This window comes from Streptomyces cinnamoneus (genome assembly GCF_014650495.1).
GTDB classification, from domain to species: Bacteria; Actinomycetota; Actinomycetes; order Streptomycetales; family Streptomycetaceae; genus Streptomyces; species Streptomyces cinnamoneus.
The window spans coordinates 113731-169475 of record NZ_BMVB01000010.1 but is presented as its reverse complement, the minus strand read 5'-3'; the positions used below and the strand labels follow the sequence as shown (position 1 = coordinate 169475).

The 55745-nt window shown below is 73.8% G+C and carries 54 protein-coding genes (2 of these 54 only partly in view); 20 read left to right on the top strand and 34 right to left on the bottom strand.

The features are described from left to right. A protein-coding gene (locus tag IE182_RS17195) for an aldehyde dehydrogenase family protein (protein ID WP_190110703.1) crosses the window boundary here: on the bottom strand, nt 1–984 show its 5' portion. It extends 594 nt beyond the left edge of the window; 984 of the gene's 1578 nt are visible here — the first part of the coding sequence; it begins with the start codon at nt 982–984; its stop codon lies beyond the left edge, outside the window. 224 nt (nt 985–1208) lie between these two features. Between IE182_RS17195 and fdhD the strand changes: the two genes are divergently transcribed. Further along, nucleotides 1209–2042 carry a formate dehydrogenase accessory sulfurtransferase FdhD gene (fdhD, locus tag IE182_RS17190; RefSeq protein ID WP_190110702.1) on the top strand — a complete coding sequence of 278 codons (834 nt, stop codon included), beginning with the start codon at nt 1209–1211 and terminating at the stop codon, nt 2040–2042. Nucleotides 2043–2077: 35 nt separating this feature from the next. Here the strand turns inward: fdhD and IE182_RS17185 are convergent, their stop codons facing one another. Next, on the bottom strand, nt 2078–4756 hold the full coding sequence (locus IE182_RS17185) for a GTPase-associated protein 1-related protein (protein ID WP_190110701.1): 2679 nt from the start codon (nt 4754–4756) through the stop codon (nt 2078–2080). A gap of 848 nt (nt 4757–5604) precedes the next feature. Continuing rightward, nucleotides 5605–6063 (bottom strand): MarR family winged helix-turn-helix transcriptional regulator, encoded by a 459-nt coding sequence (locus tag IE182_RS17180; RefSeq protein WP_190110700.1) that lies wholly within the window; start codon nt 6061–6063, stop codon nt 5605–5607. A 149-nt stretch (nt 6064–6212) separates the two neighbouring features. Between IE182_RS17180 and IE182_RS17175 the strand changes: the two genes are divergently transcribed. From IE182_RS17175 to IE182_RS17165, 3 genes are all read left to right on the top strand, one after another. After that, entirely contained in the window at nt 6213–7145 is a 933-nt protein-coding gene (locus IE182_RS17175) for a quinone oxidoreductase family protein (RefSeq protein WP_190110699.1), read from the top strand. A gap of 281 nt (nt 7146–7426) precedes the next feature. Next, nucleotides 7427–9307 carry a sialidase family protein gene (locus IE182_RS17170; RefSeq protein WP_190110698.1) on the top strand — a complete coding sequence of 627 codons (1881 nt, stop codon included), beginning with the start codon at nt 7427–7429 and terminating at the stop codon, nt 9305–9307. Between the two features lie 217 nt (nt 9308–9524). After that, nucleotides 9525–10784, top strand: coding sequence for a serine hydrolase domain-containing protein (locus tag IE182_RS17165; RefSeq protein ID WP_190110697.1), 1260 nt, complete (start codon nt 9525–9527; stop codon nt 10782–10784). On the opposite strand, the gene IE182_RS17160 is transcribed toward IE182_RS17165, so the two are convergent. Continuing rightward, entirely contained in the window at nt 10738–11778 is a 1041-nt protein-coding gene (locus tag IE182_RS17160; protein WP_190110696.1) for a bile acid:sodium symporter family protein, read from the bottom strand. The genes IE182_RS17165 and IE182_RS17160 overlap by 47 nt on opposite strands. A 105-nt stretch (nt 11779–11883) precedes the next feature. Here IE182_RS17160 and IE182_RS17155 point away from each other — a divergent pair, with 105 nt between their 5' ends. From IE182_RS17155 to IE182_RS17145, 3 genes are all read left to right on the top strand, one after another. Further along, nucleotides 11884–12828, top strand: coding sequence for a LysR family transcriptional regulator (locus IE182_RS17155; protein WP_190110774.1), 945 nt, complete (start codon nt 11884–11886; stop codon nt 12826–12828). A gap of 179 nt (nt 12829–13007) precedes the next feature. Continuing rightward, nucleotides 13008–14834 carry an AMP-dependent synthetase/ligase gene (locus tag IE182_RS17150; RefSeq protein ID WP_190110695.1) on the top strand — a complete coding sequence of 609 codons (1827 nt, stop codon included), beginning with the start codon at nt 13008–13010 and terminating at the stop codon, nt 14832–14834. A gap of 129 nt (nt 14835–14963) precedes the next feature. Beyond that, complete coding sequence (locus IE182_RS17145; RefSeq protein ID WP_190110694.1) at nt 14964–15806, top strand: aldo/keto reductase; 843 nt, start codon at nt 14964–14966, stop codon at nt 15804–15806. Between the two features lie 63 nt (nt 15807–15869). Here IE182_RS17145 and IE182_RS17140 read toward each other — a convergent pair whose 3' ends face one another. Further along, nucleotides 15870–16175 carry a 4a-hydroxytetrahydrobiopterin dehydratase gene (locus tag IE182_RS17140; RefSeq protein WP_190110693.1) on the bottom strand — a complete coding sequence of 102 codons (306 nt, stop codon included), beginning with the start codon at nt 16173–16175 and terminating at the stop codon, nt 15870–15872. 222 nt (nt 16176–16397) lie between these two features. Here IE182_RS17140 and IE182_RS17135 point away from each other — a divergent pair, with 222 nt between their 5' ends. Both IE182_RS17135 and IE182_RS17130 read left to right on the top strand, forming a co-directional pair. Continuing rightward, nucleotides 16398–18173 carry a hydroxysqualene dehydroxylase gene (locus tag IE182_RS17135; RefSeq protein ID WP_190110692.1) on the top strand — a complete coding sequence of 592 codons (1776 nt, stop codon included), beginning with the start codon at nt 16398–16400 and terminating at the stop codon, nt 18171–18173. 38 nt (nt 18174–18211) lie between these two features. After that, nucleotides 18212–19024 carry a helix-turn-helix domain-containing protein gene (locus tag IE182_RS17130; RefSeq protein WP_190110691.1) on the top strand — a complete coding sequence of 271 codons (813 nt, stop codon included), beginning with the start codon at nt 18212–18214 and terminating at the stop codon, nt 19022–19024. Here IE182_RS17130 and IE182_RS17125 read toward each other — a convergent pair. The 18 genes from IE182_RS17125 to IE182_RS17040 form a co-directional block, all read right to left on the bottom strand. Further along, on the bottom strand, nt 19014–19385 hold the full coding sequence (locus IE182_RS17125) for a nuclear transport factor 2 family protein (RefSeq protein ID WP_190110690.1): 372 nt from the start codon (nt 19383–19385) through the stop codon (nt 19014–19016). The two genes, IE182_RS17130 and IE182_RS17125, sit on opposite strands and share 11 nt — an antisense overlap. 172 nt (nt 19386–19557) lie before the next feature. After that, the gene (locus IE182_RS17120; RefSeq protein ID WP_190110689.1) at nt 19558–20112 is read right to left on the bottom strand and encodes an adenine phosphoribosyltransferase; all 555 of its coding nucleotides are present in this window, start codon (nt 20110–20112) and stop codon (nt 19558–19560) included. 46 nt (nt 20113–20158) lie between these two features. Next, a complete protein-coding gene (locus IE182_RS17115) occupies nt 20159–21028 on the bottom strand; it encodes a leucine-rich repeat domain-containing protein (protein ID WP_190110688.1) in 870 nt (289 codons plus the stop codon). Nucleotides 21029–21083: 55 nt separating this feature from the next. Beyond that, nucleotides 21084–21641 (bottom strand): cupin domain-containing protein, encoded by a 558-nt coding sequence (locus tag IE182_RS17110; RefSeq protein WP_190110687.1) that lies wholly within the window; start codon nt 21639–21641, stop codon nt 21084–21086. Then, entirely contained in the window at nt 21638–21994 is a 357-nt protein-coding gene (locus IE182_RS17105; protein ID WP_190110686.1) for a DUF190 domain-containing protein, read from the bottom strand. Before IE182_RS17105 ends, IE182_RS17110 begins: the two co-directional genes overlap by 4 nt. Beyond that, on the bottom strand, nt 21991–22593 hold the full coding sequence (locus IE182_RS17100) for a histidine phosphatase family protein (protein ID WP_190110685.1): 603 nt from the start codon (nt 22591–22593) through the stop codon (nt 21991–21993). Before IE182_RS17100 ends, IE182_RS17105 begins: the two co-directional genes overlap by 4 nt. Nucleotides 22594–22710: 117 nt before the next feature. After that, nucleotides 22711–23538, bottom strand: coding sequence for a hypothetical protein (locus tag IE182_RS17095; RefSeq protein ID WP_190110684.1), 828 nt, complete (start codon nt 23536–23538; stop codon nt 22711–22713). 56 nt (nt 23539–23594) lie between these two features. Then, entirely contained in the window at nt 23595–24431 is an 837-nt protein-coding gene (locus tag IE182_RS17090; protein ID WP_229844883.1) for an S-methyl-5'-thioadenosine phosphorylase, read from the bottom strand. Next, nucleotides 24428–25867 carry a cation:proton antiporter gene (locus IE182_RS17085; RefSeq protein WP_190110683.1) on the bottom strand — a complete coding sequence of 480 codons (1440 nt, stop codon included), beginning with the start codon at nt 25865–25867 and terminating at the stop codon, nt 24428–24430. The genes IE182_RS17090 and IE182_RS17085 overlap by 4 nt, the downstream gene beginning before the upstream one ends. After that, nucleotides 25848–26852 (bottom strand): Gfo/Idh/MocA family protein, encoded by a 1005-nt coding sequence (locus IE182_RS17080; protein WP_229844878.1) that lies wholly within the window; start codon nt 26850–26852, stop codon nt 25848–25850. Before IE182_RS17080 ends, IE182_RS17085 begins: the two co-directional genes overlap by 20 nt. Nucleotides 26853–26878: 26 nt before the next feature. Continuing rightward, complete coding sequence (locus IE182_RS17075) at nt 26879–27676, bottom strand: HAD family hydrolase (protein ID WP_229844877.1); 798 nt, start codon at nt 27674–27676, stop codon at nt 26879–26881. Beyond that, nucleotides 27673–28878, bottom strand: coding sequence for an MFS transporter (locus IE182_RS17070; protein WP_190110682.1), 1206 nt, complete (start codon nt 28876–28878; stop codon nt 27673–27675). The genes IE182_RS17075 and IE182_RS17070 overlap by 4 nt, the downstream gene beginning before the upstream one ends. A gap of 2 nt (nt 28879–28880) precedes the next feature. Further along, a complete protein-coding gene (locus IE182_RS17065; RefSeq protein WP_190110681.1) occupies nt 28881–29306 on the bottom strand; it encodes a hypothetical protein in 426 nt (141 codons plus the stop codon). After that, the gene (locus tag IE182_RS17060; RefSeq protein ID WP_190110680.1) at nt 29303–30544 is read right to left on the bottom strand and encodes a hypothetical protein; all 1242 of its coding nucleotides are present in this window, start codon (nt 30542–30544) and stop codon (nt 29303–29305) included. Before IE182_RS17060 ends, IE182_RS17065 begins: the two co-directional genes overlap by 4 nt. Nucleotides 30545–30593: 49 nt before the next feature. Next, nucleotides 30594–31307 carry an SDR family oxidoreductase gene (locus IE182_RS17055; RefSeq protein ID WP_190110679.1) on the bottom strand — a complete coding sequence of 238 codons (714 nt, stop codon included), beginning with the start codon at nt 31305–31307 and terminating at the stop codon, nt 30594–30596. Further along, a complete protein-coding gene (locus IE182_RS17050; RefSeq protein WP_190110678.1) occupies nt 31294–32055 on the bottom strand; it encodes a phosphoribosylaminoimidazolesuccinocarboxamide synthase in 762 nt (253 codons plus the stop codon). Before IE182_RS17050 ends, IE182_RS17055 begins: the two co-directional genes overlap by 14 nt. Beyond that, nucleotides 32052–32744, bottom strand: coding sequence for an NUDIX domain-containing protein (locus IE182_RS17045; protein WP_190110677.1), 693 nt, complete (start codon nt 32742–32744; stop codon nt 32052–32054). Before IE182_RS17045 ends, IE182_RS17050 begins: the two co-directional genes overlap by 4 nt. Continuing rightward, entirely contained in the window at nt 32731–33480 is a 750-nt protein-coding gene (locus IE182_RS17040; RefSeq protein WP_229844876.1) for a hypothetical protein, read from the bottom strand. Before IE182_RS17040 ends, IE182_RS17045 begins: the two co-directional genes overlap by 14 nt. A 415-nt stretch (nt 33481–33895) precedes the next feature. On the opposite strand from IE182_RS17040, the gene IE182_RS17035 reads away from it, so the two are divergent. Further along, nucleotides 33896–34375: a CYTH domain-containing protein gene (locus tag IE182_RS17035; protein ID WP_190110675.1), complete on the top strand. Its 480-nt coding sequence runs from the start codon at nt 33896–33898 to the stop codon at nt 34373–34375. Nucleotides 34376–34492: 117 nt separating this feature from the next. Further along, the gene (locus IE182_RS17030) at nt 34493–35233 is read left to right on the top strand and encodes a response regulator transcription factor (protein WP_190110674.1); all 741 of its coding nucleotides are present in this window, start codon (nt 34493–34495) and stop codon (nt 35231–35233) included. Nucleotides 35234–35252: 19 nt separating this feature from the next. Here IE182_RS17030 and crcB read toward each other — a convergent pair whose 3' ends face one another. Together crcB and IE182_RS17020 are read right to left on the bottom strand one after the other, a co-directional pair. Next, on the bottom strand, nt 35253–35627 hold the full coding sequence (crcB, locus tag IE182_RS17025; protein WP_190110673.1) for a fluoride efflux transporter CrcB: 375 nt from the start codon (nt 35625–35627) through the stop codon (nt 35253–35255). Continuing rightward, entirely contained in the window at nt 35624–36034 is a 411-nt protein-coding gene (locus IE182_RS17020; protein ID WP_190110672.1) for a fluoride efflux transporter FluC, read from the bottom strand. Before IE182_RS17020 ends, crcB begins: the two co-directional genes overlap by 4 nt. A gap of 220 nt (nt 36035–36254) precedes the next feature. Between IE182_RS17020 and IE182_RS17015 the strand changes: the two genes are divergently transcribed. Together IE182_RS17015 and IE182_RS17010 are read left to right on the top strand one after the other, a co-directional pair. Then, entirely contained in the window at nt 36255–36836 is a 582-nt protein-coding gene (locus IE182_RS17015; protein WP_190110671.1) for a TetR/AcrR family transcriptional regulator, read from the top strand. A gap of 117 nt (nt 36837–36953) precedes the next feature. Continuing rightward, nucleotides 36954–37715: an SDR family NAD(P)-dependent oxidoreductase gene (locus tag IE182_RS17010; protein WP_190110670.1), complete on the top strand. Its 762-nt coding sequence runs from the start codon at nt 36954–36956 to the stop codon at nt 37713–37715. Between the two features lie 91 nt (nt 37716–37806). Here IE182_RS17010 and IE182_RS17005 read toward each other — a convergent pair whose 3' ends face one another. The 3 genes from IE182_RS17005 to IE182_RS16995 form a co-directional block, all read right to left on the bottom strand. Beyond that, nucleotides 37807–39204 (bottom strand): amino acid permease, encoded by a 1398-nt coding sequence (locus IE182_RS17005; protein WP_190110669.1) that lies wholly within the window; start codon nt 39202–39204, stop codon nt 37807–37809. 120 nt (nt 39205–39324) lie between these two features. Then, entirely contained in the window at nt 39325–41430 is a 2106-nt protein-coding gene (locus tag IE182_RS17000) for an alkaline phosphatase family protein (RefSeq protein ID WP_190110668.1), read from the bottom strand. Between the two features lie 83 nt (nt 41431–41513). Beyond that, nucleotides 41514–41717, bottom strand: a complete 204-nt coding sequence (locus tag IE182_RS16995) for a hypothetical protein (RefSeq protein WP_190110667.1) — start codon at nt 41715–41717, stop codon at nt 41514–41516. Between the two features lie 174 nt (nt 41718–41891). Between IE182_RS16995 and IE182_RS16990 the strand changes: the two genes are divergently transcribed. The 4 genes from IE182_RS16990 to IE182_RS16975 all read left to right on the top strand — a co-directional run bounded on the left by IE182_RS16990 (nt 41892) and on the right by IE182_RS16975 (nt 45179). Next, entirely contained in the window at nt 41892–42416 is a 525-nt protein-coding gene (locus tag IE182_RS16990; RefSeq protein WP_190110666.1) for a GNAT family N-acetyltransferase, read from the top strand. Between the two features lie 16 nt (nt 42417–42432). Then, entirely contained in the window at nt 42433–43197 is a 765-nt protein-coding gene (locus IE182_RS16985; RefSeq protein ID WP_190110770.1) for an MBL fold metallo-hydrolase, read from the top strand. A gap of 17 nt (nt 43198–43214) precedes the next feature. Further along, the gene (locus IE182_RS16980; RefSeq protein ID WP_373303575.1) at nt 43215–43838 is read left to right on the top strand and encodes a DedA family protein; all 624 of its coding nucleotides are present in this window, start codon (nt 43215–43217) and stop codon (nt 43836–43838) included. Between the two features lie 96 nt (nt 43839–43934). Next, nucleotides 43935–45179 carry a hypothetical protein gene (locus tag IE182_RS16975; protein WP_190110664.1) on the top strand — a complete coding sequence of 415 codons (1245 nt, stop codon included), beginning with the start codon at nt 43935–43937 and terminating at the stop codon, nt 45177–45179. A gap of 6 nt (nt 45180–45185) precedes the next feature. On the opposite strand, the gene IE182_RS16970 is transcribed toward IE182_RS16975, so the two are convergent. Both IE182_RS16970 and IE182_RS16965 read right to left on the bottom strand, forming a co-directional pair. Next, nucleotides 45186–46208, bottom strand: coding sequence for an MBL fold metallo-hydrolase (locus tag IE182_RS16970; protein WP_190110663.1), 1023 nt, complete (start codon nt 46206–46208; stop codon nt 45186–45188). 84 nt (nt 46209–46292) lie between these two features. Beyond that, the gene (locus IE182_RS16965; protein WP_190110662.1) at nt 46293–47501 is read right to left on the bottom strand and encodes an aminotransferase class I/II-fold pyridoxal phosphate-dependent enzyme; all 1209 of its coding nucleotides are present in this window, start codon (nt 47499–47501) and stop codon (nt 46293–46295) included. 183 nt (nt 47502–47684) lie between these two features. On the opposite strand from IE182_RS16965, the gene IE182_RS16960 reads away from it, so the two are divergent. Together IE182_RS16960 and IE182_RS16955 are read left to right on the top strand one after the other, a co-directional pair. Continuing rightward, complete coding sequence (locus tag IE182_RS16960) at nt 47685–48515, top strand: class I SAM-dependent methyltransferase (RefSeq protein WP_190110661.1); 831 nt, start codon at nt 47685–47687, stop codon at nt 48513–48515. Nucleotides 48516–48525: 10 nt separating this feature from the next. Then, on the top strand, nt 48526–48876 hold the full coding sequence (locus tag IE182_RS16955) for a VOC family protein (protein WP_190110660.1): 351 nt from the start codon (nt 48526–48528) through the stop codon (nt 48874–48876). Nucleotides 48877–48929: 53 nt separating this feature from the next. Here the strand turns inward: IE182_RS16955 and IE182_RS16950 are convergent, their stop codons facing one another. The 3 genes from IE182_RS16950 to IE182_RS16940 form a co-directional block, all read right to left on the bottom strand. After that, nucleotides 48930–50798 (bottom strand): DUF5107 domain-containing protein, encoded by a 1869-nt coding sequence (locus IE182_RS16950; RefSeq protein WP_190110659.1) that lies wholly within the window; start codon nt 50796–50798, stop codon nt 48930–48932. A 175-nt stretch (nt 50799–50973) separates the two neighbouring features. Continuing rightward, entirely contained in the window at nt 50974–52398 is a 1425-nt protein-coding gene (locus tag IE182_RS16945; protein WP_190110658.1) for a CoA transferase, read from the bottom strand. Continuing rightward, complete coding sequence (locus IE182_RS16940) at nt 52395–53852, bottom strand: hypothetical protein (protein WP_268249621.1); 1458 nt, start codon at nt 53850–53852, stop codon at nt 52395–52397. Before IE182_RS16940 ends, IE182_RS16945 begins: the two co-directional genes overlap by 4 nt. Before the next feature lie 151 nt (nt 53853–54003). On the opposite strand from IE182_RS16940, the gene IE182_RS16935 reads away from it, so the two are divergent. Beyond that, nucleotides 54004–54810 carry an HAD-IIA family hydrolase gene (locus IE182_RS16935; protein WP_229844875.1) on the top strand — a complete coding sequence of 269 codons (807 nt, stop codon included), beginning with the start codon at nt 54004–54006 and terminating at the stop codon, nt 54808–54810. 64 nt (nt 54811–54874) lie between these two features. On the opposite strand, the gene IE182_RS16930 is transcribed toward IE182_RS16935, so the two are convergent. Continuing rightward, nucleotides 54875–55745: the final stretch of a condensation domain-containing protein gene (locus IE182_RS16930; protein WP_190110656.1), read on the bottom strand. The gene runs 1742 nt beyond the window's last position; 871 of the gene's 2613 nt are visible here — the last part of the coding sequence; its start codon lies beyond the right edge, outside the window; it ends in the stop codon at nt 54875–54877.

Below are 55745 nucleotides of genomic sequence, written 5' to 3'. Positions count from 1 at the left end.
CACCTCGCGCACCGCGGGCAGGTAGTGCGCGAGGAAGTCGGCGAACGCCGACCGCTGGACGACGAACCGCGGGTACGCCGTGCAGCGCTGCTTCGCGTAGTCGAAGGTCTTGCGGATCTGCGGGGCGAAGGCGTCCCAGCCGGTGAAGTTCCACAAGCCCCAGGTGTTGAGGCCCTCCTGTTCCAGGATGTGGCGCTTGCCCAGGTCCGCGACCGCGGTGGCGACCCGCGCGCCGGTGTCGCGGCCGCCGACGAACGACACGCAGCCGATCTCCGGGGCCCGTACGAGCGCCTCCGACAGCTCGCCGCCGCTGCCGCTGACCAGCGTGAGCGGCAGTCCTTCGCGGGTGGCGAGGGCGCAGGCCAGGGTCAGGCAGGACAGGCCGCCGTCCGTGGGCGTCTTCGCGATCACCGCGTTGCCGGCCAGTGCCTGGACGAGCATGGCGTGGACGAGCACGCTCATGGGGTAGTTCCAGCTGGCGATGTTGCTGACGGGACCGGGGAGCGGGCCGCGGCCCTCGACCATCCGGTCGATCTCCGCCACGTACCACCGCACGCCGTCGATCGCGCGGTCCACGTCCGCCCGGGCCAGCCGCCACGGCTTGCCGATCTCCCAGACGAGGAGGAGGGAGAGGAGCTCGCTGTGCTCGGCGAGGGCGTCGAGCGCCGCCCCGACGCGCGCCTTGCGTTCGCCCAGCGGCAGCCGCCCCCAGGCGCGGTGCTGGTCCAGTGCGGCGCGTACGGCCCGGCGGGCCGTCGCCGGATCGAGGCGGGGCGGGCCGGGCACGGGAGTGCCGTCGACGGGGGTGACGGCGGGAAGCGGGCTGCCGTCGGCCTGCCAGGTGCCGCCCCAGAGGTTGAGGACGCGCTCCTCCCGGAACGCCTCCGGGGCGGCGGCCCGGCAGCGCTGCCAGGCCGTGGCCCACTCGGTGCCCGGTTTGAGGACGAGGGTGGGGGCAGCGGGGGGCGTGAAGGTGGGTGCCATGGATGATCTCCGCTCTCGGTGCACGGTCGGGGCGGGGAATTGGCGCTTCCTACCGAACGGTAGCCACCGGGGGTACGGAAGGTGAGGCGCGCGTCCGGGATGAGGCCCACGTCACGTGGCGGGCGCGTCCCCGCCGTGCCGGCGCCCGCCTCGGCGGCGCCCGGCGGGCACCCGCCACAATGAACCGTCCACCGCCAGCCCACCGACCACAGGACTGATCGAACATGGGACGGGTCACCGAACGCCGCCGCGTCGTCCGCATCCGGGACGGGGCCGTCTCCTTGCGCCCCGACACGCTCGTGGCCGAGGAGCCGCTGGAGATCCGGCTGAACGGCAAGCCGCTGGCCATCACCATGCGCACCCCGGGCGACGACTTCGCGCTGGCGGCCGGCTTCCTCGTCAGCGAGGGCGTGCTCGGCAGCCACGAGGAGCTGGCGAACATCGTCTACTGCGCCGGCGCCACCGACGACGGATCGAACACGTACAACGTCGTCGACGTGCGCCTCGCGCCCGGCGTCCCCGTCCCCGACATCACCCTCGAACGCAACGTCTACACCACCTCCTCGTGCGGTCTGTGCGGCAAGGCGAGCCTGGACGCGGTACGGACCACCGCCCGCTGGCCCGTTGCCGACGGCCCGTCACCCGTGCGCCTCACGCCGGAGCTCCTCGCCGCGCTTCCCGGAAAGTTGCGCGAGGCGCAACGCGTCTTCGACCGCACCGGCGGCCTGCACGCGGCGGCGCTGTTCTCCCCGGACGGCGAGCTGCTGGACGTCCGCGAGGACGTGGGCCGGCACAACGCGGTCGATAAGCTCGTGGGCCGCGCCCTGCAGCAGGGGCTGCTGCCGCTCGCCGGAGCCGTGCTGCTGGTGTCCGGGCGGGCGTCGTTCGAGCTGGCGCAGAAGGCCGTCATGGCGGGGATCCCCGTGCTGGCCGCCGTCTCGGCACCGTCGTCGCTGGCCGTCGACCTGGCGGCGGAGACGGGGATGACGCTGATCGGCTTCCTGCGGGGGGCGTCGATGAACGTCTACGCGGGAGAGGAACGCGTCGTCACCGCGTGAGGCCCCCGGGCGGCGCGTGAGGCCCCCGGGCGGCGCTACGACCGGCCGTGCTTGCAGCCTCCGGGCCGGCCGCGCCAGCGGCCGCTGAGCCTGCCGAGCACGCCGAACCTGTCCCACTCGTGGAACATCTCCGCCCACGGGCCGCCGACCTGCCGCAGGCAACGGCGGATCTCCTCGATGTCCTCGGTGGACATGCGGCGCACCTGCGGTCGCAACACCGACGCCAGCAGGTCGGTGCGGATCTCGTCCCACAGCTCGCTCACGTCGGGGGCGGTGTGCCAGGCGACGAAGCAGACGGCGGCGTACGTCGGCATGCGGCGCACCTGGCCGGCCACCGCGTCGCCGCGCGCCTCCCGGGCGTACGTGTGCAGGAGGAGCCGGTCGTCCGAGTGGATGAGGTCCGGCAGCTCTCCGGGGGCGGGAGGCGGGTCCAGGCACAGCAGCCGGTGGGCGAGAGCGACGCTGAGCCGCTGCTCGATGCCGGTTTCCAGCGGGGCGGCCTGGCGGCGCAGGCCGACGATGCGTGCCGTGTAGCCGGGCAGGGCCTCATCGCTCTCCAGGTCGCCGGCCTGTTCGAGGAGGAGCATCGCGGCCCGTTGCCGGGGCGTCAGCTCGCCTCCGCCGACCAGGGCGCTCTTCAGCAGGGACTTCGCGAGGCCGGGTGCCACGGGGTCGTCGTGGGCGCTCTCCAGGGCGGCGCGTACGAACGGCTGGGCGAGGCCCGCGGCGTGGTGCGAAGCCGCCGGGATGGCGGCCAGCAGGGCCACGGCCTCCGCGGACAGGAGCGGCTCCTCGCCCCAGACGAGCCGGTACGCCGTGCGCAGGACGGACGGGGCGTCCTGGTGCTCGGGGTCGGCGGCCTTGATGAGCGCGTACAGGCGGTCGGGACGGTCGGGGGGCTCGGGGCGTTCGGGGTGCTTGGGGGACTCCGGGCGCTCCGGGCGCTCGGTCGAGCCGCTGCGGGAGGTGGCGTGACGGCCGGTGTCGTGGCGGCCCGGCTCGATGTGGCCGGTGGCGTGGCGGCCGGTGTCCGCGTCCCGGCCGTCGCCCCGGCCGTCGTCCCGGCTGCCGTCCGGGCCGTCGTCGCCGTACCCGTCCTCGTCGGGTGCGTCCTCGAAGTCGTCGAAGTCGTCGTCCGCATCGTCGCCCGGGCCGTAGTCGTAGCCGTAGTCGTACCCCCGGCCGTAGCTGTAGTCGACGAACGGCACGGAGTCGGCGGCCATGGCGGCGGCGACCCGCAGGTGCGGTCGGCCGGTGAGGTCGGCGCCGGGGAGCTCGGCGGCGAGGAGGTGGGCGATGGGGCGGGGGTCGTCCGTGGCGGCGGTGCGGTCCAGCGCGTCGAGCACCGCGGTCCGCAGCGCCGGATGCGCGTCGAGGGCCGCCCGTACGACCTTGCGGTCCGGGGACGCGTCGTCCAGGAGGGCGGCGGTCAGGCGGGCGGTGAGTACGGGCATGACGGCGCTGCGGTCGACCCGGAGCGCCTCGGCGAGGCGAAGGAGGGTGAGGAAACGCACGAGCGGGGTCGAGGGGGCGTCGGCGGCGCGTTCCAGCTCCCGTTGCAGGTCGCGCTTGAGGGGGGCCGTGGCCGTCCGGGACACGGGCGCGGCGAGCTGCTGGGCGAGCGCGGCGAGGACCGTCCACTCCTCCGGGGTGCGGTCGGTGCCACCGGCGGCCAGGGTCGCGAGCAACCGGCTGCGGGCGGAGGTGTCGAGGGTGTCGCGCGTCGCGTGGTCACGGACCCAGCGGCCGGCTGCCGTGCGTCCGTTCGAGTCGAGGGGAATGCCCTCCCGGGCGGCGAGCGCGGCGAGGTGATCGGCCTCTTCGTCCGCATCGCGGCCCAGGACGGGACCGTGGCGGCGGGTGGCCTCGGCGAACAGGACGGGGTGCCCGGCGAGCCAGATGCGGGCGGCGACGGCGGCCCACGGGTCCCGTTCGGCGCGAGGGGGGCTCGACGTTCCGCCGGTGCAGTCGTGGACCCGGTAGCGGTGCTGGGCGGCGGCGGAGGCGTAGTCGAAGTCGGCGTCGGGGAGGACGCCGACGATCTGCTGCCGGGCGAGCATGGGGCGGCGGGTGTAGGTGGTGAACGTCAGCCGGTCGGCGAGCTCGCGCGGCATGACCGCGCTGGCGATGGCGACCCAGTACGCGATGCGGGCGCTGTCCCGCTCGATGACGAGCAGCTGGGGGGCGTCCGGGGTGCGGAAGAGGATCCGTACGTCCGCGAGGAAGGCTTCGAGGCGCTCGACGCGGGCGTGGACGAAGTCGAGCAGGCCCTTCTTGTCGATGCGGCGGGCCGGCGTGAGCGCGGCGAGCGGCTGCGGCGAGCCGCCGTCGGGGGTCCGGTCGGACCAGGAGGGCGACTCCCACGCCTCGATGGGCAGCAGCCCGCCGGGCAGTCCGCCGCCCTCGGGCAGCCGTACGGCGTGGGCGTGGAAGTTCCCGTGGCGGCCGCCGCGGCCGGGGCCGGTGCGGATGGTGCGGCACAACAGACGGCTGCCGTCGGAGAGCCGGTTGTGACTGAACGCGACCGGGAACCCGGCCAGTTCCTCCGTCGAGGGGCAGTCGGGGGCGTCGGAGGGCGGCTCGTAGCCGATCACCTGCTCCGCCTCCCCCAGCAGGGTGATGGGCAGTTCGGGGCTGGCGGCGGTGAAACGGAAGCCCGAGCTGTCCGGGCCCGTGATGGCGGTGGAGGTGTAGTGCAGCTGCTGCAGGTTCACGCGACACCCCGTCTCGCCTTGTCCTTCTGCTGCTCTGCTCGCCTTGCGTTCTTTGCTGCCCTTGCCGGCTGTACTGCCTTTGCCGCCCGTGCGGCCAGTACGGGCCCGTACTGGCCGCACGGGCCGTACCGGCCGCACTGGCCTTACGGGCCGTACTGGCCTTACGGGCCGTACTGGCCTTACGGGCCCCGCACGGGCCTTGCGGGCCGTACCGGCTCTGCTGCTCTGCTGCTCTGCTCACCTTGCCTGACGGCCTTGCGACTTGCCTGTCTTGCCCGCCTTGCTTGCCCTGCCTGTGTTGCGCCTGCCCTGCCTGCCTTACATGCCCTGCCTGCCTCACCTACGTTGCCCGGTCCCGGGCCGAACCACCCGGCCCGGCTGCCCGGCCCGGCCACCCGGCCCGGGGCTGCCTTGCCTGCCCAGCCAGGGCCGGCCTGCCCCACCTGCCCCGGCGCGGGCCGCCGGGCGGGCCGCGCCGGCCCGACCCGCCTGGCCCGGGCCGGCCTGGCCCAGGCCGGCCCGGGTCGGATCGGCCTGGCCTGACCCGGGCCGGGTCGGATCGGCCTGGCTCGGGTCGGCCGCCCGACCCGGTTCCCGACCCGGCTCCCGGCTCGGTCAGTCGCCTGCTTGCTCGACTCGCCTTACCTTGCTCGACCACCGCCGCGACTCGCCGCGGCGACTCGCCGCCGGGGGCGGTTCGTCCGTGGCTCTTTTCGCACTCTTGCCCTGTGTACGGCCATTGGGGCCCGGCGGGCGGCCGCCACGCCCCCCTCGCCCCACCTTGGCCCCACTTGCGGGTGACATCCCACCAGATCCGGCGCGTCGCCGCCCGGGCTTTCGGCGGAAGTTCAGTCGTCGTCCTCGACCACGCGGGTGAGGAGGGCGAGGAAGAGTTCACGCTCGGCGGGCGAGAGCGCGGCGAGGAGCGCCTCGTTCGCCTCGTCGCCCAGCTTCGCGAGGCGCGCGAGGCGGCGGCGGCCCGCGGGGGTGAGGTTGATGGCGTTCTTGCGCCGGTCCGCGGGGTCGGGGGCGCGGGTGACGAGCTCCTGGGCCTGCAGGTCGTTGAGGATGCCGACCATGTCCTTGGGGTCGAATCCGGTCGTGCGGCCGAGCTCGGCCTGGGCGACGGGCCCGAGGTCGGCGACGGCGGAGAGCACGGCGTGATGCGACATGCGCATGCCGTCCCGCGCGAGCGCCTCGGCCACGAGGCGGCGACCCCGCGCCGAGGCGCGGTTGAGCAGCCAGCTGGGGAGGGCGCGGATGTGGGTGAGCGCGGGCTCGTCGGCGGCGGGGGCGTTCGGCGTCATGCAGGGAGCGTACCCAGAAACCATTGGACTTCCCAACGAAATCGGGTACCGTAGGAGTCACCAACGTTGGAGTCACCAATGACTTTCGAGGCAGAGTCGTGCCTCCGGCGTCCCGGTGATGTCCGTTGCCCCAGTGGAGGTGTGTGCGCATGCGTCGCGTCCGGTATTACGAGTACGGCGGCCCCGAGGTCCTGCGGGTCGAGGAGACGGACGTCCCCAGCCCGGGCCCGGGCCAACTGCTGCTGCGGACCGAGGCGATCGGTGTGACGTTGCCGGTCGTCCGCAAGATCCGCGAGGGCGGGCTTCCCCTGCCCGCCAGCGTGGGCGGCGAGGTGGCGGGGCAGATCGTCGCGGTCGGGCCGGACGTGACCGGCTTCGCGGTCGGCGAGCGGGTCACCGGTCTGTGCTTCGGTGACGGATACGCGGAGTACGCGCTCCTCGACACCGCCATGGCGTCACCCATCCCCCCGGGTGCGAGCGCCGTCGACGCGGTGGCGCTGGTACGGTGCGGCCTCGTCGCCCTCGGGGCGTACGCGGCCGCGCGGCCGGCCGAGGGCGAGTCCGTGCTGGTCACGGCCGCGGCCGGCGGGTCCGGTCACCTGGCCGTCCAGCTGGCCAGGGCGCGGGGGGCGAGCCGGGTGGTGGCGGCGGTCGGCTCGACGGCCAAGGCCGGGTTCGTCCGGTCGCTCGGAGCGGACGAGGTCGTGACGTACGGGGACGAGTCCTGGGGCGCGCCGGTGGACATCGTGCTCGACGCCGTCGGCGGCGAGCTGCTCTCCCCCGCCGTCGCCGCGCTCGCGCCGGGTGGGCGGCTGGTGGCCTACAGCTCCGGGGGCGGGACCATCGAGGCGTACGACCTGCTGGTGGGCGCGAAAGCCGCCATCGGCTTCCAGATGGCGCTGATAGCCCGCGAGCGACCCCAGTTGATGGAGCAGTGGCGACAGGAACTGTGGGCGCTGTTCGAGGCGGGGAAGGTGCGGCCGCGGGTGCACGCCGAGCTGCCGCTGGAGCACGCGGCGAAGGCACACGAGATCATCGAGGCCCGCGCCAACGAGGGCAAGGTGGTCCTGCGACCCATGTGAACGCGCGGGCGCACGGTCCTTGAGAGGCAAGGGCCTGCCCCGTACGGTGGCGCACCGGACACGTGGGGCCTTCGAGGGCCCTGACGCGAAAGGGCCTGCCCATGGCGGTGCATCCTTCCACCGGTTCTCGTCCTTCCACCGGCTTGCGTTCCTCCGTCGGTGAGCGGCAGGGCGACTCCTGGCACTCACCCGCTGTCCCACCGGCGCACCGGACACCACCGCACCGGACGCCACCGCGCTGGGCGTCGCCGCTTCTCGCCGCGCTGCTCGTACTGCTCCCGATGGCGCTCCCGACGCCGCTCCTGGGGGCCGTCGCCAGGGCCGCGGATGCCTCGGGGGGCGGCACGGGAGCCGAAGCCCTGCCCGGCAGGGCGGGCGCGGGCGGCGGGTTCGACGAGCAGGTCCTGTTCAAGGCGGGCCGGGAGCCGGGGCACGGCTACGCCTGCTATCGCATCCCGGCCCTGGTCACCACCCCCCACGGCACGCTCCTCGCCTTCGCCGAGGGGAGAAAGGACAACTGCGGTGATGCCACCGACATCGACATCGTGCTCAAACGCTCCACCGACGGCGGCCGCAGTTGGGAGCCGCTTCGGGTCGTCGATCCGGGCCACAGCGACACCCACGGCAACCCCGCGCCCGTCGTGGACCGCCGCACCGGCCGGATCGTCCTGGCCTCCACCTACAACAAGGGCCGCGGCGACGCCGGGAACTGCGACGTGCCCTGCGACCGCACCCCTCATATGCAGTACAGCGACGACGACGGCCGCAACTGGTCGTCCCCGCGGGACCTGACGGCGACGCTCCGGCCGCCCGGGTGGAACTCCTGGTACGCGACCGGCCCGGGGCACGGGATCCAGCTCGTGCGGGGGCCGCACCGCGGCCGTCTGGTCGTCGGCCTCAACGCCGAGAGCCACGACGGCACCCGCACCACCGCCAACCACGCGGCGCTCGCCCTGAGCGACGACGGCGGGGCGCACTGGAGGCTGGGCGCGGTGGACACGCACCGGATCGGGGCGGACCGCACGTACCGGCAGAAGCCCTCCGAGCTGACCCTGGCCGAGCGCGCGGACGGCGCGGTCTACGTCAACGGGCGCGAGCAGGACGGCACGGAGCTCGGCAACCGCGACGACGCCGTCAGCCGGGACGGCGGTGCGAGCTTCGCGGCGCCCTTCCGGGCGCTGCCCGACCTCTACGCCCCGATGGTGCAGGGGGCGGTGGTGCCGTTGCGGCCCGGGCGGTGGCTGTTCTCGGCGCCCGCGGACCCCGATCGGCGCCGGACCCTGACCATCCGTTCCTCCTACGACCAAGGGCGCAACTGGGAGAGTGCCGAGCGCGGCAGGCGGGTCACGGGCGACTGGTCCGGTTACTCCGACATGGCGGTCGTCGGGCGGGGCACGGCCGGGCTGCTGTACGAGGCCGGCACGTCCGACGCCCGGCAGGAGATGCGCTTCGCCCGGTTCACCGAGGAGTGGCTGGGTCCCCGCAGGGGGGCCGACCCGACGACGCCGGACCGGGTGCCGGGCAGCCGGGGGGCGCATGTGGTCGGCGGTGCGCGGCCGGTCGGCGGGCGGTTCGGCGGTGGCCTCCGCTTCGACGGCGCGGACGACGCCGTACGGCTGCCGTACCGGGCCTCGCTGCCGTTGGGGGCGCGGGACTTCACGGCGGCGCTGTGGTTCCGCTACGGGGGCGCCGCCGGCGGTGGGGAGCAGCCGTTCCTGTGGATGGGAGGGGTCGGCGGAGCCCCGCAGGTCGTGCTGCGCGGGGAGCCGCGGGCGGGGCGGGTCACCGGCCAGGTGACGACGCTGGCCGCCGGGCCGGGGCCGTCGCGGACGGCCACGGTCCGTTCGGCGGGCGCGTACCACGACGGCCGGTGGCACCACCTGGCCCTGCGCCGCACGGGCGGACGGCTGACGCTGACGGTGGACGGCGTCTCCACCACCGTGCGCGACGTACCGGGGACGGTGAGCCGGAACTCGACGTTCGGGGTGCACCTGGCCCAGAAGCCCGACGGGCGTGCCTTCCTGACGGGGGATCTGGACGAGGTCCGGGTGTACGGCCGGGCGTTGACGGACGACGAGCTGGCGGCGCTACGGGCATCCAACGCGGCGCCGGCCGGTCACGAACGCCTGGTGCTGTGGCTGCCGCTCGACCGCAGCGGCTGACCCCAGGGGCCGCCACCGGCCGCTCGTCGCCCGGCGCCGGCCTCGCGCGCCCCGCCCGTCTCCGCTTTCAGGATGACGTGCGCTGCACATTCCGGATGACGCGGGCCGTCCTCCCGGTCCCCGTCCCGGCCGATGACCGAGCACGACGGCCTGGCGGAGGATCAGGGCCAAGGAGGGCCGTCCGGAGGGGGCGGCCGGGCGGCTGAGGGGTGGGGGCATGGGTGTGAGGGGCGGCGGGGGCCGGGGAGCGGTGGTGCGGGCGGTCGTCGGGCTGGGGGTGGTCGCCGGGTTGCCGGCGGGGGCGTTACCGGCCGCCGCCGCACAGCCGCAGCCGCCGCCGCGGCCGGCGGCCACCGCGGCCACGGCTCCCGCCGTGCGGCTCGCGTCCTCGGGGCGGCCCGGGAGCGAGGTCCGTGAGCGGGTGCAGAAGGCGTTGGACGCCATGGTGAAGGCGGGTGCTCCCGGGGTCCTGGCCCGGGTCGACGACGGCACGGGCTCCTGGACCGTCACCAGTGGCGTCGCCGATCTGCGGGCGGGGGGCGAGGTGCCGCACGACGCTCGGTTCCGCATCGCGAGCCTGACCAAGGGGGTGGTGGCCACGGTGGTGATGCAGCTGGCCGAGGAGAGCCGGCTGGAGCTCGACCGGCCCGTGGCGGACCGGCTGCCCGGCATCGTGCGCAACGCCGACCGCATCACGGTCCGGCAGTTGCTGAACCACACCAGCGGTCTGGCCGACTACCTCGACCACGACGAGTTCGAGGACCCGTTGGTCTATGGCAAGCGCACCTACCGGCCGGAGCAGCTCGTGGCCCTGGCGGACGGGCTGGGCCCGCGGCACGAGCCGGGGACGGAGTTCACCTACTCCAACGCCGGTTACATCGTGCTCGGCATGCTGGTCGAGAAGGTGACCGGGCACGGTCTCGGGGAGGAGATGCGGCGCCGGGTGCTGGCGCCCGCCGGCATGACCCGTACGTACCTGCCGCTGACGGACCCGCACCTGTACGGGCCGCACGCCACCGGCTACTACCTGCCCACGGGCGCCGACCCCACGGCCCCGGGGGCGTTGCGGCCGGTCACCGAGCTCAACCCCTCCTTCGCCTGGGCCGCCTACGGGCTGGTGTCCGACGCCCGGGACGTGGGCCGCTTCTACCGGGCCCTGTTCGGCGGGCGGCTGGTCCGGCCGGCCTCTCTGGCGCAGATGCGCACGGGCGTGGACACCCGGCAGGCGCCGGTCTTCCCGCACTACGGGCTCGGCCTGGAATCCGCCGGCCTGACGTGCGGCGAGAGGTGGGGCGGCACCGGTTCGATCCCCGGGTACCAGACGTTCGCGTTCGCCGACGCCGACGGCACGCGCAGGATGACCCTCTCCGTCAGCGTGCAGCGCAACGACCCGGAGGTGGCGGCGATGATCTTCCCCGGGCTGGATGCGCTCAACGAGTACTTCTGCGGCACGCCGTATCCACGCGGGCCCCGGTAGTCCCCGCCGGGAGCGGGGGCTGCCTGCCGTAGTGCTTGGCCAGGACCGCACCGGCCATCAGCTGCAGCTGGTGGAAGAGCATCAGGGGCAGGGCGGCCAGGCCCGCGTGCGCCCCGAAGAGGACGGTGGCCATGGGCAGGCCGCCGGAGAGGCTCTTCTTCGACCCGGCGAAGGTGATGGCGATCCGGTCCTCGCGGTCGAAGCCCAGGCGGCGCGTGCCCCGGCTCGTCAGCGTGAGCATCGTCGCGAGCAGGGCGGCCTCCACCACCAGCAGGGCGAGCAGCCGGCCGGGGGTCACCTCGTGCCAGACGCCCCCGACGACGCCCGCACTGAACGCCCCGTAGACCACGACCAGGATCGAGCCGCGGTCGGCGTAGCCCAGCACCCGGCCGTGCCGCAGGAGGAGGCCGCCGATCCAGCGGCGCAGCAGCTGTCCGGCCAGGAACGGCATTAGTAGCCGCAGCGCCACCGACAGCAGCGGGCCGGGCCCGGCGCCTCCGGTGCTGCCGCCCAGCAGCACGGCCGCGAGCAGGGGGGTGAGGAGGACGCCGACGAGGCTGGAGAGGGAGCCCGCGCAGATGGCGGCCGCCACGTTGCCGCGCGCCATCGAGGTGTAGGCGATCGACGACTGGACGGTGGAGGGCACCAGGCACAGGAACAGCAGCCCGGTGTAGAGCTCGGGCGTCAGGACGTACGGGACGAGGGGGCGGGCGGCGAGGCCCAGCAGCGGGAAGAGGGCGAACGTGCACAGGAGGACCGTCAGGTGCAGCCGCCAGTGCCGCAGCCCGTCGAGGGCCTCGCGGGTGGGGAGCCGCGCCCCGTAGAGGAAGAAGAGCAGCGCGATCGCGCCCGTGGAGGCGTTCTCCGCGGCGGTCGCGCCCCGGCCGCGCGCGGGCAGGACCGTTGCGAGCAGCACGGTGGCGAGCAGGGCGGCTATGTAGGGGTCGAGGGGCAGCCTCGCGGTGACGCGGCGGAGGAGTGACGGACGGTGCATGTCTCCAGCGTGTCGCCGCACCGGCTCATCGGGAACCCCGTTCACCACTCTGACTGTCATCATGAACGGCGATGACCAGGGGCTAGGGTGCGTGTCATGCCCGAGATGTTCGACCCGACGCAGTTGCGGACGTTCCTGACCGTCTCGCAGACCCTGAGCTTCACCCAGGCGGCCCAGCGTCTGGGCCTGCGGCAGTCGACGGTCAGTCAGCAGGTGCGGCGGCTGGAGGAGGCGGCGGGCCGGCAGCTGTTCGCCCGCGACACGCACAGCGTGACGCTCACCGAGGACGGTGAGGCGATGCTCGGCTTCGCCCGGACGATCCTGGAGGCCAACGAGCGGGCGGCGCACTGGTTCGCGGGGACGCGGCTGCGCGGCCGGCTGCGCTTCGGGGCGTCCGAGGACTTCGTCCTCACCCGGCTCCCCGAGATCCTGGCGGCCTTTCGGCGTGATCACCCGGAGGTGGACCTGGAGTTGACCGTCGACCTCTCCGGCCCGCTCCAGGAGCAGCTCGCGGCCGGGCGCCTGGACCTCGTGCTCGTCAAGCGGCATCCCGGCCGGGGCCCTGCGGACGCCCGTGGGGGCCGGCTCGTCTGGCGCGACCGGCTGGTGTGGACCGGCAGCGAGCAAACGCGCCTGGACGCGCACCGGCCGGTGCCTCTCGTCGTCTTCCCGCCGCCGGCGGTCACCCGGGCCCGTGCCCTGGAGGTGCTGGAGCGGCACGGCCGGCCCTGGCGGGTGACGTGCACCAGCGGCAGCCTCAGCGGCCTGGTGGCCGCGGCCGGCGCCGGCCTGGGTGTGATGGCGCACGCCGAGGGCATGATCCCTCCGGGGCTCGTCCGGCTCCCGGCCCGCGCCGGGCTCCCGGACCTCGGTGAGGTCGACGTCGTCCTGCTGCACGGCGCCCGGACCGGACCGTCCGCCCCCTCAGGTACGGCCGGTGCGGCCGGTGCGGCCGGTGCCGCCGGCGGGGGTGCCGAGGCGCTCGCCGACGCGATCCTGGCCGCGGGTGACCGGCTGTCCTCCTCCGCCCCGGGGAGCACGCCCGGCTGACGCCCCGTCGACGCCCGACGACAGGTTTGTGAACACCTCGGAGAGGTATCGGAGAGATTCCGTGCAGATCCGGTCCGCACCCGTCCATCAGACGAGACGGGCCCGGTCGAAGGGGTTCGCGCCGGGACGGGATCGGGTACGGTCACGGCGCTGTGCGGAGCGTCGCGAGGAGCGAGAGGTTGCGCGAGTTCACCGTCCCTTCCCTGGTGACGGCGGCCCACGTCGGAGGACTGGCGGACGTCGTGTTCGACCATGCCGCCGACGACCCCGACAGAGTCGCGCTCGGCCGCCGGACCGACGACGGCCGGTGGCAGGACGTGAGCGCGGGCACGTTCCGGGACGAGGTCCTCGCCCTGGCCAAGGGCCTGATCGCGCAGGGCGTCCGGTTCGGCGACCGGGTCGCCATCATGTCCCGCACGCGCTACGAGTGGACGCTGTTCGACTTCGCGCTGTGGTGCATCGGCGCCCAGCCCGTGCCCCTGTACCCGACGTCCTCCACCGAGCAGGTCTTCCGGATGCTGCACGACGCGGACGTCTCGGCGTGCGTCGTCGAGCACGAGGACCACGCGATGACCATCGGCTCGGTCATCGACCGGCTGCCGCGCCTGGCCCGCCTCTGGCAGCTGGACGCCGGCGCCCTCGCCGAACTGACCGAGGCCGGGAAGGGCATCGCGGACGAGGTCGTGCACCGCCACCGCATGGCGCTCACCCCCCAGTCACCGGCCACCGTCATCTACACCTCGGGTACCACCGGCCGCCCCCGCGGCTGTGTGCTCACCCACGCCAACTTCATGGCCGAGGCGGACAACGTCCTCCGCCGCTACGAACAGGTCTTCCGCTCCCGCCCCGGCGACGAGGCGTCCACTCTGCTCTTCCTCCCCCTGGCCCACGTCTTCGGCCGCATGGTGCAGGTCGCGGCGGTGCGCGGCCGGGTCAAGCTGGGCCACCAGCCGCAGCTCTCCGCCGCCGCGCTGCTGCCCGACCTGCTGGCGTTCCGGCCGACGTTCGTCCTCGCCGTCCCGTACGTCTTCGAAGGGCTGTTCGCCTCGGCCCGCCGTTCCGCCGAGCTGGAGGGCAAGGGCCGCCCGTTCGAGAAGGCGGTGGAGGTGGCGGTGCGCTACGCGCAGGCGCTGGAGGACCGGGCCTTCGGCACGGGTCCCGGCCCCGGCACCGCGCTGCGCGTCCAGCACCAGGTCTTCGACAAGCTCGTCTACGCGCGGATCCGTGAGGCGCTCGGCGGCCGGGTGCGGCACGCGATGTCGGGCGGCTCGGCGATGGAGCGGCAGCTGGGGCTGTTCTTCGCGGGCGCGGGCATCACCATCTTCGAGGGGTACGGGCTGACGGAGACCACCGGTGCCGCCACGGCCAATCCGCCCGAGCGCACCCGCTTCGGCACGGTGGGCCGGCCCGTCCCCGGCACGAGCGTGCACATCGGCGACGACGGCGAGATATGGGTGGCCGGGGGCCAGGTCTTCGCCGGCTACCTGGGCGACCGGCGGGCGACGGACGCCGTCCTGCGGGACGGCTGGCTCGCCACCGGCGACCTGGGCAGGCTGGACGAGGACGGCTATCTGACGATCACCGGGCGGAAGAAGGAGATCCTGGTGACCTCCGGTGGCAAGAGCGTCTCGCCGCAGGCCCTGGAGGAGCGGGTGCGCAGCCACCCGCTCGTCGCCCAGTGCATCGTGGTCGGCAACGACCGGCCGTACGTCGCCGCGCTCGTGACCCTCGACCAGGAGGCGGTGGCCCACTGGCTGGCCCTGCGCGAGCGCCCCGTACCGCCCCCGGCCGAGCTGGTGCGCGATCCGGAGCTGGAGGCCGAGATCAGGCGCGCCGTGGTGGCCGCCAACACCCTCGTGTCCCAGGCCGAGTCGATTCGTACGTTCCGCATCCTCGCCGGGCGGTTCACCGAGGAGCAGGGCCTGCTGACGCCTACGCTCAAGCTCAAGCGGAAGGCGATCGAGAAGACCTACGCCACCGAAGTCGACGCCCTGTACGCCAAGTAAGTGCAGGTCGGACGGCTCATCAGGTCGCCCGCCCCGAAAAAATGCGTGTACTGGGAATGCAATCCGGAAGGTGCTGGTTGGCCTTGGGGCAACCGCTGACCGACCGACGGACGTAAGGATCGATTGCCCGTGAGCCAGGTCCCCACCCTCACCCTCGACAACGGCCTCCGGATGCCGCAGCTCGGCTTCGGCGTGTGGCAGGTCCCGGACGACGAGGCCACCGCCGTCGTCGGCACCGCGCTCGAAGCGGGATACCGCAGCATCGACACGGCCGCGATCTATGGCAACGAGACGGGCACGGGGAAGGCGCTCGCCGCCTCGGGCATCCCCCGCCAGGAGCTGTTCGTCACCACGAAGCTGTGGAACAGCGCCGCCGAGACGTGGACGCGCGAGAGCGTGCTGCGCGAGTTCGACGCCTCGCTGGCCAGGCTCGGCCTGGACTACATCGACCTCTACCTCGTCCACTGGCCGCGGGCCATGCGCGACGACTACCTGACCATCGTCCGCACCTTCGCGGAGATCGCCGACAGCGGCCGGGCGAAGGCCGTCGGCGTCTCGAACTTCCAGCCCGCCGAGCTGGAGCGGGTCATGGCCGAGACCCCGGTCGTGCCGGCGGTCAACCAGGTCGAGCTGCACCCCAACTTCGCGCAGGCCGAACTGCGCGCCCTGCACGCCCGGCACGGCATCGTCACCGAGGCGTGGTCCCCGCTGGGCCAGGGCCGGGGCCTGCTGGAGGACCCGACGCTCGCCCGCATCGCCGCCAAGCACGGCAGGTCGCCGGCGCAGGTCGTCCTGCGGTGGCACATCCAGCTGGGCAACGTGGCCATCCCGAAGTCGGCGACGCCCTCCCGCATCCGTGAGAACTTCGACGTCTTCGGCTTCGCGCTGGACGACGAGGACCTCGCGGCGATCGCCGGGCTCGACAACGGCACCCGGCTGGGCCCGGACCCGGCCGAGTTCGACTACAGCTGAGAGCCCTCCGCCGGCCCCGGGGCGCGCCGCCCCCGACACCCCCGGGGCCGGTGGCGGCCGGCGTCAGCGCGCCCCGTGTCCCGGCGCCACCGCCTCGATGCGGCGCGCCAGCTCGACGTCCAGGCCGGTCACCTTGCCACCGACGCTGTGGGTGTTCACGGTGAGCGCCACGGTGTTGTAGCCCAGGGTCAGATCCGAGTGGTGGTTCAGCTCCTCCTGGATCTGGGCGATGTGGATCACCATCGCGGCCGCCTGGAAGTGCCCGTCGAAGGAGTACGTCCGCGTGATCCGGTCGCCGTCCGCGGCCCAGCCGGGCAACTCTTGGAGGCGCTCCTCCACGTCCTTCTGCGAGAGCGGTTCGACTGCCATCACGCATCCCCTCTCATCTCGTCGTCTCGTCGTCTCGTCGTCTCGTCGTCTCGTCGTCTCGTCACGATCGATGGAGCCACCCTCCCACGAGGCGGCAGCGGATTCGCGCCAATGTGCGCCCGGCGGCACCGACGCGTCGGCTCCGGCCTTCCGGGGCGAGGGTGACCCTCTTATGCTCCTGCGCCGTACATGACATGTTACCGGCGGTAGGGGGCTGTGGTCATGGTGAGACCCACGGGTGGCACGCGCAGAGGTTTCCTGGGCGGCGCGGGCGCCGTCGCCGCGACGGCCGCGCTGACCGGCGTGGCCCGCGCCCAGCCCCGCGGGCGGACCGCCGCACCGCGGACCGTCGCCGTGCTCGGCGGAGGGGTCGCCGGCCTGACGGCGGCCCACGAACTCGCCGAGCGCGGCTTCCGGGTGACGGTCTACGAACGCAAGTCGGCGCTCGGCGGCAAGGCCCGCAGCATGGACGTACCGGGCAGCGCGAAGGGCGGCCGCAAGCCGCTGCCCGGCGAACACGGCTTCCGCTTCTTCCCCGGCTTCTACCAGAACCTGCCGGACACCCTGCGCCGGATCCCCTTCCCCGGCAACGCCCACGGCTGCCACGACAACCTCGTGCCCTCCACGGAGGTCATGCTGGCCCGCACCCACGGGCGCGAGGACATCCGGATCCCGTTCACCGGCATCGGCAAGCCGCCGCCCGTCCTCACCCCGGATGCGCTGCTGCGCGCGTTGACGGCCTTCTTCGAGACGTTCTCCCGGCTGCCGGCGCACGAGATCGCCTACTTCGCGGGGCGGCTGCTGGTGTGGTTCACCAGCTGCGAGCAGCGGCGGACGCAGACGTGGGAGCGCGTGCCGTGGTTCGAGTTCACCAGGGCCGCTCGGATGTCGGCCGACTACCGGCAGCTGCTCGCCATCGGCATCACCCGCAACATCGTCGCGACGAAGGCGGAGGTGGCCAGCACCAAGACGGTCGCGACGTGCGTGGAGGCGTTCCTCTTCAACGCGCTGGGCCGGGGCGCCGACGGCGAGCCGGACCGGGTGCTCAACGCGCCCACCAACGAGGCGTGGATCGACCCGTGGCTCGCCCACCTGCGCTCGCTCGGCGTGGAGTTCCGGACCGGCTGGGCCGTACGGGACCTGCGCTACGAGGGGGGACGGATCACCGAAGCGGTCGTGCAGGACGCGAGCGGCGCACGCCGCTCCGTGACCGCGGACCACTACGTCTCCGCCATGCCGGTCGAACACGCCCGGACGACCTGGAACGCGCAACTCCGGGCTGCGGACCCGCAGCTGGCGCGGTGCGACGCCCTGCACACGGACTGGATGACGGGGATCCAGTTCTATCTGACGGAGCCCACGCCGATCATTCACGGACACATCAACCACATCGACTCGCCATGGTCGATCACCTCGGTCGGCCAGGCACAGTACTGGTCGGGGCGGAACTTCCGGGCCGCCTACGGCGACGGATCGGCCGCCGACTGCCTGTCGGTGGACGTCTCCGAATGGGACCGGCCCGGCATCCTCTACGGCAAGACCGCCAAGCAGTGCACCCGCGAGGAGGTCGCGCGCGAGGTCTGGGCGCAGATGAAGGCGGGGCTCAACGACACCGGCCGTACGGTCCTCAGCGACGCGACGCTGCACTCGTGGTTCCTGGACCCGGCCGTCGAACTGGGCGGCGCGCAGGCGAGCAACGACGAGCAGTTGCTCATCCACCCCACCGGCACCTGGTACAACCGCCCCCAGGCGCGGACGGCGGTCCCCAACCTCTTCCTGGCCGGCGACTACGTGGCCGTCGACATCGACCTGGCCACGATGGAGGGCGCCAACGCCTCGGCCCGCGCCGCCGTCAACGCGCTGCTGGACGAAGCGGGTTCTGGGGCCGAGCGCTGCACCGTCACGCCGCTCCACCGGGCCCCGGAGCTCGAAGGGTTCAAGAGGAGGGATGAGATCCGGCACCGGCTGGGGCTGCCGAACGCCTTCGACCTGGGATAGCGCGCGGGTGGCCGCGGGCGCTCGGATACGGTCGGGTCATGACGACTGCCGTGGTGGAACGTGGGACGGGCGTGGGCGCGCTGCTGCGCGAGTGGCGGGACCGGCGGCGGATCAGCCAGCTGGAACTGGCACTCCGCGCCGACTCCTCCGCCCGGCACATCAGCTTCATCGAGACGGGCCGTTCCCGCCCGAGCGAGGAGATGGTGCTGCGCCTCGCCGACCACCTCGACGTCCCGGTGCGGGAGCGCAACGCCCTGCTCGTCGCGGCCGGTTACGCCCCGCGCTTCCCGGAACGGCCGCTGGAGGACCCGGCGCTGGAGGAGCTACGGAAGGGCCTGGAGCGGCTGCTGAAGGGCTACGAGCCGTTCCCCGCGCTGGTCGTGGACGGCACGTACGGGGTGGTGGCCGCGAACAGCGGCATCGCGATGCTGCTGGAGGGGGTCGCGGAGCCGCTGCTCACGCCCCCGCTGAACGCCATGCGGATCACCATGCACCCGCACGGCCTGGCACCGCGCATCCTCAACTACCCCCAGTGGCGGGGCCACCTGCTGCACCAGATGCAACGGCAGCTGGCCCTGCACCGCTCCGCCCCGCTGCGCGCCCTGTACGACGAGGTCAGCGCCTACCCGATGCCGAAGCGGGCGGCAGCCGCGGCGGCGGGCGAGGGGGACGTGCCGCCCTTCGCCCTGCCGATGGTGATCGAACACGCGGGCCGCACCCTGTCGTTCATCTCGACCATCGCGACGTTCAACACCCCGATGGACGTGACCGTCTCCGAACTGGCCCTGGAGACCTTCCTCCCCGCCGACGCGGAGACGGCCGCCGCCCTGCACGGGGGGTTCAGGCCGTAGCCGGCACCCGGTCGAGAAAGCCGAGGACGGAACGGATCCGGCCGTCCTCGGCCAGCGTGATCACATCGAACCCGGCCACCGGTGCGCTCCCGTCGGCCGCCGACACCAGCTCCCACGAGAAGCGCGCGGTGTCGTGGTGCCCGTCGACCACCCCGTCCCACCGGAACGCGAACCCGGCGAACTGCTCCCGCGCCGCCCCGATGACGGCGGCCACCTGCTCGTGCCCCCGCACGTCGGCCAGCGGGTCGGTGTACGTCCCGTTCTCACTCCACGCGAGCGCCACGGCCTTGGCCCGGCTCTCCGCATCCACGGCGTTCCACGCCTCGAAGTAACGGGTGACGGCGATCTCGTACTGCGACATGGTGACTCTCCTCAAGCGATGACGAAGTGCGGCGGAGCCGCTGACCACAACCCACCGGACCCGAGTGCGCGGGTCCGGTGGGCCGCTTGTCACCACCATGCCGGGAGGGGGATGTCCGGGGCGATTACGCGGGAGGTAATGACGGATGCCTACAACTCCCCGGGCCGTTCGCTCAGTACGTCAGCAGGGAGTGCACCGGGACCGTGGGGAGGGTCGTGGCGAGGCGGGTGCGGCCGTTCAGGGACTGGAGTTCCATCAGGACGGCCACGCCTGCCACCTCGGCGCCCGCCGTGCCGGCCAGTCGGGCGGCGGCCTCCACCGTGCCGCCCGTGGCCAGGACGTCGTCGACGATGAGGACCCGGTCGCCGGGGGCCAGGGCGTCCCGGTGGATCTCCAGCTCGGCCGTCCCGTATTCCAGTTGGTAGGACTGGGAGAGGGTGGCGCAGGGGAGCTTTCCGGCCTTGCGGGCCGGGATGAAGGGGAGGCCGGCCTCGACCGCGGTGGGGGCGCCCATGATGAAGCCGCGGGCTTCCAGGCCGAGGATCTTGTCCACCTGCAGTTCCGTGCAGAGGGCGGCGAAGGCCGTGACCGTCGTCCGGAAAGCCCGGGGGTCGGCCAGCAGCGGAGTGATGTCCTTGAAGAGGACTCCGGGCTCGGGGTGGTCGGGGACGTCCCGCACGGCGGCGCGGAGGGGGGCGTACGGGTCGGCGGTTGCCGTCTCGGGCATGGGAAGTGCTCCTGGGAGGGGGTCGGTAGGGATCGATCGGGGTGGTTCAGCTCAGCACCGCGCATCCGCGCCGTTCGAGGTCCTCGATCCAGTCGGGCAGGGAGTCGAGGGGATTCCACCGGAGATCGAGCTTTTCCAGCTCCGGCAGGTGCGACAGGGCGTCCGGCAGCGCGGTCAGACGGTTGTTCCGCAGGTCCAGGTGGGTCAGGCCGGTCAGGCCGGTCAGGGATGCGGGCAAGGCGGTCAGCCGGTTGTTGCGCAGGTCGAGAAGGCGCAGCCGCTTCAGGTCGCCGAGGGATTCCGGGAGGGTTTCCAGAGCGTTGTCCATGAGCCGCAGTTCCCGCAGGTCGGTGAGGTTCCCGAGGGAATCCGGCAGGTGCGTCAGCGCGTTGCCCATCAGGTGCGCTTCGCGGAGCGCGCGCAGCCGGCCGAACGATTTGGGCAGCGCCGCCAGCTTGTTGTGGTAGAGGCGCAGTTCGCGCAGGGATGCGAGATCGCCCAGCCGCTCGGGAAGTGCCGTGAGTCCGTTGTCCGTGATGTTGAGGTAGGTCAGACCGGTGAGCCGGCACAGCGCGTCCGGCACCGCGGTGAGGCGGTTGTTGCTGAGGTACAGGTAGCGGTTCATGGCCGTGAGCCGGCCCAGGGAGTCCGGGAGTTCGGTGAGCTCGTTGTGGCCCAGATCGAGCGTGTGCAGGTGCTGGAGGTCGCCGATCGCGTCGGGCACCGCGGTGATGCGGTTCGCCGCGAGGTTGAGGATCCTCAGGTCCGCCAGGTCGCCGATCCAGGACGGCACGGACGTGAGCCTGTTCCGGTACAGGTTCAGGCTCTCCAGGCGGTCCAGGCCGCGCACCTCCTCCGGCACCCGGTCGAGGTCCTGGCCCGCCAGATCCCACTGCACGACGTTTCCCGAGGTCATCCGTACTGCTCCGCTTTCCGTTGCGCGACTGTCCGGCGCCCGTCACCCTAGCCGCTCAGCCGGTCCTGCCCTCCGACTCCTCCGGGTGGCGCAGCGCAACTCCCGGGCGGCACAGGGCCCGGATCCGTTGGGCGGCCTCGGGGTACTGCGCGCAGAGCGTTCCGGCGTCCCCGCCCTCGTAGTCGGAGGAGACGAAGCCCGGCGCCATCGTGCAGCCGAACAGCGACCATTGGCCTCCCGGTGCCACCTTTCCGCCCATCCAGGTGCCGGCGGCCACGGTGAACTGCACGTGCTGGCCGCCGAGGACGTCCGGGCCGAGGACCACCACGCGGTGGTCGCCGTCCGGACCGAGCAGCAGGAGTTCGACCGGGTCGCCGAGGTAGAAGTGCCAGACCTCGTCGCCGGGCAGCCGGTGCATCGCGGAGAACTGTCCGTCGGCCGGTGAGAGCAGCACGACGATGGCCGAGCCGTCCGGCCGGCCGTCCGCCCTTGCCGGGGTGCCGGTCGTGCCGGCCCAGGTGCGCCGGAAGAGCCCTCCTTCCAGGGGCATCGGCTCCAGGCCGTAATGGTCCACGAGCGCCTGCACGGTGACCTCGCGGCGGCGGTCGGTCATGGGCGGGGTTCCCCCTCCGGAGAGCGGAACTCGACCGTCTGCACCTGCTGGATCACCACGGACTCCAGGTCCATGCCGGGGTCGAGCGCTTCCAGGAAGCCGCGGATCCTCGGCTCCTCGTCCGTTGCGACGATCAGGAGCGGCAGACGATCGCTCAGGCTGAGCAGGCGGCTGGTGTGGATGACCCCGTCGGCTCCGTACCCCTCGATGCCCTGGAACACCGCCGTGTTGCCCAGCCCGAAGCGGTGTGCCCGGCGCACGAGCTCGGCGTGGAGCGGCTTGCGCCGCCACAGGGCGCCGTTGAGGACGGTGATGACGAGCCGGGCCGCGGGGACGAGCCGGTACGGGGTCATGTGGTGCGCAGCTCGGGCGGCAGGTGGTCCCAGAGGTTCACGTGGAGGATCCTCCATCGGCCGTCCTTCCACTCGATGGCGTTGATGGCGCAGTTGTAGAGCTTCAGGCAGAAGGAATCGGTCTCGGCGACGATCCGCAGCACGGTCTTGATGAGCCCGCCGTGGGTGACCGCGAGCACCGGCCGTCCGGTGGCCTCGGCCACGCCCGTCAGCTCCTCCAGTGCCGCGGCGGCCTGCGCACGGAAGGCCGTGTAGCGCTCCGGGAGTTCACCTCCGGGCCAGGGGGCGAAGGGGGCGGCTGCCCTGGGGAGTTCCGAGGCCACGCGGAAGGTGGCCTCGGTGAGGGACGGCTGCACCTCGACGGGCAGCTGCAGCGACTCGGCCAGGTAACCGGCCGTCTCCCGGGCCCGCTTGAGCGGGCTGGCCCGCAGCGTACCGGGCTCGAAGCGGGACTCCGCGTCCAGAAGCCGGTGCCCGGTGCACCACTCCCCCAGGCGTCGCGCCTGCTCATGGCCCAGATCGCTGAGCCGGGTGTCCCAGTCCTGGCTGGGGTTCAGCTGCCACTGCGACTGGCCGTGACGCGCCAGGAAGATCTTCACGCGGAGTCCTTCGTCAAGTCCGGTGTGCTGGGTGCTGTGTGCTGCGTTCGGTGTCCTGCGTGCGGTGTGCTGCCTGCGTGCCGTCCGGCCGGACGACCGGACGGCGGCGGCGGAGGGTCAGCGTCCGCCCATGCCCAGGGCGGTGGCGGAACGCTGGTACTTGATGTCCGAGGTGATGCGCGTCGAGAAGCGGTTGCACAGGTTCTCGGAGAGCACCTTGATCAGCTCGACGACGCGCGGGTCGCCCGCGATGTCCTCCTCGATGCGCGGGTAGATGGCCAGCTCGACCTCGCTGACCGGCCGCTCCTCGCGCTGGTCGGCCGGCAGCCTCAGGTTCTGCACGAACGCGCGGTCGATGCTGCAGCGCAGGGCGTCGCGCTTGTCGAGCCAGACGAAGAAGGTGTAGCGGTAGTCGTCGAGCCGCACGGTGGGGATCAGCTCGGTCCGCGGAATGCCGTACTCCTCCTCCAGGTGCCGGCCGGGGTGCTCGATGTCGTCGCGCGCGAGCAGCCGCTGGACGACGGCCACCGCCTCCGGGGAGTCGGGGGCGGCCTGGATGGCCGCCTTCTCCTCGCCGTCGAAGACGTAGCGGTGGTCGCGGCGGACGTGGTTCTCGTCCTGGGCGGCCTTGAAGGCGCAGAAGGCGTGCGTGATCTTGTTGCAGGAGGTCCGCAGCAGCGCTCCGGTCTCCAGGATGCGGAAGTCCTCGGTGTCGTAGTAGATGGCCGTGTTCAGCGGCGGGGTGGTGCGCGCCTGGTCCTTCTCGGCGATCTCGGCACCGGGCACCAGGTCGCCGATCGTCGCCTTCATGTCGTCGAGCCAGGCGTAGTAGTCCTCGTTGGAGACCTCGTCCATCTCGATCTTGACGGCGAGCTGGTTGAAGACGACGAAGTCTCCGGACCTGCGGTAGACGGCCTCGGTCTCGGGCATCTTCGGGCTGATCATGAGGATTTCCCTTCGGAGTGGGGCGGGGGGGGCGGCGGAACGGCGGAGCGGGGCCTTCAGGAGAGGCCGAGGCCCGTGTCCTGGCCCTCCAGCGCGCGGCTGCACAGGCAGGTGCGTTCGGCCGGCAGCGCCTTGACGGCGTCGAAGAGCACGGGCCGGAGCCGGTCGATGTTCTCGCCGAAGACCTTCAGGACGTCCTCGTGGGTGACGCCCTCGCCCACCTCGACGCCCGCGTCGAGGTCCGTGACCAGGGCGATGGAGGTGTAGCAGAGGCCCAGTTCGCGGGCGAGCGGCGCCTCGGGGAAGCCGGTCATGCCCACCACCGACCAGCCCTGGGACCCGTACCAGCGCGACTCCGCCCGGGTCGAGAAGCGCGGGCCCTGGATGACCGCCAGCGTCCCGCCGTCCGTGGGCTCCCAGTCGCGGCCGCGGGCGGCGGCCAGGGCGACCTGCCGGCCGGCGGGGCAGTACGGGTCGGCCATCGACATGTGGATGACGTTCGGGGTCAGGCCGTCCGGGCGCTCGTAGCCGTCGTAGTAGGTCTGCTCCCGGCCGTAGGTGCGGTCGACGAACTGGTCGGGGACGACGAGCGTGCCCGGGCCCAGGTGGGCCTGGAGGCCGCCGACGGCGCAGGGCGCCAGCACCTGGCGCACGCCGACCGAGCGCAACGCCCAGAGGTTCGCCCGGTAGTTGATGCGGTGCGGCGGCACCGAGTGCGTGCGGCCGTGCCGGGGCAGGAAGGCCACCTTGCGCCCGGCGATCTCTCCGATGAGGAGGGAGTCGCTGGGAGCGCCGTAGGGGGTCTCGACGGCCACCTCGGTGATGTCGTCGAGGAACGAGTAGAAGCCGGAGCCGCCGATGACGCCGATTTCCACGTCCGTTGTCTGTGTCACTTTTCCGCTCCCGTGATGTGAAGACCGCAGTCCTTGACCGCTTGTTGCTGTTGTTGCAGCTGCCGTTGCTCTTGTTGCTGTTGTTGCTGCACGGGGGACGGCCCGGTGGGCAGTTCCCCCCTTCTCACCGCCCGCCCGAGCCACACGCCGGCCATCTGTGAGGTGATGATGGACAGCAGCACGAGCGAGGTGAAGAAGTCCTCGTTGATGATGTGGGCCCCGAAGGCCACCGAGGCGAGGACGATCCCGGGTCCGCCGCGCGCGTTCATGGCGACGGCGAGGTTGACGGCCGAGGTGTTCCCCTCCCCCGCCAGACGCGCCCCCAGCCAGACGCTCAACGCCTTGGCGCAGCAGGCCAGCAGCAGGAACCAGAGGAAGAACACCGGGTCGAAGTGGTGTGCCAGGTCCAGCTTGACGCCGACGACGGCGAAGTAGACGGGGACGAAGAACCCCAGTGCGATGGACCGCAGGGCGTCGTACGACCCCTCGCCGGCACCCGCCGCGGCAGCGCTCGCCCCGCCGGGCCGTGCCGGGGCCGCGTCCCGGGCCGCCGCGTCGGCGCTGCACATGCCGGCCACCAGCGCCCCGAAGATCGGGTCGATGCCCAGTCCGCTGCAGGCCGCGCACGACAGGAAGACGAAGACGAGCCGGAAGGCGATCGGGCTGCGCACCGCCAGGAAGTTCAGCGGGCTGGCCGACACCCGGCGGTACACAGGCGGTCCCCCGTACAGGAAGAGGCCGAGGAACAGCAGCGGCACCGCCGTGAAGTAGACGACGGCCATGGGCACCGAGTCCGTGCCGAACAGCGCCCACAGGCCGTACGCGTCGCTGGCGTGCGCCTGGGCGACGCCCAGGACGATGGCCAGGACGACGTAGAGCAGGACGTCCTCCAGCACGGCGACGGCCAGCACGATGCGGGCGAACGCGGTGCGCAGGATGCCGAGGTCGAGCATGATGCGGGAGATGACCGGCACGCTCGTCACCGCGATCGCCATGCCGAAGACGAGCGCGAGCGAGGTGGGCGAGCCGTTCGTCCCGGCGAGGTCGTCGAGGTCGGTCACCCGGGCGACGCCGAGGCCGAAGAGGAAGGGCAGCGCCAGCCCCGACACCGCGATGAACCCGATCGTCCGCCGCTCCGGATCGCTGCCCCGCCGGCGCAGTTCCGTGCCCGTCAGGTAGACGAGCAGCAGCAGCCCGATCTGGTAGAAGGCTCCGAGGACCGAGGCGGTCACGCCCGTGGTCGGCAGCAGCCAGTGCTGGGCCTCGGGCGAGATCTGGCCGAACACCGTGGGCCCGGCCACGAGGCCGCCGGCGATCTCGCCGATGACCTGGGGCTGGCGCAGGAGCTTGAAGACGTACCCGCCGAGGTGGGCCAGCGCCAGCAGGGCGACCAGGGCGAGGAGTACGTGCGTCGCGTCAGCGGTCTTCAGCGACATGTCCGGTCCGGTGTGCCTCGGTGGCCCGGCGGTACGCGGCGTCCATGAGGTTGACGGCCGCGAGGCCGTCGTCGAACGTCGCGAGGGTGACCGTGCCGGTCGCCAGGTCGTCGGCCAGGCGCCGGTAGGGGTTCATCGGGTGCGGCCCGGTCTGCTCCTGGCGGGTCCGGCCGCCGGTGGTCAGGGTGAGCACGGCCGAGCCGTCCCGGGTGTCGGCGACGACCCGGAGGGTGCCCCGGGTGCCCAGGGCCGAGAACTCCAGCTTCCGGCGTTCCGGGGTGATGCGGGAGACCATGACCCGGGCGCGGGCCGGGTGGCCGAGCGGGGCGAGCTCCACCTGGGCGACGTCGTCCACGTCGACGTCCACCGGGCCGTCGGGCCCGCGGCGGCTGTCGTGCACCCGGTGCAGCCAGGCCGAGGTCACTTCCCAGGTGCTCACGCCCGTCGTCCACAGCAGCAGGTCGAAGGCGTGGCAGCCCAGGTCGGCCAGGGCGCCGCCGCCGGCGCTCTCCCGGCTCTCCCGCCAGGGCGAGGGGGTGCCGGGGCCGGCGTGGGAGTCGTCGTCGAGGGCGATGTCCAGGGCGACGAGCTCGCCGATCGCGCCGTGCAGGAGGGAGCTGCGGGCCGACTGCAGGGCGGGGTTCTCCCGCCACTGGAAGGGGACGTGGGCCCGGCCGTGCAGCGACGCGGCCAGCTCGGCGAGCCCGAGTGCGGCCGGTGCGCCCGGGGCCAGGGGCGTCTCGCACACCACCAGCAGGTCCCGGCGCAGCGCCTCGGTGACCAGCTCCGCGTGGGCGTGCGTGGGCGTCGCCACGACGACTGCGTCCAGACCTTCGCGCCGGATCAGCGCCAGTGGGTCGGTGTCCGGCTCCAGTACGGTGAAGCCGGGGCACTCCGTCAGCCATTCTGCGTGCCGGGCGCCTCGCCCCGAACCTATCAGCGCCATGTCCACCTGCGGATTCCTTTCGAACGAATGACCGGTCATGGCCGTGCTCCTGCCGCCTGTGCCGCTCAGCAGCCCGTCCCCACCAGCCGTTCGAGGTACCGGGCCACGCCGTCCTCGTCGTGGGAGAAGGTCACCTCGTCCACGGCGGCCAGGACCTCGGCGTGCGCGTTGGCCACGGCCACCGAACGGCCGGCCCAGGCGAGCATGGGGAGGTCGTTGGGCATGTCGCCGAAGGCGATGGTGTCGGCGCTGCTCAGGCCGAGCCGGGCGGCCAGGCGTGCGAGGCCGGTCGCCTTGTCCACGCCGGCCCGCGTCACCTCGCAGAACTGGCCCGAGGAGAGGGTGACTTCGAAGCCGTTGGGCAGCAGGTCCGCGACCGTGCGGTGGTAGTCGGGGGCGGTGCCGTCGGCCTGGACGATGAGCTTGCCGAAGCCCCGCTCGTCCAGCTCGTCCTCCAGCGCGCGGACGCGGCGGGCGTCGGCGCAGTATCGGGGGTCGAGGGCGAAGTCGTCCTCCAGGAGCAGCTCCGGCCACCGTTCGGTGCCGAGCCGGACGCCCGGCATGCCGCCGCGCAGCGCCGCGAGGGCGGTGCGGGCCGCGTCCTGGGCGATGGGCCGGTGGTCGACGACCTCGTCGAGGCCGAAGTCGTAGGCGAGGGATCCGTTGCCGCACACGGCGACGCCGGTGTGCCCCAGGGCCTCGGCTATCGGCCGGACGTCCCGGACGGGCCGTGCGGTGGCGATGACGAAGGTGTGGCCGGCCTTGCGGACGGCCTGGACGGCCTCGCGGGTGCGGTCGGTGACGCGGGTCCGGGAGTCGAGCAGGGTGCCGTCGAGGTCCGAGACGATCAGGAGTGGTTTCACGGGTGCGTTGCCTTCACGGAGCGGGTGGCCGACGGCTGCGCGGCGTCGCGCAGGAGGACGAGGGCGACGACGGCGGAGGCGAGCGCCGCCAGTCCGGGGACGAGGAAGGAGGCCCACAGGCCGAGGTGCTGTTCGGCGACGCCCGCCGCGGACGAGCCGGCGGCGTTGCCGGTGAGGACGGCGGTGACCATCCAGGCGAACGCCTCGGTCGCCGTGCCCGGCGGGGCGACGTCCCCGATGATCGCGAAGCCGCAGGCCAGGACCGGGGAGAGGAACAGGCCCGCGAGGAAGACCAGCGCGATGGCCACGGCCGGCGGGGGCACCAGCGCGAGCAGGAGGTAGCAGCACGCCATGCAGGCGAGGAGCACCTGCAGCTGACGCATGGTCGTGGCCTTCCACTGCCGGGCCCCGTAGATCAGCCCGCCGATCAGTGCGCCGGCGGCGTTGACGCCGAGCAGGATGCCGGAGAGCCCGGACTGGCCGATGTGCTCCTGGTACGCGACGGTGTCGATGTTGAGGCCGCCCAGTCCCACGCCCACGCAGGCCAGGGCCACCAGCAGGCGGCGGAGCATGCTGGAGCGCAGGGGCCCGGCCCAGTCGGGCCGGCGCGGCTCGGCGCGCCACCGGCGGACGGGCTCGGGGCTCACGTACGCCAGCGTTCCGGCCACCATGGCGACGGTGGTGACGGCGAGGGCGGGCCCGGGTCCCGCCAGCCAGCCGATGAGCACCACGAACAGGGGGCCGGCCGCGAAGACGACCTCCTGCAGCGCGGCGTCGAGCGCGTAGGCCGTGGCGATGGCGCGCTTGTCGTCGAGGACGTCGGGCCACAGGGTGCGCAGGCACGGCTCCAGCGGAGGCGAGGCCAGTCCCGCCACGGCGGCCGCGGCCGCCGCCGCACCCGTGTTGCCGCCGGCCCAGATCAGGGCCAGGAAGCCGGCGGCGGAGACCACGGCGCTGATCCACAGCACCCTGGGCTGGCCGTGCCGGTCGACGGCCCGGCCGAGCAGCGGACCGCCGACGGCGGTGGACAGCCCGTAGAGGGCCGTGATGCCGCCGACGACCCCGAACCCCATGCCGTGCGACCGCAGGAAGAGGGCGATGCCCAGCGGTGCCATGCCGTTGGGCAGCCGGCCCAGCAGATTGGTGGCGAAGAGGTACGTGACGTGGGGCCGGCTCAGGCAGTCCTTGTAGGGAGCGAGCATGGTCAGCCACTCATTTCGGCGGTGCGGCCCCGGGCCTCGTGCAGGGTGAGCGTGACCTCGGCCAGGAGGCCGTCACGGAAGTCGAGGAGGACGTGCGCGTCACCGCGCAGCTGCCGGTCGCGGGGGCCCTTCCGCAGGTGCAGCCAGAGCCAGGCGGCGTCGGCGTCGAGCGATATGCCGGGCCCGGAGTTCTCCGTCACCGAGGAGCAGGAGTACGGGGCGAGGCGCCGGACCACCGTGGGCGTCAGGCCCTTGATGTCGGCGTCGAGGAGGCGCCCGTCCTCGTCGAGGTCGAGCACGGCGCGCGCCGGTACGGACTCACGGTGCGCGGGCGTCCGGGTATGTCGGCCGTCGGGATGCTCGTAGCGGATGTGGAGCCGGCCGGTCTCCTGCTGCCAGTCCACTTCGATGGGCTTGATCATGCTCATTGCGACCGTCCGTAGGTCCGACACCACATCCACGCGATCTCCTCGCATTGCTCCACTGACAGACGATGTGCACCGGGCCGGTACCGGCGGGTGGCCAGCTCCCGGATGCACAGGTACATCTCGCAGCACAGGAGGTCATGCAGCCGGCCGACGATCTGCTCGTCCACATGCCTCGGTGCCGCGCCGGCCACGACGTAGAGCCCGTTGTCCTTGAAGCGGCACACGGCGATGCCGTCCTGCTCCTCCACGACCGTCAGGCCGGCCGCGAGGCGGTCCGGCGCCGAGGGGCCCGCGGGGGACCCGTCGGTCAGGACGACCGCGCCGTCCCGCAGCAGGGCCAGGGCGTCGGCGTCCCGCAGGAGCTCGCCGTGCGGGTCGACGAGGATGTCGGCCCACTGCAGCAGTTCCTGACGGTCCATCGCCCGGTGGCCGGCCAGGACCGCCGCGCACCTGCGGATGGGGTCCGCGTCGTGCACGCCGACCCGGGCCCCCACGCCGCGCAGGGCGGCGGCCACGGCGGCGTCGCCCGTGCCGAAGGCCAGGATCCCCACGGCGGCGTCGCCGGCCGAGCGGTTCAGCCCCTGCCGCAGGGCCGCCTCCAGTCCCTGGGCGAGTGCCTGTCCCGCCGGTTCCTGCAGGAGGGGCTCCAGCGGACTGCCCACCGTGGTGAAGACCGGCAGGCGGGGCGGGCTCGCGGCGCCCGGCGGGGCCGTCTCCTTCCACTCCGCGCTCTTGACCAGCCCGCGCACCGCGGGCCCGTCGAGCAGCGCCTCGTCCGCGGCGTCCCACAGGCCGCTCGGGGCCTGCAGGACCACGCCCGCCGGGGTCCGCCGGGACACGCGGCCCGCGTACTCGGCGGCCGTGCGCCCCATGTCCTCGGGACGGTCGGGGACGAGCACGGGCGTGTCGCCGAGCCCCTCCCACCGGGCCGCGGCGGACGTCCACCGGCCGGTGACCACCGCGGCGACGTCCAGGGCGCCCGACAGGACGCGGAGGTACTCCACGGTGCCGGCGCCCAGTTCGCCCGCCAGCACCAGCCGGGTCTCCGGCACGGGCCAGCGGCGGACCACGTCGCGCAGCACCGGGAGCCTGGGGGGCGCGGCGGACGGGAAGGGCGCGGCAGGGCCGTCGGGGGTGCCCTCCGCCGGGGCGGACGGCTGACGGGCCATCGGTGCGTCCCCGGGGTGGCCGGGTCGCCCGACGTAGAGGGCCGCGTGCTCGGTAGGACTCTGGATCACGGTGGTGTCCTTGGTTGTGCACCTGCTCCGGCGGCCGGCGCCGGAGCTCTTACACGTGCTGCAGCCGGGCGATGCCCGAGATCTGCGGGTCGGGCAGGCGGGCGGGCCGGATCTCGACGTCGCCGACGACCAGGTCGGCGGGCTGGTCCTGCACCAGGGCACCCACGCAGCGGGCGACGGACTCGGTGGCCATCTTGTACGGGGTGTCGTCGCCGTCCAGGTTGGCGATGGCGCCGGGGCTGACGAGGGTGGCCCGCACGCCGTGGACCCGCTCCTCCAGCAGGAGCGTCTCGACGAGGGCCTTCAGCGCGGCCTTGGTCGCGCTGTAGGCGACGCCGCCCTCGAAGAAGCGGGTGCCGGCGTGGCTGCCCATGATCACGTAACTGCCGCCGCTGCGCCGCAGGTACGGCAGCGTGGCCTGCACGACCCGGAAGACGGAGGTGAGGTTGACCGCCACCGACTCGTCCCAGTCGGCCACGTCCAGCTCGGCGATCGGGGCGAAGGCGCGGGCGACGGCGTTGGTGACGCACGCGTCGAGCCGGCCGAACCCGCTCAGCACCTCCTCCAGGGCGGCGTCCACCGCGGCCGGGTCCGCCAGGTCGCAGATCCGCTCGTGCATCCAGGACTCGCCGGAGGGCGTGCGGTTCAGGGCGGCCACGCGGTAGCCCCGGCCGTGCAGCTCCCTGGCGATGGCCAGGCCGGTGCCGCGGTTGGCCCCCGTCACGAGGGCCACCGGGCCGCGGCCGCCGTCAGGCGATGCCATCGAGGAGCCTCTTCCACTGCGTGACGATGTCGCTCTCCGACGCACCGCGCCGGAAGAGGTCCTTGTCCAGCGGGGTGCCGTCGGGGTGGCGCAGCCTCATGCAGTCGGGCGAGACCTCGGAGATGAGCACGGGCTCGCCCGACGCGTCCTGGCCGAAGATCAGGCAGAAGTCCCAGACCTCGACCGGCGCGAGCCAGGAGATGAGGGAGGCGTTCACGGCCAGCGCCCGGTCGCGGTACGCCTCGACGGGCACGTCCAGCGCGCGCAGGTAGTCCTCGCCGATCGGCTGGTCCTCGGGGTCGACGCGGTAGTCGAACTTCACCACCGGCCGCGGCAGCGGCGCGTTCTCCTCGAACAGTCCGGGGTACTTCACCAGCGTGGACCCGATGGCGCGGTTCTTGACGATGACCTCGAAGGGCGGCGCCTCGTGGTACTCGGCCAGGTACGCGGTGGGCGAGAGGCGGCGGACGAACGCGGTGCGGATGCCGGCCTTCTCCAGCTGGGGCGCGGCGCGCTCGTAGAAGTCCAGGCGCAGCGGGCCGGTGTCCTCGAACAGCTCGTCCCGGTCGAAGGTGAAGCTGCGCAGGCTGGGGATGAGCTCCACCATGACCAGGCCGGCGGGCAGGAGCCACAGGCGCTTGCTGCGTCCCTCGATGTCCGGGGTGCGGCTCTCCCGCAGGGACCGCAGCGTCTCGTCGGGCAGGTCGACGACCTCGGCCCGGGTCGTCGGAAGGTGATGCTCCGTCATGAGGGACGGCCTTTCTTTTCGGGTACGGCGGGGAACGGGTTCCCCGGTGGATCGCACAGGCCCCGGTCGCGGGCGTGCAGGAGGAGAAGGAGGGTCTTGGCGTCCGCGGCGGGCTGCCGGGTCACCTGCTCGATCGCCTCCTCCAGCGTCAGTTCCAGGACGCGGATGTCCTCGCCCTCCTCGGCGACGCCGCCGCCCGGGCCCGTCCGCCGGGCGGGGTCGTACGCGGCGGTGAAGAGGTGGGTGCGTTCGGAACTGAGCTGGGGGGCCAGGTAGGTGACGAACGCCGGGCACAGGTCACCGACGCGGAAGCCGGTCTCCTCCTCGGCCTCGCGCCGGACCGCCTCGCGGGCGTCCGCATCGTCCAGCAGCCCGCCGGGCACCTCCAGGAGCTGGCCGCCGGGCCCGTCGTGGAGCAGGACCGGCAGCCGGAACTGGCCGGTGAGGACGACCGTTCCGGACGTGCGCGAGTGGAGCAGGACGGCCGCGCGGTCGCCGCGGTCGAAGCTGAGGCGGGTGAGGTGCTGGGCCGAGCCGTCGCGCCGCGTGGCCGCGAGGCGGTAGGAGCGCAGGGTGAACCAGTCGTCCGTCACCGTCTCGACGGCTTCGATGCGGACGGACGGCTCCGGCCCCGCTGCCCGTGGCGCCTCGTGGCCCCCGGGAGCCTCGTGACGCTCAGGAAGCGCCATGCGGCTGGGCGTTGATGCCGGCGAGGATGGAGCGCAGCTTTCCGGCCAGCTCGTCGCGGGTGAACATCGTGTTGCCCGACTGGGTGTCGGTCGAGGGGTACGCCGTGTTGTAGACGTTCGAGAAGTCCCGCTCCCGCGGGCCCCGCAGGACCATGGTGCAGGTCATCGACTCCATGGGCAGGGCGACCCGGTGGATGCGGTGGTACTGCAGGTGGTAGGCGTTGCCCTGCTCCTCGACCGTCTCCCCGGTCACGGCGAGTTCGGTGTCGCCCACGAACTCGTAGAAGTTGGAGTGGGTGGAGACGCCAAGCTTCTCGGGGCTGTACCGGTACTGCCGGAACGGCGTCACCGGGTGCCCGGCGGCCGCCGCGGCGCCGGGGCCGTCGGTGCGGGAGAAGTTCTGGGAGACCAGGCGTCCGGTGAGGATGGTGGACCAGAAGCTGAACCGGTGGTCGTGGATCAGCTCGTCGTGCAGTTCCTTCTCGGTGTACGGCGGGCACCAGGCGTGGAGCGTGAGCCGGTATCCCAGACGGTTGCCCGAGTCGACGAGAACGATCTTGTCGAAGTGGTTGACGTGCCGGTAGGAGCGTCCTGCGATGTCGTCCAGCAGATCGTCGTCGGCGAGGTACTGCTGCAGCAGATCCGATATGCAGGGGCCTGCGCCGAGGCGCTTGACCAGGCCGAGGTTGTAGTCCTTCTGACGGTCGTTCGTCGCGGCCGGCAGGCCATTGAGCAAGGTCTCCAGATCCTGCGGACGGAGACCTGTCAAAAAGTTTTCCGGAACGGCCTGGACAGTCATTCGTTTCCCCCACTTCAGCAGTGCTCCGGCGAAATCCATCGACCTGATCCCATAGCCAGTCGAACAACTATGCGTCCCGGCATTTCTACTCAGCACCCAGCACCCGGACAAGCGCCCCAAAGTGCTGCTCGTCGGAGGTAGCCGAACGGCTACCTCCGACGAGCAGCACGGAAGTACCTCTGTCTGAATGCTCTGGTCAGGGCCGACGATCGATGCCGGCCGGCGCCGTGCGGCACGGCGACCGGGGCATAGGCGGGGATCTGTAACGCACCGAAACGGGGGCGTCGGAAGCGCGGCGGCGCGCGTTCAACCTCCGTTCGGCAACAGGCCGAAGGGAAGATGGAGTTCCACTATGGCGACCGAGATCGAGCGGAAGTTCACGGTGCACGGGAGCGGCGCCTTCGAAGGGGTTCCCGCACTGCCCGTACAACAGGGATATCTCGCACGGGGCGAGCAGGAGGAAGTGCGGGTCCGGCGCGCGGGGGACGAATATTCCCTGACGGTGAAGAAAGGAAGCGGAATCGAGCGGCAGGAGTTCGAAATCGCTATCGGGGCCGGGCAATTCGAAGCACTGTGGCCCGCCACCGAAGGCCGCCGCATCAGCAAATGGCGTCGCATCGTTCCGCTTTCGGGCGGCAGGCGTGCGTACGTGGACGTCTTCGAGGGCCGGCTCGCCGGACTCGTCACCGCGGAGGTCGAGTTCGAGGACCGCGAGGACGCACGGGCCTTCGTTCCCCCGCCCTGGTTCGGGGCCGAGGTGACCGGCGACGCCCGGTACGCCAACAAGGAGCTCAGCACCACCGGGATCCCCGATGGCCCGGTCCCCGGATGATCGGATCGAGTCAAGAAGCCCTCCGTTGGCTCAAAACGACTATTCACGGCCCGCTCGGCTGCATACCTTCAGCGCGGGGATCGCGCGCTGGGACGACCACGACCAGGGGGGCCGGACATGGAGGATCAGCAGGCTGTGCGGGTGGGAGCGGTGGGGAGGCGGGAGTCGGGCACGGCCGCGCCCGGGCGGCCGGCGGGCGCCACCGGACCGGCGGATCCGGCCACCCGGCTGCGCGTGCTGTGGCTGGCCCACGACGAGGTCGCCTTCTACGGCCTCCCCGCCCTCCTCGACCGGGTACCGGTCATCGGGGCGCACCGGGTGTGCCAGGACGCCGGCACCGCCCAGCGGCTGCTCCAGGAGGAGTCCTTCGACGTGTGCGTGCTGCCGTCGGCCGCGTACAACCACTCCCTGGACGGGCTGGTCTCCGCGAGCGGCACCAAGCTCGTGCTGAGCCTGTCCGACGCCTCGTCGCCGTTCCCGGGACACCTCGCCTACGGCAAGGCCGTGGACGCCTGGCTGGTGGAACAGCACATCACGCTCAACACGCTGTGGGAGACGTTCGCCCAGCTGGTGTGGCCCGTCCCCGCTCCGCGCGGCGCGGCCGATCCGGACGGGACGGCCGGCCACCGCGCCGCGCGCGGGCTGAGCCGGGTCACGGACCGGGAGCGGTCGGTGCTGCGGCTGCTGGTGCGCGGCCAGAGCAACCAGCAGATCGCACGGGCGCTGGGGATCTCCATCCACGGGGTGAAGCGCCACGTCTCCAACCTGCTGCTGAAGTTCGACTGCTCCAACCGCACCGAGGTGGCTCTGGCGGCGGCCCAGCTGCGTCTGGACCAGCCGTCGAAGGCCGTCGGCTGAGGGTGCACGCGTCATCGCGTCACCCCCGCAGCGCCTGGGCCAGTCCCGCCCCCAGGTAGGCCGCCGTGAAGCCGGCCACGACGCTCGCCGCCACGTTGGCCGCGGCGAGCAGGCGTGCGCCGCTCTCGGCCAGCCGCAACGTCTCGTACGAGAAGGTCGAGTACGTGGTCAGGGCGCCCGTCAGGCCCGTGCCGAGCAGGAGCTGGACGTGCGAGGGCGCGGCGCCGCCCTCCGTGACGCCGGTCAGCAGGCCCAGCACCAGGCACCCCAGCACGTTGACCGTGAACGTCCCCCAGGGGAACACGCCGTCGTTCCACCGTTGGACGGTCCGGTCGAGGAGGTAGCGCAGGGGTGCGCCGATCATTCCGCCGGTGATCACCAGGAGCCAGGTCATGCGCGCGCCCACTCCCGCCCGGGCAGCAGCAGCCGCGCGGCCCGGGCCCCGGACCAGGCCGCGGCCAGCGCCGCCAGGGGCGTCAGGACCGTGCAGGCCAGTCCGGCCGCGGCGCGGCCGTCGCCCAGCAGGCTATGGGAGTCCACGACGTAGGTGGAGAAGGTGGTGAAGCCGCCGAGCACACCGGTGGCAAGGAAGGGCCGGGCGAGCGGCCGGGCCGGCCACACCTCGGTGAGGACGATGGTCAGGGCGCCCATGGCCAGGCAGCCGATGATGTTGACCGCCATGGTGGTCCAGGGGAAGCCGCCGGGCGCGACCGGCCAGAGCCGGGCCGCCGCGTAGCGGGCCGCGGCGCCGAGGCCGCCGCCGAGCGAGACCGCGCAGACGGTCGCCGGTGTCCGGGACATGGGGGTCCGGGGCACTTTTCTGTCACCTCTCCTACTCGCCGGGCGCGCGCGGGCGCCCCTCGTCGCAAGTAGGGACCGTTGGCGGCCGATCGCCGCGGTTGGTGACGGCGGGCCCCACCGCCGCGCAGTTCCCCGGGGGAACCGCTCCCCTACGGTACCCCACGCTCCCGGACCCCCGCTTTCTTGACCGTTCGTTCCAGATACGCCTATGATCCACTCTGTGGCCAGGACCAAGGAATTCGACCCGGACGCCGCCCTGCAGTCAGCCCTGGAGCTGTTCTGGCAGCGCGGCTACGAGGCGACGTCGATGGCGGACCTCGTGGCGCACCTCGGCATCGCCCGGGCGAGCCTGTACGCGACGTTCGGCAGCAAGCGCGAGCTCTACCTGAAGGCTCTGCAGCGCTACGGCGAGCAGCACGGCCCGCCCCTGGTGGAGGAGCTCTCCCAGCCGGGACCGGTGCTGCCGGCGGTCCGCGGCCTGGTCCGCCGGTTCGCCGAGGAAGCGGCCTGCGACGAGCTGCGGCGCGGCTGCTTCGTCACGAACACCGCGGTCGAGCTCGGCGCGCACGACCCGGAGACCACGCGCCGGGTCGAGGAGAGCTGGCACGGCCTGGAGACAGCGCTGACCTCGGCGCTCATGCGGGCCAGGGCGCAGGGCGAGCTCCCCGCGGAGCGCGACCCGGTGGCCCTGGCACGGATGCTGCTGGTGCTGATGCAGGGCCTGCGGGTGGTCGGCAAGGCGGGTTCCGCCCCCGCCCGGCTGCGGGACGCCGCCGACCAGGCGCTGACACTGCTGGACTGACCCGCCCGCCGCACGCCCGACCGCCCGTCACCACCGCCACCCCCACCGGCGCCGACCGGGGCGTGGCCTCGGCATGCCTTAATTCAAGACCGATCGTTCCCATAAGGAGTTACCGTCATGACCGCACGCTTCACCGGCAGGACCGTTCTCGTCACGGGTGGCGGCACCGGCATCGGCCGGGCCATTGCGCTCGCCTTCGCCCGGGAGGGCGCCTCGGTCGTGGTGGCGGGCCGCCGTCCCGGGCCGCTGGAGGAGACCGTCGCCCTCGTCACGGCCGCGGGGGGCGAGGCCACCGCCGCGACCGCCGACGTGACCCGCCCCGAGGAGGTGCGGGCCCTGGTCGAGGGGGTGGTGGCGGGCTACGGCAGCCTGGACGTGGCCGTGAACAACGTCGGCGTGTTCGTGCCGCCCGCCAGGATCGCGGACATCCCCGAGGACGACTGGCACACCGTCATGGACGCCAACCTCACCGGGCTGTGGCTGTCGATGAAGTACGAGATCGGCCACATGCGCGGCCACGGGGGCGGCGCCATCGTGAACGTCTCGTCCAACCTCGGCGCCCACAAGCGCCTGGCGACCCTCGGCGCGTACGCCACCAGCAAGGCCGCCGCCTCCGTGCTGACGCGCAGCGCGGCCCTGGACCACATCGGCGACGGCGTCCGGATCAACGCCGTCAGCCCGGGGCCCGTCGACACCTCCATGTCCTCCCGGCCCGGCGAGTCCGCCGCGGACAAGGCCGAGCGGATGGGCCGCGACGTGCCGGCCGGCCGCGCGGGCGCCCCCGAGGAGATCGCGGCGGCGGTGCTCTACCTGGCCTCCGACGAGGCCGGCTACGCGGTGGGCACCGAGCTCGTCCTCGACGGCGGCGTCACCGCCTGACGGCCGCCGGGGAGGCGCCGGGACGCCCCGGGGACGACGGCGGCCCGGCGGGCGTCCGAGGACGCCCGCCGGGCCGCGTTCGGCGTCTGCCTCAGCCGACGAGTTCCGGCTCGGCGGCCTCCGTCTTCACGGCCTGCGGGGCGACGGCCCCGGCCTGCTCGGCCTGCTGCGCGGCCGGGCGGCGGGCCGCCATCCAGACGTAGACGAGGATGCCGGCGAAGAGGAAGAGCACGCCCTGGTAGACCGCCGCGTACCCGGCGCCCGCCACCAGCCAGAAGGAGAAGGCGAAGCCGCCGAGGGCGAGCACCATGTCGCGCGCCATGCGGCCGGGGTGGACCTTGTCGCGCGCCCCCGTGAGCAGGAAGTACACCTGGGCGGCGGTGGCCAGCAGGTAGGGGACGGTGGCGGAGAACGTGGTGATCAGGACCAGGATCTCGAAGACCCCGCTCACCCCGACCGTGTAGTTGACGATCGTCAGCACCGAGGCGAGCACGGCGGCGGCGAGCACGCCGGCCGTCGGCACGCCGCGTCGCTTGGTCGCGAACATGGCGGGGAACAGCCCGTCCTTGGCCGCCGCGTAGGGCATCTGGGCGCTCATCAGCGTCCAGCCGTTGAGCGCTCCGGTGATGGAGATCACCGCGGCGAGGGCGATCAGCGTGCCGCCCCAGGTCCCGCCGAACATCGCGTTGACCGCGTCGGAGAAGGGGGCCGTGGAGTCGACCAGCTTGTCGTGGGCGACGGTGCCGAAGACGGAGACGGTGCCGAGCAGGTAGACCACGGCGGCACCGATGGTGCCGATGACGCTCGCGCGGCTGACGTTGCGTTCGGGGTCACGGACCTCGCCGGCGCTGATCGCGGCCGACTCCACGCCGACGTAGCTGTAGAGCAGGATCGCCGCGGAGGCGGTCAGACCACCGGTCCAGTTGCCGCCGCCGGTGGTGAAGGGACCGAGGTTGTCCGGGTCGAAGAAGAAGAGGCCGACGACCGCCACGAAAAGCATGGGCAGGAACTTCAGCACCGTGGAAACCATCTGCACCGCACCCACCCAGCGGGTGCCGGCGAGGTTCGCCAGCGCGGGCAGCCACAGCAGGGCCAGGGCCAGGACGAGGTCCAGCCCCTTGGACTCCTTGCCCCCGGTGAGCACGTGGAGGTAGCCCACGCCCGCGACGGCGAGGGCGGCGTTGCTCACCCACGTCATGGTCCAGTAGGACCACGCGGACAGGAATCCGGCGAAGTCGCCGAATGCCTCGCGTGCATAGACATACGGACCACCGGTGCGCGGGAAGCGTCCGGCGAGGCGGCCGAAGACGAGGGCCAGCGCGATCGCGCCGATCGTCAGGACCCCGAACGCCAGCAGGCTGACCGTGCCGTAGGGGGCGACCGAGGCGGGCAGCATGAAGATGCCGCCGCCGATGATGTTCCCCATGACCAGGGTGATGGCGGTGGGGAGGCCGAAACGGCGTGCGGGTGCGCCGTCGGAGTCGTGCATGGGAGGTGCGCCTCTCGTGCTGCGGGCAGGTCGCCGATTCTGGGGCGACATCGCACGCCCGTGCAAGAGCACAGGTATGTGCGACAGCACATATTGACCGCGGAGCCTCAGGGCGCAAAATTAGAATTTTTTGTCCCGCGCGTCCGGGCTCTCGACCGCAAAAGGTGCGGCGACGGGGGCCGCGGGCCGTGATTCGTCCACCGGGACGCCCTCATGCGGAATCTGCTCCCCCGCAACCGACCCGGCCGGTATTTGCGGTCGCCCACGCGCCTCGCACAGCCAGCGCCGCAGCACCCGGTGCACCGCCTCCGCCCCCACCAGCTCTCCGTCCTCCCCCACCGGTGCGCTCAGCTCCGTGGGCCACAGCAGGAACGGCCGGCTCTGCTCGCCGCCCAGCCCGCCGTGCGAGCCGATCTGCTCCTCGAAGGCGTGCACCTCACCCGTGACGGGATCGTAGGCGGAGTTCACCATGACGTCCGCCGCGTGCGGGAAGCCGGCGGTGCGGCGCACGGCCGCCACCGCCCCGGGCCCCAGGCCGCGCAGGGGGCTGTGCTCCGCGCCCTCGCCGGTGTCCAGGTAGTGCTCGCGGCCGCCGGACCCGAGGACGACCGGGCCGCGCTCCGCCGACCGGACGAGCACGAAGCCGACGCCCGGGTGGTCGGCGAGCGTGCGCAGCAGGTGCGGGTGATCGCGGTCGATGCGCTCGCGGCTCGCCCGCCCCGGTACCCGGGGGAAGGACACCAGGCCGAGGTTGCCGGAGGCCAGCACGACCGGCTCCGTGCCGCGCACCGGGCCGGTCAGGGCGGTGCGCACGAGCTCGTCGAGGGTGAGCCCGTAGCGGGCGGCGAACGTCTCGCCGGGGCTCTGTCCGTGGTCGGAGAGCAGCACGATCCGGTACGGGCGGGGGGCGTGCTCGGTGACCTCGGCGATCAGGGCGACGGCGCGGTCGAGCCCGCGCAGCACCTGGTGGGTGTCGCGGCCGCGCGGCCCGGAGTGGTGGGCGACCTCGTCGTAGCCGACGAGGTCGGCGTAGACGCAGGTACGGCCGGAGAGGATGTCGCCGAGGACGGCGGCGACGACCACGTCGCGCTCGACGACCGTCACGAAGGCCCTGATGAAGGGGTAGAGCCCGCCCCTGCCCAGGCGCGGGCTCTCCCGGCGGAGCCTCGCGCGCACGGACTGGCCGATCTCGCGCACCACCTCCGCCACGTAGGAGACGGCGGTGCGGGTGGCGTTGGCCGGGTCGGAGAAGTAGGCGAAGTAGCCGGAGCGCGAGCGGTTGTGCCGGCCGCGCCGCGCGGCGACCGCGAGGACGAGGGCGAGCTGGTCGGCGCCGCCGGTGAAGAGGTTGCCACGGCTGGCGCCGTCGGCGGCGAGCAGCCCCGCGTCCCCGGTGCGGGCGGCGGCGCGGCGCTGCAGCTCGGCGGCGCCGGCGGGACGGTTGCAGACCATCACCTCGCCGGTCTCCTTCTCGTACCAGCGGAAGGCGGGCACGTCCTCGTTCGAGCCGTGGAGGATGCCGAGCTGGCTGGCGCCGGTCTGGCTGGACCAGTCGGTGCGCCAGGCGGTGAGCCGGTGGCTGCCGGCGGCCCAGGCGGCCACGGTCGGCATCAGCGGCGGCCGGCGGCGGCCGCGGGCGCCGGTGCGCTCGCGCAGCGCGTCGCACAACACGGCGTGGCCGACCCCGTCGAGCTGCAGGAAGACCGTGCCGGGCGTGGACTGCCGGCCGGCGGCCTGCCCGCGCCGGCGTCGCTTGCGGTCGGCGAGGCGGGCGAGCCGGCGGTGGTAGGCGCCGTCGTCGCGCACGGCGACGAACGCCCCGGCCGCGGACGAGGCGGCGGACACCGCGGCGGCGACCACGACCGCCGTCTCCGGTTCGGCGGTGCCCCCGCCCACGGGGGCCAGGGCCAGGGCCGCGAGCAGCAGCGAGCCGTTGAGGAAGAAGACCAGCAGCCCGAGGACGCAGGCCGGTACCAGGAGGAACGCGCGGACGAGCAGCGGCCAGACGAGTGCGGTGAGCAGGGAGAAGGCTCCGGCCCCCGCGGCCGCGGCGAGCAGGAGGCGGGCGGCGCCGTCACCGCCGGCGCCCTGCAACCGGAAGTCGGGGAGCAGGCCGGCGAGGAGGAGCAGGGTCAGGGTGGACGCGGCCCAGGGCAGCACCGCGCCCAGCCACCTCTCCCGGACCGTCCTGCCCGCACGGCGGACGGCGCTGCGCAGCTGCCCCATGGGGGGCAGCGTAGGCCGGGCGGTAGGCCCGGCACGGCCCGTCGGATCAGCGCACAGCGGGATCCGGCCAGGTCGCGCACGCCCTACGGGGCGGGCGGCGGGTCGTCGTCGTGGGTGCGGTCCAGGGTGGGGTCGAGAGCGGATTCGTAGGTGCCGCCGCCGCGGCAGTGCGGGCACTGACCGGCGCGGTGGACGGTCTCGGCCGGCCCCCGGAACGGGTCGGGGCCCACGCAGTGGGCGAGCGCACGCGGGGTGTATCCGGAACCGTGGCACCACGGGCACGTCATGGACCGCGGCTCCGGTCCGTGCGACGACTTGTGTTCACTCACCGGGACCGACCAGCCCTTGCGCGCGACGACCGTTGCCCCGCAAAGCCTAGACCCCCGGGGCGGGTTCCGGCCGTACTGGCCGGAACCGGCGGCCGGGGTGGCTTCGGTGCGACGGCTGGGAAGGATGGCGGCATGACCTGCCTTCGCACGCCCCGACTGACGCTGCGCCGCTGGCGCGAGGACGACATCGCCCCCATGGCGGCCATCAACGCCGACCCCGAGGTGATGCGGTGGATCGGGGACGGTTCGGTGCGCGACCGGCGACAGACCGCGGAGCGCATCGCCGCCTGGGAACGCGAGTGGGACGAGCGCGGGGTGGGGCTGTTCGCCGTGGAGTGCCGCGGGACGGGGCGCCTGGCCGGGTTCGCGGGGCTGTCCGTGCCGGCGTTCCTGCCCGAGATCCTGCCCGCCGTGGAGCTCGGCTGGCGGCTGGGGCGCCCGTACTGGGGCCGGGGGCTGGCCACCGAGGCGGCGCGGGCGGTGCTGGACTTCGCGCTGCGCGACCGCGGGCTGGCCAGAGTCGTCAGCGTGCACGCCGTCGGCAACACCGCCGCCGAGGCCGTCGCGCGCAAGCTCGGCATGCGGCGCGAGCGCGAGACGACGCACCCGGCCTACGGGATGCCCTTGTGCGTGCACGTCCTGGAGGCACGCTCGTAACGTGACGAACGCGAGCGTGGAGATCACGTGGTGGGGGCACGCCACCGCGACGGTGGTGGACTCCGGCGTCCGGGTCCTCACCGATCCCCTCTTCGTGCGGCGGCTGGCCCATCTGCGCCGCCGCCGCGGTGCCCTGCCGCCGCCCGAGGCGGCCGTCGCGGACGTCGTGCTGGTCTCCCACCTGCACGCCGACCACCTGCACCTGCCCTCGCTGGCCCGGCTCGCCCCGGGCACCGCGCTGGTCGTGCCGCGGGGCGCGGCCGGCGCCGTGCGGGGCCTGCGCAGGCTGGCGGCCGAGCACCGGCTGCGGGTCACCGAGGCGGCGCCCGGGGACGAGGTGGCGGTCGGGGAGGTCCGGGTGCGGGCAGTGCGCGCCGAGCACGACGGGCGGCGGCTGCCGTGCGGGCCGCACCGGTCGCCCGCGCTGGGCTACGTGGTGCGGGGCACGGCGAGGACGTACTTCGCCGGTGACACCGGCCTGTTCGCGTCGATGGCCGACGAAGTGGGCCCGGTGGACGTGGCGCTGCTGCCGGTCGGCGGCTGGGGGCCGTTCCTGGGCCGCGGTCACCTGGACGCGGCCCGGGCCGCGCGGGCGCTGGCCCGGCTGGGGGCGCGCAGCGCGGTGCCGGTGCACTACGGCACGTACTGGCCGATCGGCATGGACGCGGTGCGGCCGCACGAATTCCACGCGCCCGGTGAGGAGTTCGCCCGGCAGGCGGCCCGGTATGCGCCCGGTGCGGCCGTGCACCGGCCGGCGCACGGAGAGCCGGTGCTGCCGTGACGGCCGTCCTCGGGGACGTGGCGGCGCTCGCCGGCCCGGTGGCGCTCGCGGGCCGGGCGGGGTCCGCGGAGCCGACGCAGCAGGCGGTGGGCTATCCCTCGCTGTTCCTGCTGGTGGTGCTGGGGGCTCTGGTGCCGGTCGTGCCGACGGGGGCGCTGGTGAGTTCGGCGGCGGTGGTGGCCCTCCACCAGGGCTCGCCCCTACCGCTGTTGTGGGTGTTCCTCGTGGCCGCCTGCGCCGCCTTCCTGGGCGACATGAGCCTGTACGGGCTCGGCGAGCGCGGGGTGGCCTCCCGCAACGGCTCGCGCTGGCTGCGGCGGCTGCGCGAGCGGGCGGCGCCCGAGCGGCTGGCGCAGGCGCAGGAGAAGCTGGACGAGCACGGGGTGACGGTGCTGGTGCTGTCCCGGCTGGTGCCCGCCGGGCGCATCCCGGTGATGCTGGCCTGTCTGCTCGCGCGCATGCCGGCCCGCCGCTTCGCTCGCGGGGACGTGCCCGCGTGCCTGGCGTGGGCGGCCACGTACGAGGTCATCGGGGTGCTGGGCGGTTCGCTGTTCGCCCGGCCGTGGGAGGGCGTGGCGGCGGCCGTGGTGCTGACGCTGGCCGTGGGCGCGGTGCCGACGCTGCGGCGGCGGCTGCGCTGACGGCCCCGGCTCACCTGTTCGGCCGTGCCGCAGGTGCCGCGGCCTGCGGAAGCGACCAGCGTGTACCTCACCGGTCCGCAACCGACAGGAGGGTTCATGGCGGTCGTACCGAGCCATGCCGGGCACCTGCTCGCCGGGGGGCTGAGCCTCCAGGGGCAGGTGCGGGGAATCCTGCGGGCGGCGGAGGGCCAGCGGATCGCGGCGATCGCGGCGGGCGGCTACCACAGCCTGGCCGTGAGCGACGAGGGGCGGCTGCTCGCGGCCGGGCTGGACGAGGACGAGCAGGTCTCCGGCATCGTCGCGGCCGCGGGCGCGAGGGTGGTGGCCGCCGTGGCGGCCGGCGGCTTCCACAGCCTGGCCGTGGCGCACGACGGCCGTCTGCTGACGGCGGGCAAGGACCACAACCAGCAGGTATCGGGCCTGCGCGCGGCCGCCGAGGGCCGGCGGGTGGCGGCCGTGGCGGCCGGTTCGGTGCACTCGCTGGCGGTCACGGACGTCGGCGGGCTGCTCGCCGCGGGCCACGACGGCGACCGGCAGGTGTCGGGCATCCTGGCCGCGGCGCGCGACGAGCCGGTGGCGGCCGTCGCGGCCGGGGACTTCCACAGCCTGGCCGTCACCCGGGACGGCCGGCTGCTGGCGGCCGGCCGGGACGAGGACGGGCAGGTGTCCGGCATCCTGGCCGCGGCCCGGGGGGCGAAGGTCGTCGCCGTCTCCGCCGCCGCCCTGCAGAGCCTGGCGCTGACCGACGACGGCCGCCTGCTGGCGGCCGGCCGGGACGGCAACCACCAGGTGTCGGGCATCCTCAGGGCCGCGCAGGGCCGGCGCATCGCCGCGATCGCCGCCGGATACCTGCACAGCCTGGCCGTCACCCGGGACGGCATGCTGCTCGGCGCCGGGAAGGACGGCGACAGCCAGGTCTCGGGCATCCTGGCGGCGGCCGGGAGCGCCACCGTCACGCTGGTGGCCGCCGGGGGGTTCCACAGCCTGGCGGTGGCCGTGCCCGACGGGCCCAAGGGCCGCACGGCCCGGGTGGACTTCACGGCCGCCCGCGGCACGGCCGTGGTGCTGCGGTTCCTGCGGCGGCAGGACGGGCTCGACACGCGCGTGGAATCCGGCGGTCCCGCCCGGGACGTCGGCATCCGCGAGGGCGTGCCCGTCCAGCTGATCGTCCAGGCGGGCGAGCAGGGGGACGGAGAGGTGCTGGCGAACGGCTCGGTGTACTTCACCTACGACGAGGCCGGCGGCGTCGTGGGCGTCGACACCCGGGCCAGCCGCTTCCCCTCGGGCCTGACCTGCACCGCGCACGGCGGCGGCCGCTTCACCTTCGCCTGGAGCGCCTGACCCCGCTCACAGCGGCGACAGCACCCGCGACGCCCCCACCGGCAGGTCCCACAGGTCCTCGCGCGGCAGCCCCGCCGCCGCCCAGGCCGCGCGCACCCGCCGCAGCGGCTCCATCGGCGGCTCGGCGGACAGCAGGAACGTCGACCAGTGCATCGGTCCCATCACCCGGGCGCCCAGGTCCTGGCAGGCGCGCACCGCCTCCTCGGGGTCGGTGTGGACCGGCCCCAGCATCCAGCGCGGGTCGTAGGCTCCGATGGGCAGCAGCGCGACGTCGATCTGCGGGTAGCGGCGGCCGATGCGCTCGAACCAGAAGCCGTAGCCGGTGTCCCCCGCGAAGTACACGCGCCGCCCGCCCGGCGCGGTGAGCACCCAGCCGCCCCACAGCGAGCGGCAGGTGTCGGTGAGGGTGCGTTTGCTCCAGTGGTGGGCCGGGACGAAGTCGAAGCGGACGGGGCCGGCCGGGCCCGGCAGCTCCACCGCCTCCCACCAGTCGAGTTCGGTGACCCGGGTGAAGCTGCGGCGGCGCGCCCAGCCGGCCAGGCCGGCCGGGAGGAGCAGGGGCGTGTCGCGGGGCAGCCGCTTGAGGGTGGGGGCGTCGAGGTGGTCGTAGTGGTTGTGGCTGATGACGACGGCATCGATGCCCGGCAGGTCCTCCCAGGCCACGCCGACCGGCGTCACCCGGGCGGGGGTGCCGAGGATCCTGCGGGACCAGACGGGGTCGGTCAGCACGGTCAGGCCGCCCACGCGCAGCACCCAGCTGGCGTGGCCGGCCCAGGTGACGGCGAGCGCGCCGGCGTCGACGACGGGCAGCGGGCCGGGCCGCACGGGCAGGTCGGCGAGTTCCACGAGTGCCTCGGCGCCCGGCCGCAGCCGGCCCTCGCGGGCGAGGCGGGCCAGGGCGCGCACGCCCGGCAGCGGGGCGGTGAGGCGGTCGGCGAACGACCGGGGCCAGGTGCGGATCTCACCGAGGGGACGTGGCTCCGCGAGGGGGCGTGGCTCCGCGAGGGGGCGCTCGGTCTGTTCGGTCATCTGGGGCTCCATTCGTGGGGAACCGGAACCGCGGCGGTGCGGGCGGCGGGCCCGCGCATGGCACGCTCACCGACCGACGGTAGGTCAGACGCCCGCGAGTTCACTGAACGCCGATCCAAAAGTGGACAACGCCTCCGCGACATCCGGCTCCGCCGCCGGATCGGGGGCGTCGAGGGCCGCGCGGCGCCGCGCGTCGCGGTCGCCCAGGAACGGCAGGACGGAGAAGCGGGCGCGCAGGGCGTCGGGGGCGTCCCCGAACCGGTGCCCGCCGGGCACGGGGTACCCGAGCACGGCGCCGAGGTAGCCCTCCAGCTCGGTGGAGTCGGTGACGCGGCGCTCGGCGAGCGCCTCGCGCAGCTCGCCGAGGTCGGCGTAGAGGTGGGGCCCGGCCTGGGGCGGCCGGCACAGCACCCCGGCGGCGTCCAGCCGCTCCCGGGCCGCGGCGCCCAGGGCCCCGTACAGCCGGGCCGCCGCGGCGGCCCGGGCGCGCACCGGCCCGGGTTCGGTCAGCGCCCAGCGGGCGGCGGCGCCCAGCGGCGGCGCCACTTCGGCCCGGATGGCCGTCAGCAGGGAGGTGGCGCGGGCGCGCAGGGCGGGCCCGTTGCCCTCCGCGGGGAAACGGGCGACGGCCAGGGGCCAGACGGCGGGGGTGAGGGGGCCGGCGAGGTCGGTGAGGACGACGACGCGGTCGGGGTACATCTCGGCGGGGCCGACGAACACGGTGCCGTGCCGGTCGTGCAGGGTGTCGCGCCAGGTCTCGTCGCTGACGACGGTCAGCTCCTCGGCCGCGGCGGCCTCGCACACCTCGTGCAGGACCTCCGGCGGGGCGACGGTTCCGGTGGTGTCGTCGGCGACGGACAGCACGAGGAAGCGCGGCCGGCCGCCCTCGGCCCGGATGCGCCGCACCGTCTCCAGCAGCGCGAACGGATCGGGCACGCCGCCGCACTCGGCGGGCACGGCCACGTGGTAGGCGAGCCGCCCGGCGAGGCGGGCGAGCGGCGCATACCAGGCGGCGCAGGGCCGTGTCAGCAGCACCTCGCCGCCGGCCGAGGCGAACAGGGCCAGCAGCAGCGGCTGGAGGCCGGGGGCGGCGACGACGTGCTCGGGGCCGGTGGGCAGCCCGCGGCGCGCCCAGTAGGCGCAGGCGGCGGTGCGCAGCTCGGGGCCGCCGCCGACGGGTTCGGGGCGGGAGCGCGCGGCGCCGTCCGCCAGCCGCTCGACGAGTTCCGGCAGGACGGGCAGGCCGCGCTCGGGCGCCGGGAGGGCGGCGAGTGCCGGGGAGCCCTGCTGCATCCGTGTGCACCTCCGTCCCGGCGGTCCTGACGTCCACCTTCGCAGATCAGGGGAGGCGCGGCGGTCCGACACGGGCGGGCGGGTGACGGTGCGTTCCGCATGTCAAGACGGGGCTCTCGTCATGCGAGATGGATGCGTACGGTGAAAGCACCTCTGCACACCGCAGCGAAGGGAGCCTTCCCCATGCCCGAGGAACCGAACACGGCCGGCGGTCCGTCGGTCTACATCCACGGCCACCACGAGTCCGTGCTGCGCTCGCACGGCCGGCGCAGGGCGGCCGACTCGGCCGGCTACCTCCTGCCCGAGCTGGCCCCGCACCACCGGGTCCTGGACATCGGCTGCGGCCCGGGCAGCATCACGGCCGACCTGGCCGCGCTGGTGCCGCAGGGCCGGGTCACCGCCCTGGACGCGGCCCCGGGCATCCTGGAGCAGGCCCGCGCCGCAGCGGCCGAACGCGGCGTGGACAACGTCGACTTCACCACCGGTGACGTCCGGGCGCTGGACTTCCCCGGCGGCTCGTTCGACGTCGTCCACGCCCATCAAGTGCTCCAGTACCTCGACGACCCGGTGGGCGCGCTGCGCGAGATGCGGCGCGTGTGCCGGCCCGGTGGCGTCGTGGCCGTCCGCGACGTGGTCTACACGGCCATGACCTGGTACCCGCGGGTGGCCGGCCTGGACGACTGGCAGCGCCTGTACGTCCGCGTGGCCCGCGCGGGCGGCGGGGAGCCGGACGCCGGCAGCCGTCTGCTGTCCTGGGCCCTGCAGGCCGGTTTCACGGACGTCGCCCCCTCCGTGGGCACCTGGTGCTACGCGGACGCGGAGCACCGCGCCTGGTGGAGCGGGCTGTGGGCGGACCGGACGCTCTCCTCCCCCTACGCCGCTCTCGCGGTCGACGGCGGGCACGCGGACCGGGCGGGCCTGGAGGCGATAGCCGAGGCGTGGCGGGAGTGGGGGCGACACGAGGACGGGTGGTTCGCGGTGCTGAACGGCGAGCTGCTCTGCCGGGTCAACTAGCCTGGCCCGCATGAACATTCTGGGGACTTCGCTGAGGGTGTGCGTAGGGGATCTGGAAGCGTCGATCGCGGTCTACGAACGGCTGACGGGCCAGGAGGCGCTGCGCTTCCGGCGCGGCGGGGTGTCGGTGGCGGCGGTCGGCTGTTTCTTCCTGATGAGCGGGCCGGAGGCGGAGCTCTCCATCCTGCGGAAGATCACGGCGACGGTGGCCGTCACGGACGTGGACGAGGCCCTGGCCGACCTCCGGGCGGTGGGGGCGGACATCATCGCGGGCCCGGTCCCGACGCCGATCGGCCGCAATCTGGTGGCCCGCCATCCCGACGGTTCGGTCTTCGAGTACGTGGACCGCAAGGCGGCCTGAGCAAGGCGGCCCGAGGGGCGCCGGGCGGGCACGGCCCGTCCGGCGCCCACCGGTCACGGCCGGGGCAGGGTCTCTCCCTCGCACAGGTCGGGCACCTCGAAGCCCTCGTCGAACAGGGCCCTCGCCGCGGCGTCCCGTCCCTGCGCCTGCAGGATGCGGGCCTGCAGGAGCCGGAAGCGGCCCTGCCGCCGGGTCGCGGGGTGCAGGCCCTCCAGGACGGCGGCCGCGTCGTCCGCGCGCCCGGCCGCCAGCAGCGCGGTGATCGCCTCGCGGGCCAGCGCGGCCCTGGCCGGCCGGGAGGCGCCGCGGGCCTCCTCCACGGCGCGCGCGTACCGCTCGGCGGCCCGCTCCGGGTGGCCGGTCTCCGCGTCGGCGGCGGCCAGGGCGCGCAGCGCCGGCCAGGTCATGCCCGAGCGCAGGGCGCACTCCCAGCTGCGGACGGCCTGGGAGCGGTCGCCGGCGTGCCATTGGGCGACGCCCAGGTGGTAGGCGGCGTGGGGGCCGGGCGGGGCGGTCTCCAGCAGCTCGCGCCAGCGCGGGGAGACGAGCGAGGGGCCGGGCTCCGTCCCCTCCTCGCCCAGGGACCCGGTGCGCAACAGCCCCAGCCAGGGCTGCTGTTCCTCGCCGAGCGTCGTCGCGGGAAAGGGTGTCCCGGGCAGGGAGAGCCCGCCGCGTTCGACTTCGAGGGCGCCCCAGCCCGAGCCGGTGGTCAGGAAATCCTTGGGCTCGTGGTCGGCGTAGAGCCGCCACGCGGCGTGGGCGGCGTCGAAGGCGGCCCGGGGCAGTGCCGCCTCCAGCCGCCCGGCGACCTCACCGCACGCGGCCCGCCAGTCGCTGCCGTGCACGGCGGCGGGGTCGGCGGCCAGCGGCCCGTACGCCTCCAGCCAGGCGAACTCGCCGCCGGCCTCCAGCCGTACGTGCTCCAGCTGCGTGCGGGCGAGTCCGGCTTGGATCTCGGCGTAGCCGCCCGTGCCCGGCTCGGTGAGCCACTCCTGCCAGCGCCGGCCGGCCTCCCCCGTGCCCCACAGGAACAGCTTGCGGCCCCGCAGGAGGTCGGTGGAGGTCTGGACGAGTCCGTGGCCGTCCTCGTCCAGCGAGGCGATCCAGCGCCGCTCGCCGTCGGGGAGGTCGTAGAAGTAGTCGGCGTGGCCCTCGCAGCCGAGCGGGTACGTGCGGTCGGCGCCGTCCCACTCCGGCACCGGGACGCGCCGCAGGGAACGCTCGTATCCGAAGTGCCAGGCGGCGTCGGCGGGGGCCAGGACGCGGGTGCGCGGGCCTTCGGGCACGGCGGTGTTGGACCACCAGTAGACGGGCGCGGGCCGGTCGTGGGGGTTGCGCACCCGGATGCCCGCGTACAGGAAGTCGGAGCCGTCGGGCAGCCACAGGTCGACCTGGAAGGGCAGGTCGCGCAGCCGTTCCCACTCCCACAGGCGGAGCATGTCGCCGCCGTCGGGGGCCGGCACCCGGGCGGCGTGCAACGGCGCGACGGACAGGGCGCCGTGGCCGGTGGCGCCGGTGTTCCACTCGATGCCGCCGGAGAACCAGGCGCCGTTGAGGGCGAAACCGGCGGGCTGGAGAACGGGGTTGCTGTAGACGAGCGAGCGGCCGGTCGGCTTGTGGACCAGCGAGTGCACCCGCCCGCCGAGCGAGGGAAGGACGGTGACCCGCAACCGGTCGTTCTCCAGCACGACGGCGTCGACGTCGGCCGGCACCCGCTCGCGCCCGTAGTCGTCCCGGCGCCGCACGGGCAGCAGCGAGCGGAGCGGCGCGTAGCGCATCTGCCGGGCCATGTCGTCCGGCAGGTCCGCGTGCCGGACGCCGGCGTGCACGTCACGCGGCGCGGCCAGCGGCGGCAGGGGATTCTCGGGACCGAGCGACGCTGCGGGCAACGTGAGGACGGCTCGGCGGATGGTCGTGGCCACGAAAGAACCTCGGCTTCTCGAACGGGCCGCCCTGCGCGGCGCCTCGATGACTCTCCCCGGCCCGCCCGCCGGGAAACCCGCAGGCGGGCGGGGGTGGAACGGGCCCCGGCAGGGGCGTTGAGCGGGCTGTGCGGCGACCCTCAGGAACGCCCTGACCGGCCGCCCGCACCGCCGCTCATGCGGCGCCGGCCCCGGTCCAGCGCGGTGCGTCCGCCCCCAGCCGCCCGGGCGGCCGCGTCCAGTCGTCCGGCGACCCCTCGAAGGAGACGGGCGGGAGCGCGTACCGGAAGCGCCCGAGCTCCCCGGTGCGCTCGGCCAGCCGCGGGGCGGCCTCGTGCGCACCGGAGTCGGGGTCTGCGTCCCGGCCCACGTCCCGCGCCAGCCAGGCCGCCGTCTGCGCGAGGGCGAGCCGCGCCAGGTGCGTGCCTCCCGCGGTCCGCTGTGCGGTGACGGCGCGCAGCACGGCGGCGGCCAGCAGGTAGCCGGTGCCGTGGTCGAGGGCCTGGGCGGGCAGCACCCCGGGCAGGCTGTCGGCCCCGGCCTCGGCGGCGGCGATGCCGCAGGCGGCCTGCACCAGGCTGTCGAAGCCGCGCCGCGCGCCCCACGGCCCGTAGGTGCCCCAGGCGCTCAGCTGCCCGATGACCAGTCCGGGCCGCCGCTCGGCCAGGGCCTGCGGCGACAGGCCGTGCCGGTCGAGCGCGCCGGGCCGGTAGCCGGTGACGACGACGTCGGCGGTGTCGAGCAGCGCGTCGAAGGCGGCCCGGTCGCTCGCCCGCCGGAGGTCGAGCGCGGTGGACCGCTTGCCGAACCCCGTGTCGTTGTGGGCGTCCTGGCCCTCCGGCAGGAACGGCGGGTCGACGCGCAGGACCTGCGCACCGAGCAGCGCGAGCGTCCGGGTGGCGACGGGCCCGGCGATGACGCGGGTCAGGTCGAGGACGCGCAGCCCCGCGGCGGGCAGCCCGGCCGGCCCGCCGGTCAGCGCCCGGACGGGCCCGGGCGCGATCCGCTCCAGGCTGAGCAGCGGCCGCTGCGCGACGGCGGCGCCCTGCGGATGGACGGCCCACTCGTGCGGGGTGCGCACCGCGACGGCGAGCCCGCCGGCGGCGTGGACGGCCTCCTCCGCCTCGGCCGCCCGGCAGGCGGCGAGCCGGGCGGCGACGCGCGCGGCGAGGACGTCGTCGCCCGCCGTATCCGGCTGCTCCGGCACGTTGAGCCCGGCGAGCAACCGCTCGCGGTGGTGCGGGTAGTTGGCGTGGGTGCGCAGCCACCCGTCCGCGGTGCGCCAGAACCGCGACAGCGGCGCGAACACGGTGGCCGCCCGCCCGTCGAGCCGCAGGTGGCGTTCGCTGACGAACGCGGTCGCGACGGCCGCGTCGTCGACGCGCACGGCCGGCGGCGTTCCCCCTCCGCGCCGGGCCGTCGCGAGCTCGGCGGCCGCCAGCGCGCAGACGGCGACGGTCGAGCGCGCCATCTCCCGGACGGGCAGCCGGGCTTGGAGCGTGCCGCCCGGACCGCGGTACTCGACGGCGGCCGTCAGCACGGGATCACCGCCCAGCAGTGCCCAGACGTGGTCCGTGGCCTCGGTGGCTCGCTTGATCATCCTCCGAGTGTGGCACTGAGTGCCATCCGCTGGGAAGAGGGCCTGCGGCCCAGCACGGGCCCGGCGACGAGGGCCTGCAGGATGCCGGGGGGCGCGGCGCCCAGCCCGTTGATCAACTGCTCGTCGTGGAGCAGGACCTGCACGATCTGCCGGCTGTAGCACTCGACGGATTCCTTCTGGAATCCCATGAGGGGCCAGCCCCAGACCGAGGCCAGGCAGACGCCGTTGCGGACGGTGTACGGGTCCGCGGGGTGCGTGCACTCGACGATGGGCTCGACGGCGGTGCGGTTGGTGGCGCAGCCGCCCACGAGGTCGACGACGACGGTGCCGGGGCGCAGCACGGTCCGCAGGTCGTCATCGGTGATGATGTAGGACCTGCCCCGGCACTGCGGGGGTTGTTCGACGCCGTTGATGATGAGGTCGCTGTTGTGCAGGTAGCGCTGCACCTGGGGCCGTTCCGTGGCGCGCTTGGTGAGGATGTCGACGGTGGGGACGCCGTGCCGCAGGCACTCGTCGAGGGCGCCGAAGGCGACGTTGCCGTAGCCGAGGATGGCGGTGCGGAGGCAGGCCGGGCCGTGGAGGTGCCGGTTGCGCGCGAGCGCGAGGTCGATGCCGAAGAGGGCCCCGGCCCGCCCGGTCTCGTGCAGGCACTGGATCCTTCGCTTGCCGAACGCCTTCAGGGTCTGCCCGGCCCGGTGCTCGTCGATGTGCGGGGGCGGGATGCCGGCGGCGATCTCCGCCAGTTCGTCGACGGCGACGGTCAGGAGCCCGGGGTCGTGCCCGGGGTGGCGGCAGGAGCCGTGGCCGCCGCTCGCGCCCCTTCCCGGGGGGTGCCCCTGCAGCACCTGCAGGGAGCGGGGGCAGCACCGGGCGGCGTACTGGACCGCCCCGAAGGCGTCCGCGGAGAATCCGACGAAGGCGACCGAGCAGGCTTCGGGTACATGAGGTGAAGAATTCCCGGCGAGGCCGGCGAATATCTTCTCCATGGCGAGCCGGCTGCGAATGTAGGAATCCGTGAGGAGTTCGGGGCTCTCCTTGATGAGTTCCATCGCGATGAGGTTCACCGCGCGTGCGTCGGCGACGGCGATTCTTTTCGGTATGGACTGCACATGGGCCATGCAGAGCAGGCTCGAACCGGGGTCCATCCGCGCAAGGTCATGATGGGCGGGACCTTTGAGTTTGATGACGAGGTCTTTTCCCCGGTAGAGGTCTCCGCGCGACTGGATGGCGGCGCCGGCCGCCAGGTAGGAGGCGTCGCAGTACCCCATCGCAATGCCCGCACCGCGTTCGACGGCGACCGCGCAACCGTGCCTGACCAGCGATTCCACGCCGCCCGGGGTCAGCGCGACGCGGACTTCACTGCCGTGCGGATTCTCCGGGGATTTATGTTCCGCCGCGAGCCCGATACGCCTGAACGGCCGGCCGGCCCTTACCGGATCAAAGCCTGCAGTCATACGGAGGCTCCTTCCGTGCGGCACGCACACGGCCCGGCCCGAAAGGAGACCGGCCGCTCTCATGATGGCAGGGCTCGTGGGCTTCCGCCCGCCGGGGTACGATCGTTTACCGATCTCCATCCCCCTTCGCCCCGACGGACGGGAGACGGCCGTGAATTCTCAGGTCAGGGAATCGGACCCGACGGTCCGGGCACTGTTGATCGACATCAATGGGACCATCTTCGACCACGGTATCGCCATTGAAGGGGCGCGGGAGGCGGTCAATCTCCTGCGTGACCGTGGATATGCGCTGCGTTTCCTCACCAACACCGAGTCCAAGACGGTCGAGGCGACGCTGGAGAGCCTGTCGGCCTGCGGCCTGGAGGTGGACCGGGAGGAGTTGTTCACCCCGGTGGTGGCCGCGCGCACGCTGCTGGAGGGCTTCCCCTCGGCATGCGTCCTGTCGCTGATGTCGGACGAGCTCCGGCAGTCCCTGGCCGCCGCGCAGCCCGAGCAGGAGTCGGGCCCCACGCACGTGGTCGTGGGCGACTGTCAGGACGTGCTCGACTACCCGCTGCTGAACCGCGCGTTCCGCGCGGTGCGGGCGGGGGCGGAGCTGATCGCGTTGCAGCGCGGGGCGCTCTACCGCACCCCGCAGGGCGAGGAGTTCATCGACACCGGCGCCATCGTCGCGGCCCTGGAGTACGGCACGGGCCGCACCGCCCGGCTGCTGGGCAAGCCCTCCAGCGAGTACTTCGGGCTGGCCGCCACGTCGACGGGCTTCGCCCCCGGGCAGACGGCGGTCGTCGGCGACGACGCCACGACGGACAGCGCGGGCGGCAACAGCATCGGGGCGACCACGATCCAGGTGCGCACCGGCAAGTACGCCGCGCAGGCCGCCGCGGGCCTGGCCAAGGGCGCGGCCCATACGGTCGACTCGATCGCGGACGTGCCGGGCCTGCTGGCGGGGGCTGCGTGACCGCCCCCCCTCTCCGGCTGTGCCGCAGGACCGGCCTCGGCGGCGGCATCCGCCGAGGCCGGAGTCAGGGGGCGAGGGGGTGGTCGCCGGTGCGGCCCCGGTGTTCGAGCTCGCCGTCCTCCCGCCACCGGGCGAGGTCGCCCGTGCGGTACATGCGGCTGCCGGGCGGCCCGAACGGGTCGTCGGAGAAACGCTCGGCCTCCGGCTGCGGGCAGTTGGTCGCGAGCTGGGCACCGGCGACGTACAGCTCGCCGGTCGTGCCGGGCGGGCAGGGCTGCCGTGCCGCGTCGAGGACGTAGAACCGGGTGTTCCAGACGGGCCGGCCGAGGGGGACGGGCGTGCCGGGCGCGGCGGGTGCGCACCGGTGGTGGGCGACGCCGGCGGCTTCGGCGGGGCCGTAGTGGTGGTGCAGCGCGGTGTCCGGCAGCGCGCGGTGGAAGCGGTGCACCGGCTCGTGCGGCAGGACGTCGCCACTGCACAGGACGCGGCGCAGCCCCGTGCAACCGGCCGCCTCCGGCCCGTCGAGGAAGAGGGCGAGCGCGGACGGTGCGAAGTGGGCCGTGGTGACGGCGTGTTCGCGGATCGCCCGTGCCGTCTTTGCCGGGTCCTGGTGGGCGCCGGGTGCGGCGAGGACGAGGGTGGCGCCCTCGCGCAGCGGCCAGAGCACCTCGCACGCCGACAGGCCGGGGCCTGCGCCGGTCAGCACCCGGTCCCCGGGCTCCAGCGGGTACGCGTCCTGCAGCCAGCGCAGCCGGTTGTCGGCGGCGGAGTGGGGGACGACGACGCCCTGCAGGACGTACGCCGGGTCCTGGGGGGTCAGGGCGCGGCCCGGGTCGGTGGGCAGTTGCCGGGCGAGGGCGTCCGTCAGCCGCGGGTCGTCGAGGACGACGGCGGGGGGCGCGGCGTCCGGCAGGGCCGCGCGCGTGGCCGTGTCC

Bases quoted from the DNA above. Each gene is read 5' to 3' on its own strand.
- fdhD (WP_190110702.1), top strand. From the start codon at position 1,209: ATGGGACGGGTCACCGAACGCCGCCGCGTCGTCCGCATCCGGGACGGG.
- IE182_RS17180 (WP_190110700.1), bottom strand. From the start codon at position 6,063: ATGACGCCGAACGCCCCCGCCGCCGACGAGCCCGCGCTCACCCACATC.
- IE182_RS17175 (WP_190110699.1), top strand. From the start codon at position 6,213: ATGCGTCGCGTCCGGTATTACGAGTACGGCGGCCCCGAGGTCCTGCGG.
- IE182_RS17170 (WP_190110698.1), top strand. From the start codon at position 7,427: ATGGCGCTCCCGACGCCGCTCCTGGGGGCCGTCGCCAGGGCCGCGGAT.
- IE182_RS17165 (WP_190110697.1), top strand. From the start codon at position 9,525: ATGGGTGTGAGGGGCGGCGGGGGCCGGGGAGCGGTGGTGCGGGCGGTC.
- IE182_RS17160 (WP_190110696.1), bottom strand. From the start codon at position 11,778: ATGCACCGTCCGTCACTCCTCCGCCGCGTCACCGCGAGGCTGCCCCTC.
- IE182_RS17155 (WP_190110774.1), top strand. From the start codon at position 11,884: ATGTTCGACCCGACGCAGTTGCGGACGTTCCTGACCGTCTCGCAGACC.
- IE182_RS17140 (WP_190110693.1), bottom strand. From the start codon at position 16,175: ATGGCAGTCGAACCGCTCTCGCAGAAGGACGTGGAGGAGCGCCTCCAA.
- IE182_RS17135 (WP_190110692.1), top strand. From the start codon at position 16,398: ATGGTGAGACCCACGGGTGGCACGCGCAGAGGTTTCCTGGGCGGCGCG.
- IE182_RS17130 (WP_190110691.1), top strand. From the start codon at position 18,212: ATGACGACTGCCGTGGTGGAACGTGGGACGGGCGTGGGCGCGCTGCTG.
- IE182_RS17125 (WP_190110690.1), bottom strand. From the start codon at position 19,385: ATGTCGCAGTACGAGATCGCCGTCACCCGTTACTTCGAGGCGTGGAAC.
- IE182_RS17120 (WP_190110689.1), bottom strand. From the start codon at position 20,112: ATGCCCGAGACGGCAACCGCCGACCCGTACGCCCCCCTCCGCGCCGCC.
- IE182_RS17115 (WP_190110688.1), bottom strand. From the start codon at position 21,028: ATGACCTCGGGAAACGTCGTGCAGTGGGATCTGGCGGGCCAGGACCTC.
- IE182_RS17110 (WP_190110687.1), bottom strand. From the start codon at position 21,641: ATGACCGACCGCCGCCGCGAGGTCACCGTGCAGGCGCTCGTGGACCAT.
- IE182_RS17105 (WP_190110686.1), bottom strand. From the start codon at position 21,994: ATGACCCCGTACCGGCTCGTCCCCGCGGCCCGGCTCGTCATCACCGTC.
- IE182_RS17095 (WP_190110684.1), bottom strand. From the start codon at position 23,538: ATGATCAGCCCGAAGATGCCCGAGACCGAGGCCGTCTACCGCAGGTCC.
- IE182_RS17085 (WP_190110683.1), bottom strand. From the start codon at position 25,867: ATGTCGCTGAAGACCGCTGACGCGACGCACGTACTCCTCGCCCTGGTC.
- IE182_RS17080 (WP_229844878.1), bottom strand. From the start codon at position 26,852: ATGACCGGTCATTCGTTCGAAAGGAATCCGCAGGTGGACATGGCGCTG.
- IE182_RS17070 (WP_190110682.1), bottom strand. From the start codon at position 28,878: ATGCTCGCTCCCTACAAGGACTGCCTGAGCCGGCCCCACGTCACGTAC.
- IE182_RS17065 (WP_190110681.1), bottom strand. From the start codon at position 29,306: ATGAGCATGATCAAGCCCATCGAAGTGGACTGGCAGCAGGAGACCGGC.
- IE182_RS17055 (WP_190110679.1), bottom strand. From the start codon at position 31,307: ATGGCATCGCCTGACGGCGGCCGCGGCCCGGTGGCCCTCGTGACGGGG.
- IE182_RS17050 (WP_190110678.1), bottom strand. From the start codon at position 32,055: ATGACGGAGCATCACCTTCCGACGACCCGGGCCGAGGTCGTCGACCTG.
- IE182_RS17045 (WP_190110677.1), bottom strand. From the start codon at position 32,744: ATGGCGCTTCCTGAGCGTCACGAGGCTCCCGGGGGCCACGAGGCGCCA.
- IE182_RS17035 (WP_190110675.1), top strand. From the start codon at position 33,896: ATGGCGACCGAGATCGAGCGGAAGTTCACGGTGCACGGGAGCGGCGCC.
- IE182_RS17030 (WP_190110674.1), top strand. From the start codon at position 34,493: ATGGAGGATCAGCAGGCTGTGCGGGTGGGAGCGGTGGGGAGGCGGGAG.
- crcB (WP_190110673.1), bottom strand. From the start codon at position 35,627: ATGACCTGGCTCCTGGTGATCACCGGCGGAATGATCGGCGCACCCCTG.
- IE182_RS17020 (WP_190110672.1), bottom strand. From the start codon at position 36,034: ATGTCCCGGACACCGGCGACCGTCTGCGCGGTCTCGCTCGGCGGCGGC.
- IE182_RS17010 (WP_190110670.1), top strand. From the start codon at position 36,954: ATGACCGCACGCTTCACCGGCAGGACCGTTCTCGTCACGGGTGGCGGC.
- IE182_RS17005 (WP_190110669.1), bottom strand. From the start codon at position 39,204: ATGCACGACTCCGACGGCGCACCCGCACGCCGTTTCGGCCTCCCCACC.
- IE182_RS17000 (WP_190110668.1), bottom strand. From the start codon at position 41,430: ATGGGGCAGCTGCGCAGCGCCGTCCGCCGTGCGGGCAGGACGGTCCGG.
- IE182_RS16995 (WP_190110667.1), bottom strand. From the start codon at position 41,717: ATGACGTGCCCGTGGTGCCACGGTTCCGGATACACCCCGCGTGCGCTC.
- IE182_RS16990 (WP_190110666.1), top strand. From the start codon at position 41,892: ATGACCTGCCTTCGCACGCCCCGACTGACGCTGCGCCGCTGGCGCGAG.
- IE182_RS16975 (WP_190110664.1), top strand. From the start codon at position 43,935: ATGGCGGTCGTACCGAGCCATGCCGGGCACCTGCTCGCCGGGGGGCTG.
- IE182_RS16970 (WP_190110663.1), bottom strand. From the start codon at position 46,208: ATGACCGAACAGACCGAGCGCCCCCTCGCGGAGCCACGCCCCCTCGCG.
- IE182_RS16965 (WP_190110662.1), bottom strand. From the start codon at position 47,501: ATGCAGCAGGGCTCCCCGGCACTCGCCGCCCTCCCGGCGCCCGAGCGC.
- IE182_RS16960 (WP_190110661.1), top strand. From the start codon at position 47,685: ATGCCCGAGGAACCGAACACGGCCGGCGGTCCGTCGGTCTACATCCAC.
- IE182_RS16955 (WP_190110660.1), top strand. From the start codon at position 48,526: ATGAACATTCTGGGGACTTCGCTGAGGGTGTGCGTAGGGGATCTGGAA.
- IE182_RS16945 (WP_190110658.1), bottom strand. From the start codon at position 52,398: ATGATCAAGCGAGCCACCGAGGCCACGGACCACGTCTGGGCACTGCTG.
- IE182_RS16940 (WP_268249621.1), bottom strand. From the start codon at position 53,852: ATGACTGCAGGCTTTGATCCGGTAAGGGCCGGCCGGCCGTTCAGGCGT.